The organism is Aeromonas piscicola, from assembly GCF_000820005.1.
Taxonomy (GTDB): Bacteria; Pseudomonadota; Gammaproteobacteria; order Enterobacterales; family Aeromonadaceae; genus Aeromonas; species Aeromonas piscicola.
Window position 1 is genome coordinate 338,610 of sequence record NZ_CDBL01000052.1, and the last position, 43,615, is coordinate 382,224.

The 43,615-nt window shown below is 60.4% G+C and carries 48 protein-coding genes (1 of these 48 running past the window's edge); 33 read left to right on the forward strand and 15 right to left on the reverse strand.

What is annotated here, in order from left to right:
* Positions 1-634: the end of an alkaline phosphatase D family protein gene (locus BN1128_RS12170; RefSeq protein WP_042869065.1), read on the forward strand. 851 nt of this gene lie to the left of the window's left edge; the window shows 634 of its 1,485 coding nt (coding positions 852-1,485); its start codon lies off the left edge, out of view; the stop codon is at positions 632-634.
* Positions 635-708: 74 nt separating this feature from the next.
* Here the strand turns inward: BN1128_RS12170 and BN1128_RS12175 are convergent, their stop codons facing one another.
* From BN1128_RS12175 to BN1128_RS12200, 6 genes are all read right to left on the reverse strand, one after another.
* Positions 709-1,500: a F0F1 ATP synthase subunit delta gene (locus tag BN1128_RS12175; protein WP_042869067.1), complete on the reverse strand. Its 792-nt coding sequence runs from the start codon at positions 1,498-1,500 to the stop codon at positions 709-711.
* Positions 1,497-2,813, reverse strand: a complete 1,317-nt coding sequence (locus BN1128_RS12180) for a sphingomyelin phosphodiesterase (RefSeq protein WP_042869069.1) — start codon at positions 2,811-2,813, stop codon at positions 1,497-1,499. The genes BN1128_RS12175 and BN1128_RS12180 overlap by 4 nt, the downstream gene beginning before the upstream one ends.
* A 224-nt stretch (positions 2,814-3,037) precedes the next feature.
* On the reverse strand, positions 3,038-4,597 hold the full coding sequence (locus BN1128_RS12185; protein ID WP_042869071.1) for a methyl-accepting chemotaxis protein: 1,560 nt from the start codon (positions 4,595-4,597) through the stop codon (positions 3,038-3,040).
* Positions 4,598-4,824: 227 nt separating this feature from the next.
* Entirely contained in the window at positions 4,825-5,655 is an 831-nt protein-coding gene (locus tag BN1128_RS12190) for a CPBP family intramembrane glutamic endopeptidase (protein ID WP_042869073.1), read from the reverse strand.
* 207 nt (positions 5,656-5,862) lie between these two features.
* Positions 5,863-6,162 carry a hypothetical protein gene (locus BN1128_RS12195; RefSeq protein WP_042869075.1) on the reverse strand — a complete coding sequence of 100 codons (300 nt, stop codon included), beginning with the start codon at positions 6,160-6,162 and terminating at the stop codon, positions 5,863-5,865.
* Between the two features lie 50 nt (positions 6,163-6,212).
* A complete protein-coding gene (locus tag BN1128_RS12200; RefSeq protein ID WP_042038777.1) occupies positions 6,213-6,587 on the reverse strand; it encodes a YacL family protein in 375 nt (124 codons plus the stop codon).
* A 208-nt stretch (positions 6,588-6,795) separates the two neighbouring features.
* Here BN1128_RS12200 and BN1128_RS12205 point away from each other — a divergent pair, with 208 nt between their 5' ends.
* The 7 genes from BN1128_RS12205 to BN1128_RS12235 all read left to right on the forward strand — a co-directional run bounded on the left by BN1128_RS12205 (position 6,796) and on the right by BN1128_RS12235 (position 14,210).
* The gene (locus BN1128_RS12205; protein WP_042869078.1) at positions 6,796-7,911 is read left to right on the forward strand and encodes a sugar diacid recognition domain-containing protein; all 1,116 of its coding nucleotides are present in this window, start codon (positions 6,796-6,798) and stop codon (positions 7,909-7,911) included.
* A gap of 119 nt (positions 7,912-8,030) precedes the next feature.
* Positions 8,031-9,293 (forward strand): GntP family permease, encoded by a 1,263-nt coding sequence (locus tag BN1128_RS12210; protein WP_042869080.1) that lies wholly within the window; start codon positions 8,031-8,033, stop codon positions 9,291-9,293.
* A 9-nt stretch (positions 9,294-9,302) separates the two neighbouring features.
* The gene (locus BN1128_RS12215) at positions 9,303-10,436 is read left to right on the forward strand and encodes a glycerate kinase (RefSeq protein WP_042869082.1); all 1,134 of its coding nucleotides are present in this window, start codon (positions 9,303-9,305) and stop codon (positions 10,434-10,436) included.
* 212 nt (positions 10,437-10,648) lie between these two features.
* Positions 10,649-11,212 carry an NnrU family protein gene (locus BN1128_RS12220; RefSeq protein ID WP_042869084.1) on the forward strand — a complete coding sequence of 188 codons (564 nt, stop codon included), beginning with the start codon at positions 10,649-10,651 and terminating at the stop codon, positions 11,210-11,212.
* Between the two features lie 67 nt (positions 11,213-11,279).
* On the forward strand, positions 11,280-11,813 hold the full coding sequence (locus BN1128_RS12225; protein WP_042869085.1) for a glutathione peroxidase: 534 nt from the start codon (positions 11,280-11,282) through the stop codon (positions 11,811-11,813).
* 82 nt (positions 11,814-11,895) lie between these two features.
* A complete protein-coding gene (locus tag BN1128_RS12230; protein ID WP_042869361.1) occupies positions 11,896-12,831 on the forward strand; it encodes a LysR family transcriptional regulator in 936 nt (311 codons plus the stop codon).
* Between the two features lie 182 nt (positions 12,832-13,013).
* Positions 13,014-14,210 (forward strand): NupC/NupG family nucleoside CNT transporter, encoded by a 1,197-nt coding sequence (locus BN1128_RS12235; RefSeq protein ID WP_042869087.1) that lies wholly within the window; start codon positions 13,014-13,016, stop codon positions 14,208-14,210.
* Positions 14,211-14,565: 355 nt separating this feature from the next.
* On the opposite strand, the gene BN1128_RS12240 is transcribed toward BN1128_RS12235, so the two are convergent.
* Both BN1128_RS12240 and arfB read right to left on the reverse strand, forming a co-directional pair.
* On the reverse strand, positions 14,566-15,084 hold the full coding sequence (locus BN1128_RS12240) for a methylated-DNA--[protein]-cysteine S-methyltransferase (RefSeq protein WP_042869089.1): 519 nt from the start codon (positions 15,082-15,084) through the stop codon (positions 14,566-14,568).
* Positions 15,085-15,127: 43 nt separating this feature from the next.
* Positions 15,128-15,544: an alternative ribosome rescue aminoacyl-tRNA hydrolase ArfB gene (gene arfB / locus BN1128_RS12245; protein WP_042038790.1), complete on the reverse strand. Its 417-nt coding sequence runs from the start codon at positions 15,542-15,544 to the stop codon at positions 15,128-15,130.
* Between the two features lie 201 nt (positions 15,545-15,745).
* Here arfB and glnK point away from each other — a divergent pair, with 201 nt between their 5' ends.
* The 5 genes from glnK (at position 15,746) to BN1128_RS12270 (ending at position 21,126) form a co-directional block, all read left to right on the forward strand.
* Complete coding sequence (glnK, locus tag BN1128_RS12250) at positions 15,746-16,084, forward strand: P-II family nitrogen regulator (protein WP_042869091.1); 339 nt, start codon at positions 15,746-15,748, stop codon at positions 16,082-16,084.
* A gap of 251 nt (positions 16,085-16,335) precedes the next feature.
* A complete protein-coding gene (locus BN1128_RS12255; RefSeq protein WP_042869093.1) occupies positions 16,336-17,343 on the forward strand; it encodes a Fe(3+) ABC transporter substrate-binding protein in 1,008 nt (335 codons plus the stop codon).
* A gap of 39 nt (positions 17,344-17,382) precedes the next feature.
* The gene (locus BN1128_RS12260) at positions 17,383-19,008 is read left to right on the forward strand and encodes an ABC transporter permease (protein WP_042869095.1); all 1,626 of its coding nucleotides are present in this window, start codon (positions 17,383-17,385) and stop codon (positions 19,006-19,008) included.
* A 75-nt stretch (positions 19,009-19,083) separates the two neighbouring features.
* Complete coding sequence (locus tag BN1128_RS12265; protein ID WP_042869097.1) at positions 19,084-20,118, forward strand: ABC transporter ATP-binding protein; 1,035 nt, start codon at positions 19,084-19,086, stop codon at positions 20,116-20,118.
* A gap of 102 nt (positions 20,119-20,220) precedes the next feature.
* Positions 20,221-21,126, forward strand: a complete 906-nt coding sequence (locus BN1128_RS12270) for a Dyp-type peroxidase (RefSeq protein WP_042869099.1) — start codon at positions 20,221-20,223, stop codon at positions 21,124-21,126.
* 91 nt (positions 21,127-21,217) lie between these two features.
* Here BN1128_RS12270 and argR read toward each other — a convergent pair whose 3' ends face one another.
* A complete protein-coding gene (gene argR / locus BN1128_RS12275) occupies positions 21,218-21,688 on the reverse strand; it encodes a transcriptional regulator ArgR (protein WP_005308670.1) in 471 nt (156 codons plus the stop codon).
* Positions 21,689-21,889: 201 nt separating this feature from the next.
* Here argR and BN1128_RS12280 point away from each other — a divergent pair, with 201 nt between their 5' ends.
* The 6 genes from BN1128_RS12280 to mdh all read left to right on the forward strand — a co-directional run bounded on the left by BN1128_RS12280 (position 21,890) and on the right by mdh (position 25,997).
* Positions 21,890-22,630 (forward strand): ATP-binding cassette domain-containing protein, encoded by a 741-nt coding sequence (locus BN1128_RS12280; RefSeq protein WP_042869101.1) that lies wholly within the window; start codon positions 21,890-21,892, stop codon positions 22,628-22,630.
* 25 nt (positions 22,631-22,655) lie between these two features.
* Positions 22,656-23,393 carry a transporter substrate-binding domain-containing protein gene (locus tag BN1128_RS12285; protein ID WP_042869102.1) on the forward strand — a complete coding sequence of 246 codons (738 nt, stop codon included), beginning with the start codon at positions 22,656-22,658 and terminating at the stop codon, positions 23,391-23,393.
* 3 nt (positions 23,394-23,396) lie between these two features.
* Positions 23,397-24,047, forward strand: coding sequence for an arginine ABC transporter permease ArtQ (artQ, locus tag BN1128_RS12290; protein WP_042869104.1), 651 nt, complete (start codon positions 23,397-23,399; stop codon positions 24,045-24,047).
* A gap of 2 nt (positions 24,048-24,049) precedes the next feature.
* Positions 24,050-24,175, forward strand: a complete 126-nt coding sequence (locus BN1128_RS26440; RefSeq protein ID WP_276325063.1) for a hypothetical protein — start codon at positions 24,050-24,052, stop codon at positions 24,173-24,175.
* A gap of 2 nt (positions 24,176-24,177) precedes the next feature.
* On the forward strand, positions 24,178-24,840 hold the full coding sequence (gene artM / locus BN1128_RS12295) for an arginine ABC transporter permease ArtM (RefSeq protein ID WP_042869106.1): 663 nt from the start codon (positions 24,178-24,180) through the stop codon (positions 24,838-24,840).
* 221 nt (positions 24,841-25,061) lie between these two features.
* A complete protein-coding gene (mdh, locus tag BN1128_RS12300) occupies positions 25,062-25,997 on the forward strand; it encodes a malate dehydrogenase (RefSeq protein ID WP_042869108.1) in 936 nt (311 codons plus the stop codon).
* Between the two features lie 190 nt (positions 25,998-26,187).
* On the opposite strand, the gene BN1128_RS25880 is transcribed toward mdh, so the two are convergent.
* A complete protein-coding gene (locus tag BN1128_RS25880; protein ID WP_042869110.1) occupies positions 26,188-26,502 on the reverse strand; it encodes a hypothetical protein in 315 nt (104 codons plus the stop codon).
* Between BN1128_RS25880 and BN1128_RS25885 the strand changes: the two genes are divergently transcribed.
* Positions 26,501-27,100, forward strand: a complete 600-nt coding sequence (locus tag BN1128_RS25885; protein WP_042869112.1) for a tetratricopeptide repeat protein — start codon at positions 26,501-26,503, stop codon at positions 27,098-27,100. The genes BN1128_RS25880 and BN1128_RS25885 overlap by 2 nt on opposite strands.
* Before the next feature lie 96 nt (positions 27,101-27,196).
* Here the strand turns inward: BN1128_RS25885 and hmpA are convergent, their stop codons facing one another.
* Entirely contained in the window at positions 27,197-28,390 is a 1,194-nt protein-coding gene (gene hmpA / locus BN1128_RS12315; RefSeq protein ID WP_042869114.1) for an NO-inducible flavohemoprotein, read from the reverse strand.
* 111 nt (positions 28,391-28,501) lie between these two features.
* On the opposite strand from hmpA, the gene BN1128_RS12320 reads away from it, so the two are divergent.
* Positions 28,502-28,969 (forward strand): Rrf2 family transcriptional regulator, encoded by a 468-nt coding sequence (locus BN1128_RS12320; protein WP_042869116.1) that lies wholly within the window; start codon positions 28,502-28,504, stop codon positions 28,967-28,969.
* 31 nt (positions 28,970-29,000) lie between these two features.
* Here the strand turns inward: BN1128_RS12320 and BN1128_RS12325 are convergent, their stop codons facing one another.
* Together BN1128_RS12325 and BN1128_RS12330 are read right to left on the reverse strand one after the other, a co-directional pair.
* On the reverse strand, positions 29,001-30,281 hold the full coding sequence (locus BN1128_RS12325; protein ID WP_042869118.1) for an HlyC/CorC family transporter: 1,281 nt from the start codon (positions 30,279-30,281) through the stop codon (positions 29,001-29,003).
* 43 nt (positions 30,282-30,324) lie between these two features.
* Entirely contained in the window at positions 30,325-31,116 is a 792-nt protein-coding gene (locus BN1128_RS12330; RefSeq protein ID WP_042869120.1) for a cytochrome C assembly family protein, read from the reverse strand.
* Positions 31,117-31,318: 202 nt separating this feature from the next.
* Between BN1128_RS12330 and ffh the strand changes: the two genes are divergently transcribed.
* From ffh to rplS, 5 genes are all read left to right on the forward strand, one after another.
* On the forward strand, positions 31,319-32,695 hold the full coding sequence (gene ffh, locus BN1128_RS12335) for a signal recognition particle protein (RefSeq protein ID WP_042038808.1): 1,377 nt from the start codon (positions 31,319-31,321) through the stop codon (positions 32,693-32,695).
* Between the two features lie 182 nt (positions 32,696-32,877).
* On the forward strand, positions 32,878-33,126 hold the full coding sequence (rpsP, locus tag BN1128_RS12340; RefSeq protein ID WP_021141082.1) for a 30S ribosomal protein S16: 249 nt from the start codon (positions 32,878-32,880) through the stop codon (positions 33,124-33,126).
* A 24-nt stretch (positions 33,127-33,150) separates the two neighbouring features.
* Complete coding sequence (gene rimM / locus BN1128_RS12345) at positions 33,151-33,672, forward strand: ribosome maturation factor RimM (protein ID WP_042869122.1); 522 nt, start codon at positions 33,151-33,153, stop codon at positions 33,670-33,672.
* 34 nt (positions 33,673-33,706) lie between these two features.
* The gene (gene trmD / locus BN1128_RS12350; protein WP_042869124.1) at positions 33,707-34,456 is read left to right on the forward strand and encodes a tRNA (guanosine(37)-N1)-methyltransferase TrmD; all 750 of its coding nucleotides are present in this window, start codon (positions 33,707-33,709) and stop codon (positions 34,454-34,456) included.
* Positions 34,457-34,488: 32 nt separating this feature from the next.
* On the forward strand, positions 34,489-34,836 hold the full coding sequence (gene rplS, locus BN1128_RS12355; RefSeq protein WP_005313505.1) for a 50S ribosomal protein L19: 348 nt from the start codon (positions 34,489-34,491) through the stop codon (positions 34,834-34,836).
* A gap of 128 nt (positions 34,837-34,964) precedes the next feature.
* On the opposite strand, the gene BN1128_RS12360 is transcribed toward rplS, so the two are convergent.
* Both BN1128_RS12360 and mutH read right to left on the reverse strand, forming a co-directional pair.
* Complete coding sequence (locus tag BN1128_RS12360; protein ID WP_042869126.1) at positions 34,965-35,288, reverse strand: isoamylase early set domain-containing protein; 324 nt, start codon at positions 35,286-35,288, stop codon at positions 34,965-34,967.
* An 83-nt stretch (positions 35,289-35,371) separates the two neighbouring features.
* Positions 35,372-36,046, reverse strand: coding sequence for a DNA mismatch repair endonuclease MutH (gene mutH, locus BN1128_RS12365; protein WP_042869128.1), 675 nt, complete (start codon positions 36,044-36,046; stop codon positions 35,372-35,374).
* 733 nt (positions 36,047-36,779) lie between these two features.
* Here mutH and rppH point away from each other — a divergent pair.
* The 7 genes from rppH to nhaR form a co-directional block, all read left to right on the forward strand.
* Complete coding sequence (gene rppH / locus BN1128_RS12370) at positions 36,780-37,307, forward strand: RNA pyrophosphohydrolase (RefSeq protein ID WP_043141866.1); 528 nt, start codon at positions 36,780-36,782, stop codon at positions 37,305-37,307.
* A 13-nt stretch (positions 37,308-37,320) separates the two neighbouring features.
* Positions 37,321-39,600 (forward strand): phosphoenolpyruvate--protein phosphotransferase, encoded by a 2,280-nt coding sequence (gene ptsP, locus BN1128_RS12375; RefSeq protein WP_042869130.1) that lies wholly within the window; start codon positions 37,321-37,323, stop codon positions 39,598-39,600.
* A 67-nt stretch (positions 39,601-39,667) separates the two neighbouring features.
* Entirely contained in the window at positions 39,668-40,495 is an 828-nt protein-coding gene (lgt, locus tag BN1128_RS12380) for a prolipoprotein diacylglyceryl transferase (RefSeq protein WP_042869132.1), read from the forward strand.
* Entirely contained in the window at positions 40,492-41,286 is a 795-nt protein-coding gene (gene thyA / locus BN1128_RS12385) for a thymidylate synthase (protein WP_042869134.1), read from the forward strand. Before lgt ends, thyA begins: the two co-directional genes overlap by 4 nt.
* Positions 41,287-41,510: 224 nt before the next feature.
* The gene (gene nhaA, locus BN1128_RS12390; protein ID WP_042869135.1) at positions 41,511-42,701 is read left to right on the forward strand and encodes a Na+/H+ antiporter NhaA; all 1,191 of its coding nucleotides are present in this window, start codon (positions 41,511-41,513) and stop codon (positions 42,699-42,701) included.
* A gap of 20 nt (positions 42,702-42,721) precedes the next feature.
* Positions 42,722-43,102, forward strand: coding sequence for a Rossmann-fold NAD(P)-binding domain-containing protein (locus tag BN1128_RS12395; RefSeq protein ID WP_172955414.1), 381 nt, complete (start codon positions 42,722-42,724; stop codon positions 43,100-43,102).
* On the forward strand, positions 43,089-43,615 hold a 527-nt coding region (nhaR, locus tag BN1128_RS12400), incomplete at its 3' end, for a transcriptional activator NhaR (protein ID WP_042869365.1). The genes BN1128_RS12395 and nhaR, both read left to right, overlap by 14 nt.

Here is a 43,615-nt window from a genome sequence, read left to right on the forward strand (position 1 = left end):
CAACCGGGCGAACCGCACCCAGGCCCAGGTGATGAGCCAGTCCCAATGGGATCAGGTCAACGGCGCGCTGGCCGCCTGTGACTCGGGCCACCTGCTGGTGATGGCGGGGGTGCCCGTGGTCTATCGGGATTTCTCCTTCACCGAGGCGGCGCTGGATGCCACCCCCTGGGAAGAGGAGCTGACCGACGATCTCAAGGATCACTGGCGGGCCAAGGCCCATCAGGGGGAGCGGGCGCGGCTCATCATGCGGCTGCTGGACAACGCCCGACTGCGGCGCCAGCAGGATCAGGGCAGCAAGACCCTGATCCTCTCCGGCGACGTGCACGTGGGCTGCCTGGGCGTCATTCAGGACAAGCGGGAAGGGGTCACCAATGTGCACCAGCTGGTCTCCTCCGGCATAGTCCATCCCTGTCCCACCCAGTTTCAGTGGATGGGGATCCTCGCCATGACCAACGACAATCCCGAATACCTCGACGAGAACCGCTTGATACGCGCTGAGCTGATCAAGCCGTTCGGCGCCCCCGTCTACTTGCGCACCCGCAACTTCGCCACCCTGCTGATGGGCAGCGACCACAAGCTGTGGGTCAACTGGCATTGTGAGAACGGGCTGGCTGCCAGCTATCCGCTGGCCTGATGGTCGGACAAACACAAAGGGCCCCAGCGGGCCCTTTTTCTTTTCCACGTCAGGCTCTTTGGGCCGTTTCATGCTCAGGGCTTGCCTTGTTCCCGGGCGAAGAAGTCGCGCCGAAACTGGCCGAGTACCTCCTCTCTGTGCTGCTGCCAGCGCTCGGGATCCGTGCTCCCCTGACTGGCCGCCAGTTGTTGCTCCAGCTCGGCCAGCTGCTGCTGGTAGCGGCCGCGCTGATCCAGCTGCTGCTGACGGGTGGCGGCAAAGGCCAGGCTGGCCTCGGCCCGATCGGCGGGCAGGAAGTGGCGGGCCAATGTCTCCAGCTCCTCGTCTCCCCACAGCTGGCGGGCCTGTTGCAGGCGGGCGTCCGGGTTGAACAGATCCGCCGCCAGATCCGGGTGATCCGCCACCCACTCATCTTGCAAGCGGGTGAGGGTGGCCAGCCGTTCGGCCAGTGCCAGCTGTTCGCTGTCAGCGGCCAACTGCTCCAGAGCTTGGGCGTAACGCCCCTGCAACCGGGTCAGGCTCTCCCCCTCGCTCATCCACTGTGACTCCAGTTCACTCAGGTTGGCGAGGCGATCGGCGAGCGGCTGCTCGCTGTCGCTGATCTCGCTGGCGAGCTGCTGGCTCATCTCCTGCGGCATCTCCCGCCAGCTGGGGGGCGGGGCTGTGGGCTTGCCCCCGCTGGCCTCAGGGGTGAGCCGGGACATGAGGGCCGTCATAGGGGTGGCTGGCACCTGCTGGGCCTGTCGTGCTCCGCGCAGGCTGGAATGTGCCTCGGCCGGCGTCTGTGGTGGCTCATACTGCCAGCCGAGGTTGAGCAGCAAGAGCGAGAGGACTGCCAGGGCCAGGATCCCGTAGCGGCGTTTCATCGGCTGATCTCTCCCTTGACCGGGAAGTGATCGGAGAGGTTGCTGGCGGGCCAGAGGCTGCCATCGCTGCTGCGCGGGATCCAGACGCTGTTGAGGTTATGACTGGCGGCGCCGTACTCCCGGCTCACCACCAGATAGTCCAGGTACTCGACGTTGGCGCCACCCGAAAGGGGCCCACCTGCGTAGGGGTTGATCCTGGGATCGAAAGTGGCTTCGGTGTAACCCCCATAAACAGGCTCATGGGCATTGAGGTTGCTCAGCATGTTGGCGTAGTCGTCGGCGAACTTGCGCTTGTTGACGTTGAAGTCGCCGCCATAGATGACGGTGTCACTGGCCGGGATCTTGAGGCTGGCGGCCAGGGTACGCATTTGGCCGAACTGGATCTGGCGCAGCCGTCTTGCCTCGTCGGTGTCGAAGCTGGCGGTGTGGGTGGCGAACAGATGCCAGGCTTTGCCCCCCTTGATCACCTCGGCATACATGACCCCCTTGTCGGCGAAGCAGTCGGTGCCGGTGCACTGGGGATAGACCAGCTGGGCCTCGCGCACGATTGGGTAGCGGCTGACGATCACCACGCCGCCGTCGTGGATGTTGACCCCCGGCTTGTCGAGCACCTTGGTCTGATAGGGGTACTCTTTGGCCAGCGCCTGCAGGAAGCCCTCGCGGCGGCCGTCGAACACCTCTTGCAGCAGCAGGGCGTCATAACCCTTGAGATGGTCTGGTAGCAGGGTCAGCCGCTCGCCTATGCTGGAGGCGATCACCGGCAGCGCCCAGACGTTGTAGCTGGCGACCTTGAGCTTGCTCTCCGCCGGTTCCGGCTGTTCCCGTGGTTGTGGCGGCGTCAGCATGTAGTGCAGATCGTCGTAACGGCCGGTGAATTTGGCGGCAAAGGCCAGCTCCTGCGGCCCCTGGGTACGATGCAGGGCGCGGTCGCTCTGCCAGCCCGAGCTGGCGGTCGGGGTGTCGCCACCGTGCTGCAATGTGGTGTTCCACCAGGTGCCCTCCATCAGCTGGTTGAGGCGATAGGTGTCGCCCCCGGCCGTGGTGACACGGGTTTCGAACAGATAGCTTTTGCCCGCCTTCACCCCCTCGTAGCGATTGAAGCTGAGCACCATGGCGCTTTCCCAGGGGCCCAGCTCCGTTCTGTGCTGGATCCATTGGCTGCCCGCTTGCAGCTGGCCGCTGCCGCTCTGGCTGATTGCCAGCTGCAAGGGTTCCGGGCCGTTGTTGGTGAGGTAGACATCGGTATCGGCCAGCGCCAGCAATGGAAACTGGCTGACCAGCAGCAGGGCGGCATAACTGAGGGGCTTGTGCATCATTAAGTCCTTTTGGTTGAGGCACGATGGAAAGTGACTGTTATGGCGGGCAGAGAGGTCATTTCATTTACATTTTTGTTACAAATAAATGAAAGGCCCCATATGGGGAGAGGGGGGACATTGAGGGGAAGGCTGCGGGTCAGTGGCCGTTCAAGCGGAGGATCTAGATCAGGCTTGGCAATCAAGGGGGCGCGTACCGGTCGGCACGCACCCCGGGTGACGGGTCAGTGGCGGAACTGGTTGATCAGGCGGGAGAGGGCATGCAGCCGCTCCACCAACAGCGTGATGCCGTCCAGGGCCTGCCTGCTGTTGTCGGCTGTGTGGCTGGCCAGCTGGTGGATCTGGTGGATGCCGTGATCCAGGGTACTGGTGACATCCGCCTGCTGGCTGACGGCCTGGGCAATTTCGTCGCTGGTGTGGGTGACCTGGGTCAGCATGCGGTTGATCTGGTTGAGCACCTCGGCTGTAGTGCTCACGTGCTGCTGGCAACGCTCCGAGGTCTGGGCCCCCTGGGTCATGCCATCAGCCAGCTGGCGGGTGGTCTGCTGCAGCGCCTGGATCATCTCGTGGATCTCGCCGGTGGAGCTGCGGGTCTTCTGGGCCAGTGCCCGTATCTCGTCGGCCACCACCGCAAAACCGCGCCCCTGCTCACCGGCCCGCGCCGCCTCTATGGCCGCATTGAGGGAGAGCAGATTGGTCTGATCGGCGATCTGGCTGATCACCGCCAGGATCCCGCTGATCTTCTGGCTGTCGCCGGTCAGCTGCGCCAATACCTGATGGTTGGCATCAAGTTCTTCATGCAACTGATTGACCGATGATTGTGTGGTCGCCAGCGCCTGCAATCCCTCGGCCGATACCTGTTGTACCTCGCCCACCAGGGCGTTGGCTTGATGGGCGCTGTTGGCCACGTCACGGATCGACTGGCTCATTTGCGTGATGGCGGCGGCCAGCTGCTCGCTCTGGGCCCGCTGCTGTTGCAGGTGGGTGTCTATGGTCTGGATATTGCCCCTGTCATCCTCGGCGGCCTGCAGTATCTGCTGGTTGGTGTCGGCGCTGCGCCCCACCACCGCCTTGAGCTCGGCCCGCTTCATGCGCAGGGCCAGCTCGAGAGCCGCCAGTGTGTCCCGCCGTTTGGTGTAGAGCACCTGACAGAGCGGGGTGCCCATCTCCTCGCCTGCCGTGGTGGCCAGGCGGTTGAGCCGCTGTTGCAGCCGCCAGCCGTGGATCATCTGAGCCAGCAGGGTCGTTGTGCCAATAACCCCCCACAAGGGATGGCCAGTAACGAGGGCCGTCAGCAGGGCGAGCAGGGCCGTGCCGGAGAGGAGCAGGGTGAGCTGGCCCGGCTCCAGCGTGAGCCGGCTCAGCCAGGGCAGCGCCTTGCCCGCCCGGATGCGGGCGTAGAGCTGCTCAGCCCAGGCGATGTCCTGTTCGCTCGGACGGGTACGCACCGACTGGTACTCTATGATCTGCCGCTGGTCGTTGAGGATCGGTGTGACGTAGGCGTTGACCCAGTAGAAGCTGCCGCTCTTGGCGCGATTCTTTACCAGTCCCATCCAGCTCTTGCCCTGGCGCAGTCGTTGCCACATGTCGGCAAAGGCGGCCTTGGGCATGTCGGGGTGACGCACCAGATTGTGGGGAACCCCCTCCATCTCGTCGGCGTTGTAACCGGCCACCTCGCAGAAGTGCTGGTTGGCATAGGTGATGTGGCTGGCGGGATCCGTGGTCGAGATCAGTGATAGATGGTCGGGGAAGCGTATCTCCCCCTCCCGTTGGCTTGTGGTCATGTGAGCATCCTAAGTGAGCCAAGTAACTGATAGTTTTGTTTTTATTTTTTGTGGTGGTTACCTGCCCATTTTATGGAGCAAAGATGACGCTATCTTGGCTTGGGTCAATTAATCGACACGCGAGCCTGGCAAAAAAGTGCAGATAGAAAATTTGAATCGAACGGACAGATCGCAGGCAGGGGGCGGAGGAAGGGAAAACAAGGGCGCCCCGGGCGGGGCGCCTGGGATCAGCGGCTGGCCAGGGGGTAGGTAAAGAGGGCCAGATGGGCGAAGTTGAACAGGAAGTGGATCGCGATGGCGACGCTCAGGCGACCACTGAACTGGAACGCCAGGCCGTAGCAGGCGCCCGCCAGGGCGGCAAACAGCATCAGCAGCGGGCCGCCGGCCAGGTGGGCTGCGCCGAACAGCAGGCTGGCCACCAGGATGCCGAGCCAGAGCCGGCTGCGAGCGGCCACCCCTTGCTGGATGAAGCCGCGAAACAGCGCCTCTTCCGCCACGCAGGTGAACAGCAGATTGTTGAGGGCAAACAGCCACCACCAGTAGGGAAGGCCCGCTTCGGGCTTGAGCGCCCCCAGTTGCCAGGCGGTGATCAGCAGGGCCGCCAGCGGCAACAGCAGCAGGGCCAGCGCTCGCCAGCGGATCGCACCGCCTTGGCCGAGCAAGGCGGGCCAGGCCATCAGCAGGCCGAAGAAGACCAGCGGCTTGTCCAGGTTGAGGTACATGTTGAAGGGCACGCTGGCGGGACCGGCCTGCACCTGATCCAGCACCTTCAGATTACTGAAGCCGGGGATGAGGTGCAGCATCAGCGCTATGGCCCACAGCAGTACCAGGGTCAAGGCTGCACCACGCCAGGGCTGGGGCAGGTTGGGGGTGCGCCAGGCCAGCAACAGGCCCGCCAGCGTGATCAGCAGGGCGGAAGGGCTGAGGTGGTCTAGGTAGAGGGCGGCCAGCAGGGCGACCCCCAGCAGGATCAGGCCGGGCAGGCGTTGCCGGGCCAGACAGAGCAAGACGGCCAGCGCCAGTGCTCCCCAGATGAGCGAATCAGGTAGAGGTAACATTGAGTCTCCAAGGCCGATAAAAGTCCCGCACCTTAACAAGTCGTCACATCATGACACAAGGCTTAATAGGCTGGTCGGATCCCTGCAAGGGTAAGTCTGCGGCGGGGAGCTGCCATGAAAAAGCCGGAGCTGAGGCTCCGGCTTTTCTGATACGGCATTGCCAGGTTGGGGGCGTTTTAGCGACCCGCCCCGGCAATCACCCGGGATTTATCGACCGGATTCGGCGATGACGCGGGCTATGATGTCGGCACGCTTGGTGGCTTCCAGCTCGCCCAGGGCGATGAGGCCGGCCTTGAAGATGACGTTCTTCGGCAGGCTGACGTCGTCCAGGGTGGTGATGGCTTCGACGTGCAGGCCGTTCAGACGGCTGGCATCGCGCGGGCTCAGGTTGACCTGAGTGTTCATCACCTGCTTGCCTTTCTTCTTGGCAGGCACGGCCTGTTTGGCCTGGTCCTGCTCGTCTTCCGGCTGTTCTGGTTGTTCGCCGTCAAAATCGTAAATAGACATAGTCAATCCTGTTGGGTTGCAAGGGGCATGCTCGCCCGAAATGTGGGTATTCAGCCCATATCCTCGTTGCGGATAAAGGCGCGCCAGGAGCCGAGCACCTGGGCAAAGTCTTCCAGTCCGCACATGGCCAGCTGCTCATCATCGTAGTAGGCGAGATCGTCGAGATCCTCATCCAGCTCGATATTGAGGACGTTGGCTTTCACCTCGGCTTCCTCATGGGTGAGCAGCAGTGAATAGTCACCGCCGTGCAGCAGGTATTCCGTGCGGGTGCGATTGGACAGCTGGTCGATGATGGAGAAGAGCTCGTCGAGCTTCTCCTCATCCTTGCCAACTTCATCGATCAACCACTGACCGATGGCCTCATGGCCCATGGAGAACCGAGCGCGATAGCCACCGAACGGGTCGCGGCGAAATTCATAGTCCATAGCGGAGTCCATATCGGAAGGATGAAGCCACCACGCCACACAGCGGCATAACGCCAGATCCATGATCCATGGTGGGGCACATATAGCGTAAAGTGACCTATTCTAGCGATCCCTCCCGCGCTTGTCTTGATGATGTGGGATCTTTGCACGTCGGCCCTTGTGATTGTGGGCCACCAGGCGTCATGCCAGCTTGTTGTCCGGAGATGTTATGCAGCTAAACGATACCCTGGCCCGTCAGATAGTGAGCCGGGCGATGAAGATACTGTCGTTCTCGGTCAACGTGATGGATGAACACGGTTTGATCATCGCCTCCGGCAATCCCGAGCGCCTGCATCAGCGCCACGAAGGGGCCGTGCTGGCGCTGACCGAGAACCGGGTGGTGGAGATAAGCGAGGCGACCGCCCAGCAGCTCAAGGGGGTGCGTCCCGGCATCAATTTGCCCATTGCCTATCAGGGGGAACTGCTCGGGGTCATCGGCATCTCGGGTGATCCGGACATCGTTCGTGCTTACGCCGAGCTGGTGCGGATGACGGCCGAACTCATTCTGGAGCAGGCAGCGCTCACCGAGCAGTTGCAGTGGGACAAGCGCCACAAGGAGGAGCTGGTATTGCAGCTCATTCGTGGTGAGGGGCGGGTCGATCAGCTGCAACAGGCGGCCCGTTTCCTCGAGCTGGATCTGGACCAGCCTCGGGTGGTGGCCGTGCTGGCGCTGGAGGAGGCGGATCCCGCCCGGCTGCGGGAGCTGGTGCATCTGCTGGAAAATCCGGAGCGGGACAATCTGGTGGCCATCAACGGCCTCGACGAGATAGTGGTGCTCAAACCGGCCCAACTGAGCGAGGGTGTCTGGCAATCGGAGCAGGAGCGCAGCCGCATCAAGCAGTTGCTGGCCCGCATTCCCCACTTCAAGGTACGCATCGGGGTGGGTGATTACTTCGGCGGCATAGATGGTCTGGCACGCTCCTACCAGACGGCGCGGGATACTCTGCGCCGGGGCATGCGGCAGGCTCCGCGCAAGCAGGTCTACTTCTTCGAGGATTACCGGTTGCCGGTACTGCTCGGCAGTCTGGCGGACTCCTGGCAGGCGGATCAGCTGCGGGCCCCCTTGCTCAAGCTGGCGCAGGAGGACACAAAAGGAACGCTGCAAAAGACGCTGCGCCAATATTTCTTGCAGGATTGTGATCTGCATCCCTGTGCCGAAGCCCTGTTCATTCACCCCAATACACTGCGCTATCGGCTGACCCGGATCGAGCAGATAACCGGTTTGAATTTCAACAAGTTAGACGACAAGTTCCTGCTCTACCTCGGGCTCAATCTCGACAGCTGATTTGTTGTAACGAACAAAAAATCTCTCTTTAAAGAGACCTTATTTGGCTTTTCAGCCAACGCATTCCGATCCCGGATCACCATAATGGCCACCACTCACTCCCATTCAAGGTGCCCGTCATGATCCCTGTATCCGCGCTCGGCGCTCTCGCCGCGCTCTCCATCGCCATCTTCCTCATTCTGAAGAAGGTGCCGCCCGCCTACGGCATGATAGTCGGCGCCCTGGCCGGTGGCCTGATCGGCGGGGCCGATCTGACCCAGACGGTCGCCCTGATGATAGGTGGCGCCCAGGGGATCACCACGGCCGTGATGCGGATCCTGGCGGCCGGTGTGCTGGCGGGCGTGCTGATCGAATCGGGCGCGGCCACCACCATCGCCGAGACCATAGTCAAGAAGCTGGGCGAGACCCGCGCCCTGCTGGCGCTGGCGCTCGCCACCCTGATCCTGACTGCGGTCGGCGTCTTCGTGGACGTGGCCGTCATCACGGTTGCCCCCATAGCGCTGGCCATAGCGCGCCGTGCCGACCTCTCCAAGGCGGCCATACTGCTGGCCATGATAGGCGGCGGCAAGGCGGGCAACGTCATGTCCCCCAACCCGAACGCCATCGCTGCGTCCGATGCCTTCCATCTCCCCCTCACCTCCGTCATGGCGGCCGGCATCATACCAGGCCTGTTCGGGCTGGTGATGGCCTACTGGCTGGCCAAGCGTCTGAACAACAAGGGCAGCAAGGTCGCCGCCGACGAGGTGGTGAGCTTCAGTGGCAGCAAGCTGCCCGGCTTTGCCGCCGCCATCAGTGCGCCCCTGGTTGCCATACTGCTGCTGGCCCTGCGTCCGCTGGCCGGTATAGTGGTGGATCCGCTGATTGCCCTGCCCCTTGGCGGCCTGGTCGGGGCCCTTATGATGGGCAAGTTCAGCAAGGTGAACCAGTTTGCGGTCTCGGGTCTGGCCCGCATGGCGCCGGTGGCCATCATGCTGCTGGGTACCGGTACCCTGGCGGGCATCATTGCCAACTCGGGTCTGAAGGATGTGCTGATCAGCGGCTTGACCGCCTCCGGTCTGCCCTCCTACCTGCTGGCCCCCATCTCGGGCGCTTTGATGTCGCTGGCGACCGCCTCGACCACGGCCGGGACTGTGGTGGCTTCCAACGTGTTCAGTTCCACCCTGATCGAGCTCGGCATCAGCAGTCTGGCGGGGGCCGCCATGATCCATGCCGGTGCTACCGTGTTTGACCACATGCCCCACGGCTCCTTCTTCCATGCCACCGGTGGCAGCGTCCACATGGGCGTGGGGGAGCGCCTCAAGCTCATCCCTTATGAAACAGCCGTCGGTCTGACCATAGCAGCCGTCTCCACCCTGATGTTTGGCGTGTTTGGTCTCGCCTGAGGAACTGATATGAAAATTGTTATCGCACCGGATTCATTCAAGGAGAGCCTGAGCGCCATGGCGGTGGCCGATGCCATCGAGGCGGGTTTCAAGCAGGTGTTGCCAGAGGCCACCTACATCAAGTTGCCCATGGCCGATGGCGGCGAGGGCACAGTGCAATCCCTGGTGGATGCCACGGGTGGCAGCATACTGCCGTTTTATGTGACAGCGCCGCTCGGCAACCAGGTGCAGGGCTTCGTCGGCCTGCTGGGGGATGGCGAGCGCGCCGTCATCGAGATGGCGGCGGCCTCCGGCCTGCACCTAGTCCCCCCCGAGCTGCGCAATCCGCTGCACACCTCCAGCTTCGGTACCGGCGAGCTGATCCTGGCAGCCCTCGACATGGGGGTGAAACACCTGATCCTCGGCATAGGCGGCAGTGCCACCAACGATGGCGGTGCCGGCATGATCCAGGCGCTCGGCGGCAAGCTGCTGAGAAGTGATGGCACCCCCATAGCACCGGGCGGCGCCGGGCTGGCGGAGCTGGCCACCATAGACCTGAGCGGGCTGGACTCCAGATTGGCCAGGACCACCATAGAGGTGGCATGTGATGTGGACAATCCGCTGTGCGGGCCGAAAGGCGCCTCCGCCGTGTTTGGCCCGCAGAAGGGGGCCAACGCCGACATGGTGGCCCAGCTGGATGCCAACCTCTCCCACTACGCCGACCGCATCGAGCACGCTCTCGGCTGCCAGGTGAAGGAGATCCCGGGGGCCGGCGCCGCCGGTGGCATGGGGGCGGCCCTGGTGGGTCTGCTTGGTGCCGAGCTCAAGCCCGGCATCCAGATCGTCATAGCGGCGCTGAAACTGGCCGAGGCGGTGGCCGATGCGGATCTCGTCATCACGGGGGAGGGGCGTATCGACAGCCAGACCATTTATGGCAAGACGCCAATCGGTGTCGCACGCTGCGCCAAGCAGTTCGGCAAGCCGGTGATAGGTATTTCGGGCTGCCTCACCGACGATTACGGTGTGGTGCACGAACACGGACTGGATGCGGTGTTCGCCGTGGTCAACCGTGCCATGTCGCTGCCGGAGGCGCTGGCCACTGCCACCACCAACCTGCAGCTCACGGCCCGCAACGTGGCCGCGCTCTATATGCTGCGACGCTAACCCTCTTCTGGCCGGTGCCTGGCGCCGGCCAAACCCTGCCCCGTGTCGCGGTGATGACCGGTATCTGTTGCCGGTCTGCCCGAAACACCTTGCCGATCTGTCGATCGGCTTTTTTCATTATCCTGCTGTATCCCCACCGCTTTTCTGCGGTTTCTGTGTTCCGGTTGCGCACTTTGCGGCATAGTGATCCCCCATAGTACAAGGAGCAACCCATGATCTTGCTGACCCTGGGGGTACTGCTGTTTACCCTTATCCACCTCTATCCCTGCTTCGCCGCTGCCCACAGGGACCGCCTGCGCGAGCGGCTGGGGGAGAATCGTTACAAGGGGCTCTTCTCGCTGCTGGTGTTCGTCGCTTTCGGCTTGATTCTGGCTGGCTGGCGTTCGTCCAGCCCCATGCCGCTCTACTTTCTGCCCGCCTGGGGCCCGACCCTGATGATGGCAGCAATGCCGGTCGCACTGATCCTGTTCTTCTCCGGCCAGGGGCCCAATCACCTGCGGCGCTGGCTGGTGCATCCCCAGCTGCTTGGCACCCTGATCTGGGCCGGCGCCCATCTGGCGGTCAACAGCGAGGCCCGCTCCCTGGTGCTGTTCGGTGGCATAGGTCTGTGGGCGCTTGTCAGCATCATCTGGATTTCGGTACGGGACTGGCAGCGTCATCCCCGTCCCGCAGCGAACTGGGTTGGTACTGGTATCAGTGTGGGAGCTGGACTTGCGGTCACGGCTGTCTTGATCTTCTGGGGTCATGGCTGGCTGACCGGCATACCCTTGCGCTAAATGATGGGGATGAACCGGCTGCGCCACCTGTGCGTATGACGCTCATCTGTTCAAAAGGAGTTGCCCGATGAAATGGTTCACTCTGTTATTGCTGCTTGGTGTTGGGACGGCCTCCGCTGCCTGTCCTGATTATTTCAATGTGGAGCAACGGGAGCTCAACAGCACCCAGCGCCACAACCTCTGCCAGCTGACCGAAGGCAAGGTGGTGCTGGTGGTAAACACAGCGTCTTATTGCGGCTATCGCGGCCAGTTTGGGAATCTGGAGACGCTTTACCAGACCTACAAAGACAAGGGGCTGATAGTGCTGGGTTTTCCGTCCAACGACTTCTGGCAGGAGTCGGGGGATGAGGACAAAACCGCCGCTGTTTGCCGCCGTGACTACGGGGTGACCTTCCCCATGTTCAACCGGCTGGCGGTACGCGGTGACGATGCCAGCCCGCTCTACAAGGGGTTGGCCGCGGCCGCGGGCGAGGCGCCGGGCTGGAACTTTCACAAGTACCTGATAGGGCGCGATGGCAAGCTGGTCGCGAGTTATGGTGCGAATCAGAATCCGGCCGACGATCCCCTGCAAAAAGAGGTCAAACGGGCGCTCGGACTTTAGGTCTACCCCGCTGCGGGCCGCTCTGGAATAATGGAGGCCCGCTCTCCTATCTGGTAATCCCGTGCTGCAACGTCTGCCCCAAATGGTGATCTTCGATGCGCTGGTCCGTGAACAGGGCATCTCGGCGGCCGCGCGGCGGCTCGGCGTCTCCAAATCCCACATCAGCAAGCAGCTGGCCCAGCTTGAGGCCGAACTCGGTGCCCAGCTGGTGCAGCGTACCACTCGCCGCTTCTCCCTGACCGAACTCGGCCAGGAGTATGCCCGGCATTGCCGCGCCCTGGTGGCGGTGGCGCTGGAGGCGGACTCCATGGTGGCGGAGCGCCGTGGCAAGGTGAGCGGAATTCTGCATCTGGGGGTCGGTCAGTCGTTTGGCCGGCTGCACGTGATCCCGCGCCTCAAGGCGTTTCAGGATCGTTACCCGGAGCTGGAGCTGGAAGTCTCCCTGTTCGATCACAGAACCAACCTGGTGGATGAGGGGCTGGATCTCTGGATCACCACCTATGAAGACAAGCCAGAGGCGCTGGTGGGACAGCGGCTGGCGGACATTCACTTCGTGCTGGTGGCCTCGCCGGATTATCTGCTGAGCCACGGCACCCCGCTGCACCCAAGAGATCTGGCCCAGCACAACTGCATCACCTACCAGAGCCGGGAGCGGCGCTACCACGAGTGGTCGTTTCGCCAGGGCAAGGAACGCCAGACGGTGCAGGTGGCCGGCAACTACCGGGTGGATCTGGCGGAGGCGGTGCGCGATGCCGCCTTGGCCGGGCTCGGCATCGCCTATGTCGCCAACTACTTGCTGGACAAGGAGTTGCAGTCCGGTCAGCTGATCCCCCTGCTGCCCCAGTGGCGACCGAACCAGAAGATGGCGGTGCACGCCGTCTACGCCAGGCGCGAACATCTGGATCCCAAGATCCGGCTGTTCATCGATTTCCTCAAGGAGAGCTTCGGCCCCAATCCCTATTGGGAGCAGCGACTTGCTCCCTGGCTAGGCGGTAAATTGTCCGGTGCGGAGGAATGATCGTTTCCATATAAGAACGCTGGCTTTCGCGTGATACCAAAATTGAACCAAATCAGCAGGTTGGCGCAACCGGTATCGTGCAAACGTTTTTGCTAACAGGGCTGTAACCAAGCGGGCTTGCAGTGGCGGAGCATGGGGCGCAGAATCCGCGCCCATCTTTTGCCCCCCTTGATGGAGTCCCTATGATAGCCCTGCTCGGCATACTGAGTATCCTGGCCCTGGCCGTGCTCTGCTCTGATAATCGTCGTCGTATCCCGTTGCGAACAGTGGGACTCGCCCTCTGCCTGCAAGTCCTCTTCGCCGGCCTGGTGCTCTGGCTGCCTGCCGGTCAGCATGTGCTGAACGGGGTCAGCGAGAGTGTCAGCAGCGTGATCGGTTACGGTCAGGAGGGGATCGCCTTCCTGTTCGGCGATCTGGCCAAGTTCAAGCTGGGCTTCATCTTTGCGTTCAACGTGCTGCCGGTCATCATCTTCTTCTCCGCGGTGATTGCCATCCTCTACCACATAGGCCTGATGCCGCGGGTCATCGCCCTGCTGGGCGGCGGTCTGCAGAAGCTGCTGGGTACCGGCCGTGCCGAGAGTCTCTCCGCCACCGCCAACATCTTCGTCGGCATGGTGGAAGCACCGCTGGTGGTCAAACCCTACCTCTCCAAGATGTCTGACTCCCAGTTCTTCGCCGTGATGAGCTGCGGCCTCGCCTCCGTGGCCGGCGGCACCCTGGTGGGCTATGCCAGCATAGGGGTAGAGCTGAAATACCTGATAGCTGCGGCTTTTATGTCGGCCCCCGCCGGTCTGGCGATGGCCAAGATCCTGGTGCCGCCCGGAATCGGCGAGGTGGATCACCATCAGGACGTGGAGATCCCTCGTGCGACCAATGTCATCGAAGCGGCGGCCGATGGCGCCATGGCTGGCCTCAACATAGCGGTCGCGGTCGGTGCGACTCTGCTGGCCTTCGTCGGGGTGATCGCCATGCTCAACGGCCTGCTGGGCTGGGCCGGTGATCTGGTGGGGCTGGAGCTGAGCTTCCAGATCATCCTGGGCTGGCTGTTCGCCCCCGTCTCCTGGCTGATCGGCGTGCCATGGGATCAGGCCCAGGCCGCTGGCGCCCTGATCGGGACCAAGATAGTCATCAATGAATTCGTCGCCTTCATCGCCCTAGTGCAGGATCAGACCCTGAACGAATCGAGCAAGGCCATAGTCACCTTCGCCCTGTGCGGTTTCGCCAACATCTCCTCCATGGCGATCCTGATCGGTGGTCTGGGTGCCATGGTGCCGGAGCGCAAGTCATTCATCGCCCGTTACGGCATGCGCGCCATACTGGCGGGTGTGCTGGCGAACCTGATGAGTGCCTCGCTGGCGGGGCTGTTCCTCGCCCTCTGATTGCCCTCGAAACTGGCACCTTCCGGTCAGAGCCCGCTTCGGCGGGCTTTTTTGTGGCCGCGTTCAGGCAAAAAAAAGCGCCTCAGAGGAGGCGCGGGGAAAAAGACAGATTGGAAGCGTCACATGGGTGCCACTTGAATGAGGGATGAGCCATGCCATCCAAGTGTGAAGCCATGATGCCTGACCCTGTCTGAAGCCCTTCTGAGGCGATTCTTCATACTGTATTCATTTTGCTAAACGCGAAACGGGGCCAACCCAGCGGCTGAAGTCCGAGTTTTTCAGGGATGCCGCTGTTGGCAGGGGGTCAGCCTGAATGAACCGTCAGTTTGCTGCTCCAGAGTCAGCAGCCAGTGTTTTACAGGGATGCCGCTGCCATCCCATCAGGGGTCAACTCGAATGAAGTGGCGGTTTGCTGCTCCAGTGCCAGCAGCCAGCGTTTGATGGGGATGCCGCCGGCATAACCGGTCAGCTGGCCGCTGCGCCCAATCACCCTGTGACAGGGCACTATGATGCTGAGGGGATTGCGACCATTGGCGGCGCCAACCGCCCGTACCGCCTTGTGGTTGCCGATGGACTGGGCTATTTCGAGATAGCTGACGGTTTCGCCGTAGGGAATGTCGCACAGGGCGCGCCATACCGATTGCTGGAACGGGGTGCCTTTGGCGGCGAGCGGCAGCTCGAAACGCTGCAGCCGGCCGGCGAAGTAGGCGGCGAACTGCTCGACGTAGGGCGCCAGCGCCAGATCATCCTGACGCCACTGAGGGGCTGGCATGATGGGGCGCTCACCCTGCATGAACTCCACGTGGCGCAGGCCATCCCGATCGATGGCGATGAGCAGGGGGCCGTGGGCGCTGTCGCAAAAACTGTATCTCATCTTCTCTCATCCTTGGCGTGGGCAAGTCGTAAGGCTGGCGGTATTACTCCAGCACGGGTTTGCCGCGGGCCGACTTGATGTCGCCCTTGCGCTTCTTGGCGTCGACCCGCTTGCGCTGGGAACTGCGGGTCGGCTTGGTGGCATGACGGGCCTTGGGGCGCCAGGCGGCTTTTTTAAGCAGCTCCACCAAGCGGCTCATGGCCTCCTTGCGGTTCATGTCCTGGCTGCGATGGGTCTCGACGCGGATCTGGATAAAACCGTCGTGTACCCGGCTGTCGCTCAGCTTGTCGAGCCCCTCCTTGTAGAGATCCGGCAGGCTGGGGGAGCTGCGGTAATCGAAGCGCAACCAGACGGCCGAGTCGGTCTTGTTGACGTGCTGGCCGCCGGCACCCTGAGCCCGCATGGCTTGAAACTGCAGCTCATGCCAGGGCAGGGTCACGCTGTTGGAGATGACTAACATACTGCTGTGCTCTTGTTTGGTGCATCGGGAGAGGCTGGTTCAGCTTGGTGCCTCATTATGGGGCGAGATGCGCTCCCTTGGTGATGTTGGGGGGTATCTATCCCGGATAAAAACACTATCCTTTTGAAATTAAACAATAAAAAGACTTGGCACAAGAATTGATTCCCAATTCATGACATACCATGGATTGGGAGCAACCAGATGAAGCTGATTACTGCGATTATCAAGCCGTTCAAGTTGGACGATGTGCGCGAAGCCGTCGCCAACCTGGGGGTCGAGGGTTTGACCGTGTCCGAGGTCAAAGGGTTTGGCCGCCAGAAGGGGCATACCGAATTATACCGGGGAGCCGAGTACCAGGTCGACTTCTTACCCAAGGTGAAGCTGGAAATAGCGACGGCCGATGACAATGTCGAAGGTGTGATAGAGGCGATCTGCAAGGCGGCCTACACCGGCAAGATCGGTGACGGCAAGATCTTCGTCTACGACCTGCTGCAGGCGGTGCGCATTCGTACCGGCGAGAGCGATGACGAGGCGCTCTGATCCCTTGCGCCTGATGCCGGTTTGAGCAAGGGCACTCTGTTGCGGATTGGCCAGACCGGACAGATTGCCGATGTGAAGTCGCGGATAGACTCCATGGTGGGGCTGGATAGGATTCTATCCGGCCCTTTTGTTTGCACGGCGTTTAAATATGTGATCCCGCACTCGATGTTTTCTTGATCCCGCTGTCGAGGCCAATGCAAAATACAAACAGCAATGGTTATCACTCGATATAGCAACTCAAGGAATGGATGATGAAAATGAAGATGCTGGCTCTGGCTTTCTCGACTCTGGCTGCTCAGGGCGCGTTGGCGGCAGGGGAGGTGAACGTCTACTCCAGCCGTCAGGATGAGCTGATCAAGCCCATCATCCAGCAGTTCGAGAAGGAATCGGGTATCAAGGTCAACGTAGTGTTCGCCAAAGAGGGGCTGAACGAGCGTCTGGAGCGGGAAGGCAAGCTCTCCCCGGCCGATCTCATGCTGACCGTCGACATCAGCCGGCTGACCGATCTGGTGGACAAGGGGCTGGTGCAGCCGGTGGACAGCAAGATACTGCAGGAGAATATCCCTTCCATCTATCGTGACCCGGAGAATCGCTGGTTCGCCCTGACCACCCGGGTGCGCGCCATCTATTCCAGCAAGGAACGCCTCGGCAAGCTCGACACCATCAGCTACGAAGATCTGGTCAAGCCTGAATTCAAAGGGAAAATTTGTACCCGCAGCGGCAAGCATGAGTACAATGTGGCGCTGGTTTCCTCCATGATCGCCCATCATGGCATGGCGGATGCCAAGACCTGGCTGGAAGGGGTCAAGGCCAACCTGGCGCGCAAGCCGCAGGGCAACGACCGGGATCAGGTCAAGGCGATCAAGGATGGCATCTGTGACCTGTCGCTCGGCAACAGCTACTACCTGGGCGCCATGCTGAAAGATCCGGCGCAGAAGTCCTGGGCCGATGCGGTCTATATCAACTTTCCGAACCAGGCTGACCGCGGTGCCCACGTCAACGTGAGCGGCGTGGCCATGACCAGGTACGCCAAGAACAAAGATGAAGCCCGCAAGCTGATGGAGTTTCTGGCTGGCGACACCGCCCAGCATATGTATGCGGACGTGAATGCCGAGTATCCGGTCAAGGCCGGGGTCGAGCCGTCCGCCATGGTCAAGTCCTGGGGCAGTTTCAAGTCTGACCCCATGCCGGTCAGCGATTATGCCAAGCATCGCAAGGACGCCTTGCAGCTGCTGGATGAAGTGAAATTCGACTTGTAATCAGATGGGGCCAACGGCCCCATCAACCTCTGTGGTCTCATGAAAAATTTTGGATGGATTACCGGCAGCTGGGCCACCGCCCTGCTGCTGGGTTTGCCGGTGCTCGCCCTGATCTTCTCTGCCTTCTCGGCAGATGGAGACCTGTTTCGCCACCTCGCCGATACTGTGCTGCTCGACTACCTTGCCAATACGCTGGGGCTGGTGGCGGGTGTGGTGCTGCTCAGCCTGCTGTTCGGGGTGCCCACCGCCTGGCTGGTCGCCATGTGTCAGGTGCCGGGGCGGCGTGCCCTGCAGTGGGCGCTGATGCTGCCCATGGCCATGCCCTCCTATATCGTTGCCTACGTCTACACAGACTTGCTCGACTACTCGGGGCCGCTGCAGGCGGGATTGCGAACCCTGTTTGAGTGGAGCAGACCGGCAGATTACTGGTTCCCGGCCATTCGATCCCTCGGCGGCGCCGCCTGGGTGCTGGCGCTGGTACTCTTCCCCTACGTCTATCTGCTGGCGCGCGCCTCCTTTCTGGAGCAGTCGGTCAGCCTGATCCACTCCAGCCGCTTGCTGGGGTGTGGCCCCTGGCAGAGTTTTCGTCGCCTCAGCCTGCCGCTGGCACGTCCCGCCATCATGGTGGCGGTGTCGCTGGTGGCCATGGAGACGTTGGCCGACTTCGCCACCGTTCACTTCTTTGCCATCAATACCCTGACCACGGCGGTCTACGACACCTGGCTCGGCTACGGCAGTCTGGCCACCGCAGCCAAACTCTCCTGTCTGATGCTGCTGGCCGTGGTGCTGCTGATCGCCTTCGAGCGTCGCTCCCGTCGCCGTCAGCAGGTGTTCCAGAAATCCATGGGCCATGAGCCGCCGTTGCGCTACCCGCTCAAGGGGGTGAGTCGTTGGCTGGCCGGTCTCTGGTGCTGGGGGTTGGTGCTGGCTGGCTTCGGCCTGCCGTTTGTCATCCTGCTCGATTACGGGGTGCGCTATTTCGAACTCTCCTGGACGCCGGAGTTTGTCCGCTTCGCCGGCAACAGTCTGCTCATTTCGACGCTGACCGCCCTGCTCGCCATGGGCATAGCCCTGCTGCTCGGCTTCTGCCGCCGCCTCGATGGCGGGATCAAGAGTCTGCTGCCCCTGCGCATTTCTGCCATGGGGTACGCCATGCCGGGCACAGTGCTGGCCATCGGCGTGCTGGTGCCGCTCACTGCCCTCGATTTTGCCATCAATGATCTGGCCGAGTGGCTCGGCCGCCAGGGCCCCGGCCTGCTGCTGACCGGCACCATCACCGCCATCGTGTTCGGCTACCTGGTGCGCTTCGTGGCCATCGCCATCGGCTCGGTGGAGAGCAGCATGGGCAAGATCTCCCCCAGCCTCGACATGGCGGCCCGCTCGCTGGGGCAGGGGGATACCGGCATGCTGCGCCGGGTGCATTTGCCACTGGTGCGGCGCGGCCTGTTTGCCGGCGCCATGCTGGTGTTCATCGAATCCATGAAGGAGCTGCCCGCCGCCCTGCTGCTGCGGCCCTTCAACTTCGATACCCTGGCGACCCACGTCTATCAATTCGTCTCGGACGAGATGCTGGAGCGGGGAGCGCTCGGCGCCATCGTCATCGTACTGGTGGGCTTGCTGCCGCTTATCTGGGTCAACCGCAGTCTGGATAGTCCGGGTCACTGAACGGGCAGATCAATTTCTGCAATCTTGTCCGGCCGCAGGTCGGTCCGAACCAAAAGAATGATGAGGAAGTCAGCCGTGTCTTGCTTGCAGGTTGAAAATGTCAGTTGCCGTTACAACGGTCGCAATGTGCTGGAGCAGCTCTCCCTGACGGTGGCCGACAACGAGATCGTTTGTCTGCTGGGGGCTAGCGGCTGTGGCAAGACCACGCTGCTCAAGGCCATCGCCGGTCTGCTGCCGCTGGCGGAGGGCAAGATCCGTCTTGGTGATACTCTGCTTGATGGGCCCGGGGACTGCGTGCCGCCCGAGGCGCGCAACATCGGCATGATCTTTCAGGATTACGCCCTCTTTCCACACCTGACGGTGGCCGACAACGTCGGCTTCGGCCTGACCCGGCTCGATCGCAGCGCTCGCCAGCAGCGGGTGGATGAGGCGCTGACGCTGGTCAATCTGCAGGGTCTGGGGGCGCGCTATCCGCATGAGCTCTCCGGCGGCCAGCAGCAGAGGGTCGCCATCGCCCGCGCCCTGGTGTGCAAGCCCAGGCTGATGCTGCTGGATGAGCCCTTCTCCAACATCGACACCCAGGTGCGGATGAAGCTTATTCTCGAGATCCGCGCCCTGCTCAAGCAGCAGGGGATAGGCGCCATCTTTGTCAGCCACAGCAAGGAGGAGGCGTTCGCCTTCGCCGACCGGCTGGCGCTGTTCCGTGCCGGCCACATAGAACAGGTGGGTCAGCCGGAGCAGCTCTATCGCCGCCCGCAGAACCGCTTCGTGGCGGAGTTTCTCGGTGGGGTCAACTATTTGGCCGCCGAGGTGGTGGACAGCCATTGTGTGCAGACGTCGCTGGGGGTGGTGTGCGGCACCGAGCCTCACGGCCGCGCCGTGGGTGAGCTGTTGCAATTGATGCTCAGACCCCAGCAGCTGCTGCTGGAGGCCGTCGACGGCGGTGAGCTGGCGGTGCTTGAGCAGCAGTTCCTCGGCCATCACTGCCGGGTGTTGTTCGAGTGTGGCGGCCAGCGGCTCGAGGCCAGCATTGGCGAGCCGCTTGGCGGGACGCGGGCACGGGTCAACCTTGCCCCGCATGCGCTCGTGCTGTTTGAACCATTGCTGTGACAGACCTGATATCGTTGTGAAATCAAGGAACTGGATTCACTCTGGTTTATAATCGCGCAACGCAACGCCAACATAGCTAATGCCTGTTCAGGGGAGAGATATATGAAAGCCCAAGCCGGGATCTGTGCAGAGCCGAATCTGCACGCCCTCTATCTGATGTTCAATCGCACTGGCGACGAAGCCGAACTGGTGGCCCGTCTGGCCAGCTTGCCTGCCCTGTGGGAAGCGGTTGCCGCCGATTTTCCCGATGCCGGCTTCAGCGGTCTGGTCGCCATCGGCGCCGATGCCTGGGATGGTCTCTACCCTGCCGCCCGTCCGCCCCAGTTCCGTGGCTTTATGGCTCAGGAAGCCAATGGTCAGCAGGCGCCGAATACCCCGTTCGATCTCTTCGTGCAGTTGCGCGCCGATCGGGTCGATGTGCTGCACCACGCCGGTCAGCGCGTGATGGCCTTGCTGGCGGGGCTGGTGGTACTGGCCGAAGAGGTGCGTGGTTTCCGCAATCTGGATTGCCGGGATCTGACCGGCTTCGTTGACGGCACCGAAAACCCGCAGGATGAGCACAGGGCCGAAGTGGCGCTGCTCGAGGGCGGCGAATTTGCCGGCGGCTCCTATATCCACGTCCAGCGCTGGGTGCACGCCATGAGCGACTGGGAGAGGCTGGCCCTGAAGGAGCAGGAAGACATCATAGGTCGTACCAAGGCCGACAACATAGAGTATGAATCGGCCGACAAGCCGCTGACTGCCCACATCAAGCGGGTCAACCTCAAGACCCCCAAGGGCGAGTCCATGGAGATACTGCGCCAGAGCATGCCCTGGGGCACCATGACCGAGCAGGGGCTCTACTTCATCTCCTGCTGCCGCACGCAGCTGCACTTCAACGCCATGCTGGCCAGCATGTACAAGGGGGAGGGCAGTCACTTCGACCACCTGCTGCGCTTCACCAAGGCCGTGACCGGGGCGGCCTTCTTCGCACCTTCGGAAGACTTCCTGCTGGCTCAAGGCAAATAGACCCGTTGCACAATGCAGATAACAAAAATCCCGGCCTTGGCCGGGATTTTTCGTTCAGGGGGCGTCACCACTGCGTGACGGACGTGCCTGATTAAGGGGTCTGTTCGAACAGCTCGAGGGCGGAGAGGTAGAGCTCTTCGATGTCGGTGTCGCTGGTCGGGGTGATGAAGATGGTGTCATCACCGGCTATGGTGCCGAGGATCCCTTCGGCCTTGCCGAGGGAGTCGAGCAGGCGGGCGATGAGCTGGGCCGCACCCGGGCTGGTGTGGATCACCACCAGGGCGCCATTGTGGTCGACGTCCAGTACCAGGTTCTTGAGCGGGCTGGAGGTGGTGGGCACGCCTAGTTCCACCGGCAGGCAGTAGACCATCTCCATCTTGGCATTGCGGGTGCGAACGGCGCCGAAGCGGCTCAGCATGCGCGATACCTTGGACTGGTTGATGTTCTCGAAGCCCATCTCTTGCAGGGCAGTCACTATCTCTGCCTGGGAGCCAAATCGTTCTTCTTTCAGCAAGGCTTTAAAGGCCTTGGCCAGTTTTTCTTGCTTGTCGTTATGCTTCATCTTGGACTCACGAATGAGGAGGTGTGGCTGCCTGTCACGCTCAGGCGGCAGATATGAACAGCGTGCCCATTTTGCATTCATGTGCCTATTTTTGCAAGGAAGCGGCGCTTGTTCTGCATATTGATTCAAAATTAGCTTGCATCCACCCATCTTGTGGCTAAAATCGGGACGAAATTTTGAAAACTTATTCAATTGGGCTGTATGGGTATTGAATTAATCGGTATCGAAAAATCCTGGCACAAGGTGCCGGTACTGCAAGATGTCAGCTTTCTGACTGCACCCGGTGAAACCTTGGTGCTGCTGGGCCCGAGTGGTGCCGGCAAGAGTTCGCTGCTGCGCATGATGAACCTGCTGGACACCCCGGATGCCGGTGTATTGCGCATAGGTGACAGTGAATTTTCTTTCCCGTCCAGCCTCTCTGCCGCCGAATTCAACCGTCAGGCACAGGCGCTGCGCCGCAAGGTGGGCATGGTGTTCCAGCAGTACAATCTCTGGCCACATCTGACCGTGATGGAGAACCTGATCGAGGCCCCCGTCAAGCTGCTCGGCATGAGCAAGGCGGCGGCCATCGAGAAGGGCGCCTACCTGCTGACCCAGCTGCAACTGGCGGACAAGCGCGATGCCTGGCCTGCCCGGCTCTCCGGCGGCCAGCAGCAGCGGGTGGCCATCGCCCGTACCCTGATGATGGATCCGCAGGTGCTGCTGTTTGACGAGCCGACGGCGGCCCTCGATCCCGAGATCACCAAAGAAGTGGCGGAGATCATCCGCAATCTGGGCCAGACCGGCATCACCCAGGTGGTGGTGACCCACGAGGTGGAGTTCGCCCGCAAGGTGGCCAGTCAGGTGATCTATCTGGAGAAGGGACGGATCATCGAATCCGGCTCCGCCGCCATTTTCACATCCCCGCAAACCAGCCGGTTTGCCGAGTTCTTGATGCATTGATATTCAAATCGATAAGGAAGCTGTCATGAAAAAGAGTCTATTGCTGGTTGCTGCCATGGGCCTGTTGAGCACCTCGGTGCTGGCCAAGGAGATCAAGTTCGCCACCGAGGCCACTTATGCTCCGTTCGAATACCTGGATGACAAGAACGAGTTCCAGGGTTTCGACATCGATCTGGCCCGTGCCATCTGCACCCAGGCCAAGCTGGAGTGCAGCTTCCACAACCAGGCCTTTGACAGCCTCATCCCCAGCCTCAAGTTCCGTCGCTATGACGCCGCCATCGCCGCCATGGACGTGACCCCGGAGCGGGCCGCCCAGGTCGACTTCTCCGACATCTATTACGAGAACTCCGCCGTGTTCGTGGCCAAGAAAGGGACCTTCAAGGGGCCGGAAGACTTGGTCGACAAGACGGTCGGCGTGCAGAATGGTTCCTCCCATCAGTCCTATCTGGTGGATAACTGGATCAGCAAAGGCTTGCTGACAGTGCCCTATGCCAGCTACCAGAGTGCCTTCCTCGACATGATGAATGGCCGTACCGATGGTGTCTTTGCCGATACTGCCGTGGCGGCCGACTGGCTCAAGCAGCACAAGGAATATGCCGTGATCGGTGAGCCTGTGACCGATGCCAAGTACTTCGGTACCGGCTTTGGCATCGCAGTGGCCAAGGGTAACCTGGAGCTGCTGACTCAGCTGAACAAGGGGCTGGCCGAGATCAAGGCCAACGGCACCTATCAGAAAATCTTCGACAAATACTTCGCGCACTAAGCCATGTTGAGCCTGTTGTTGGATGCAGCCTGGATGACCCTCGGGCTGGCCTTGGCATCACTGGTCGGGGGCATGGTATTGGCGCTGGCATTTAGCGCCGCCGAGCTCAGCAAGCAGCGCGCGCTGGTGTGGCCGGTGGCCACACTCACCACGCTGATCCGTGGCCTGCCCGAGTTGCTGGTGGTGCTGTTCATCTACTTCGGCTCGACCCAGGTGCTGTTCCTCATCACCGGTGAGTATGTGGAGTTCAGCCCGTTCGCCTGTGGCGTGCTGGCGCTCTCCCTGCTGTTTGCCAGCTATGCCACCCAGACCCTGCGGGCCGCGCTCAATGCGGTGCCCGCCGGGCAGCGGCTGGCGGCGCTGGCGCTCGGTCTTGGCAAGAGCCACATCTTCTTTCGCATCGTGTTGCCCCAGGCCTGGCGTCATGCCCTGCCGGGCCTCGGCAACCAGTGGCTGGTGCTGCTGAAAGACACTGCGCTGGTCTCCCTCATAGGGGTGAACGAGATGATGCGTCAGGCCCAGATGGCCTCGGCCAGCACCTATGAACCCTTTACCTGGTATGCCGCCGCGGCCCTCATCTATCTGGCCATCAGCCTGGTGAGCGAGTTCGGCCTCAAGCAGGCTGCCCGCTATACCCGCCGCTACGGAGGTTGACCATGCAGGACCATCTCATGACTCTGCTGGGGGGATTAGTGATCACCCTGCAACCGACCGTCTTCAGTCAGCTGAGTGAATTCGGGTTTAAGCAGACAGCCCGCCATACCCGCCGCTACGGAGGTTGACCATGCAGGACTATTTCATGACTCTGCTGGGTGGTCTGGCGATCACCTTGCAATTAACTGCCCTCAGTCTGCTGCTCGGCGTACTGATGGCGGCTGCCATGACATGGGTGCTGGAGCAGCGCATTCCGGTGGCGACCCAGCTGGTACAGCTGTGGGTGCTGATCTTCACCGGCACGCCGCTGCTGATCCAGATCTTCCTTATCTACTACGGGCCGGGCCAGTTCGAGTGGCTCAAATCCGGACCGCTCTGGCCGCTGCTCAAGCAGCCCTGGTTCTGCGCCGTGCTGGCCCTTGGCTTCAACACGGCGGCTTACTCCACCCGCTTGTTCAAGGGAGCGCTCGATGCCATTCCATCCGGCGAGGTGGAGGCATGCCGCGCGCTCGGCTTCTCGGCCGGGCAGACCCTGTGGATGACGGTGCGCCACGCCGCCCGGCGTCTGGTACCCGCCTACTCCAACGAGGTGATCCTGGTGCTCAAGGGGAGTTCGCTCGCCAGCACCATCACCATCATGGATGTGATGGGTCTGGCCCAGCGCCTCAACGCCCAGACGTATGACACTCTGGCGGTGTTCACTGTGGCCGGTGGCCTCTATCTGACCATGAACGGATTGTTAACAATTGGGTTCCGCTGGTGTGAACGGCGAGCCCTGGCATTCCAGGCCTGAGTTCGGTAGATCTACCTATTTATGGTAGGGGGAAGTGCAGGAAATCTGTGCTTCCCCTCTGATTTTCTGCATTTTCCCCCATTTTTATTCGCCGCCTGTTTCTTGGCTCACAGAACCCGTGATTGCAACTGTTATCAGATTGTTTTTTAGGGGGGGATCCATTAAGGTTGGGCCCACAACAAGAAACAACCTTAAACCTACGCTTAAACATGGAGTTGATCATGAAAGTTGCCGTTCTGGGTGCCGCCGGTGGCATAGGCCAAGCCCTCGCTCTGCTGTTGAAAAATCGCCTTCCTGCTGGTTCCGAACTGAGCCTGTATGACATTGCCCCGGTCACTCCGGGTGTGGCGGTCGATCTGAGCCATATCCCGACTGACGTGAAAGTAAAAGGTTTCTGCGGTGAAGATCCGAGCCCGGCTCTGGTCGGCGCCGATGTGGTGCTGATCTCCGCCGGTGTGGCGCGCAAGCCCGGCATGGATCGTTCCGATCTGTTCAATATCAACGCCGGTATCGTCAAGAACCTGGTGGAAAAATGTGCCGCTACCTGCCCGAAAGCGCTGATCGGCATCATCACCAACCCGGTCAACACCACGGTCGCCATCGCCGCCGAAGTGCTGAAGAAAGCTGGTGTCTATGACAAGCGCCGCCTGTTCGGCGTCACCACCCTGGACGTGATCCGTGCAGAGACCTTCGTGGCCGAGGCCAAGGGCCTGAACGTCGACAAGGTGCGTGTCAACGTGATCGGTGGCCACAGTGGCGTGACCATTTTGCCGCTGCTGTCCCAGATCGAAGGCGCTTCCTTCACTGCTGAAGAAGTGGCTGCCATGACCAAGCGTATCCAGAACGCCGGTACCGAAGTGGTGGAAGCCAAGGCCGGTGGCGGATCTGCCACCCTCTCCATGGGCCAGGCGGCCTGCCGTTTCGGTCTGTCGCTGATCAAGGGTCTGCAGGGCGAAGCCAACGTCATCGAGTGCGCCTATGTGGAAGGCGACGGCAAACACGCCACCTTCTTCGCGCAACCCATACTGCTGGGCAAGAACGGCGTCGAAACCATACTGGACTACGGCAAGCTGAGTGCCTTCGAGCAAGCGGCTATGGATGGCATGCTGGCCACCCTGAAAGCCGATATCCAGCTGGGTGTCGACTTCGTCAAGTAAGCCGTATAGCTGGCAAACAAGGGGAGCTTCGGCTCCCCTTTGTCATGGGTGACAGATGCAGATGGCGACGGGCTAAGGGGATGGGGCCGGCTGCCGATAACAGAGAGCAGCAGGAGAACCTTATGATGAAACCACTTACCCTTGTCGGCCTTGTCTGTTTGCTGACCACCCAGGTACAGGGCGCGGAGCCTCAGGCATCCGCCGCCACCCCCACAGCGAGCAGCGCGGTTTCCGCTGCCGAGCAGGCGATGGCATCCCAGAGTGCAGTGTCTGCCGCCGAGTCGCCAGCGGTTGCAACCCAGAGCGCGGTATCTGCCGCCGAGCCGTCAATCGCTGCCGTCCAGCCTGCCGGATCCGGCGCTGTCCCCGCTACCGCACCCTTGCCTGTGGCGTCCGAGTCGACACCAGCAGCTGAGCCTGCTCCCGTTGCAACGGGATCTGCGCCCGCGACCCCATCCCCCGCCGCCACAGCGGAGAGCGGGCTCTCTCCGACCAGCCGGCCCATGACCAGCACGCCATCGGGTGGTGGCGGTCTGGGTATCGACAGCAGCAATTTGCAGGCGGTCCCCCTCTATCGCCAGGACGAGCTGCTCAACTGGATTGAACAGGGTCGTCACTTGCAGCAGGTGAAGCAGGACAGGTGCCAGCTCACTCAGGATATAGAGGTGCGGGCAGAGGTGATGAAGGTGCCGGCCTATCAGTTTCTGTGGGGCGACATGCTGGCCTGGGGGGTGTGCATCAAGCCCGATGCCGAGCTCGGGGTCAAATTCATGTGGGAGGCGGCCAATCAAGGGCTGGCACCGGCGCTGGAACAGCTGGGCCGTTACTACTGGAAGGGCACATTGGTGCAGCAGGATCTGGTCAAGGCCGAGACCCTGATGCGTGAAGCCGCCAGTCTGGGATTTCAACGGGCACAGGTCGAGTGGGTCGAGATGCTGCTGCAGGGGATGGGCAGCCCGCTGGATTATGAAGAGGCCTACCACTGGCTGCACAGCACGGTGATCGGTGACAAGGCGCTGCATCAGAAGGCGACCAGCCTGCTGAGCCGCCTGGCCAACCGCATGCCGGCCAATGCCATCGCCCGTGCCAAGGCGATGCACTGAATAAAAATGACCCACAGATCTGCATCTGTGGGTCCGGATCCGGCCGCCGTGCCATGACAGGCTGGATCCTCCTTGCTTTATATGGGGCAACCCCGTTTAAAGATCTTGATGGGGACCAAAAACTTCATAGTGCAGCTGATCGGCCGGTATGCCCGCCGCGCTCAACTGCGCCTTGATTGCCTGCATGAAGCCAAGCGGACCGCAGAAGTAGTAGTGGGCCTGCGGCGCCAGCAACTCGGCCACCTGGCTCAACTCCATGGTGCCGTGGAAGTCGTAGTCCTTCCCCTGCTCATCCTGAGCCTCCGGCTCCCGATACCAGACTCGGCACTGCAGCTGCTCGTGCTGTTCGTGCTTGTGCCGGATATCCTCCTTGAAGGCGTGCAGTGCACCCTGTTCACAGGCATGCAGCCAGCAGATGTCGGCTGCATGGCCCTTGGTCAGCAGCTGGTTGAGCATGCTCAGCATGGGGGTGAGGCCTACGCCGGCGGAGAGCAGCACCACGGGCGTGGTGGCATCGGCCTGCAGGAAGAAGTCGCCGGTCGGCGGCATCAACTCCACCTGATCGCCAGCATGCAGATGGTCGTGCAGCAGGTTGGAGACCTGGCCCTGGGGCTCGCGCTTGACGCTGATGCGGTAATCGCGACCGTTCGGCGCATCGGAGAGGGAGTATTGGCGGATCTCCTGATACTCCAGCTCGGGGTGGGCCAGCTTGATGCTGAGGTACTGACCCGGTTTGAAGTGCAGTACCGGTTTGCCATCGAGCGGCGCCAGTACGAAGGAGGTGATGAGCTCGCTCTCGACCCGTTTCTCCTTGATGGTGAAGGGGCGGGGACCCTGCCAGCCACCGGTCTGACTCGCTTTCTCCTGATAGATCTCGCTCTCCCGGCCGATGAAGATGCTGGCCAGCACACCGTAAGCCTTGCCCCAGGCATCCAGCACCTCTTCGGTGACCGCACTTCCACCCAATTCTTTGAGCGTGGCCAAGAGATGACTACCTACAATGTGATATTGTTCCGGTTGGATCATGAAACCCGTATGCTTGTGGGCAATACGTTCCACCGCGCCGGCCAGGGCTCCCAGGTTGTCGATATTCCTGGCGTAAGCCGCCACCGCATTGAACAGCGCCAGCGGTTGACCGCCACTGCGCTGGTGCGCCAGGTTGAAAATATCCTTCAGTTCCGGGTTGTGACTGAACATGCGCTGGTAGAAATGCTGGGTGAGGGCAGGCCCCGCCGATTCGAGCAAAGGGATGGTGCTTTTGATGACGGCGATGGTGGCTTGGTCTAACATAGGAGGTCCTTGCTAATTGAATATCTAAAATGTCACTTAATAAGCTGCATCCTAGATGTTTATTTGATCTGAATCAATAATCAATTTTCCGCGTTATGCGACACAGGCACTATGAGACTAACTAGCTATACCGATTTTGGATTGAGAGCCCTGCTCTATCTGGCTACCCTGCCACAGGGCGAACTGTCGAGCGTGGCCAAGGTCTCCGCCTTGTATGGCGTCTCCCGCAACCACATGGTCAAGGTGGTGAATCAACTGGTGAAGCTGGGCTATCTGCAATCCCAGCGTGGCAAGAATGGCGGGATCCGCATGGCCTGCGCGCCGGAGACAGTCAACATCGGCCAGGTGATCCGGGCGCTGGAGGGCAATCTGGACGGCATCGACTGCAACTCGCCCGCCTGCCACATAGTCTCTGTCTGCTTGTTGAAGAATGCCCTGAAGGAGGCGATGAACGCCTTTTTGGCAGTGATGGACAGCTATACCCTGCAAGACCTGCTGGCCAATCGCGAGGAGCTGCAGAAGGTGTTCGGCGACTTGATCCCGACCCTGGTGCTGGAGCCGGACGAGGAGAGCGAGTGAGATAAAAAAGGCTGCCATCGGCAGCCTTTTTTCAATCTTCGAATCCCGACTCGTTGTGGTATAAATCCGGCATGATCCGCGCCATCTTCACCATGTTGTTCTCCACTTCCAGGATCTCGATGGGATAGCCGGCGAGCCGCAGGCTGATGTTGGGCTGGGGGATCTCCTCCAGGTATTCCAGGATGACACCGTTCAGGGTTCTGGGCCCGTCGATGGGCAACCGCCAGCTCATCTCCTTGTTCAGCTCGCGAATGCTGGCCGAGCCCTCCACCAGAAACGAGCCATCCGGCTGAGGGTGGATCTCGTCGCTGGGCGCCGGTGTCATGGAGGTAGTGAAGTCGCCCACTATCTCTTCCAGTATGTCATCCAGGGTGATCAACCCCTGAATATCCCCGTACTCATCCACTATGAGGCCGATCCGCTCCTTGTTGCGCTGGAATTTGGCCAGTTGCACGTTGAGCGGCGTGCCTTCCGGGATGAAGTAGATCTCGTCCACTTCCCGCAGCAGGCTCGACTTGTTGAACTGATCCCTGGCCATCAGCCGCAGCGCATCGCGGGCGTGCAGGAAGCCCACCACATCGTCGATGTTGTCGCGGTAGAGCAGGATCTTGGTGTGGGCGCAGTGCGCCAGCTGACGCAGTATGGTCTTCCAGTCATCGTTGATGTCGATGGCGTAGATATCGCTGCGCGGCACCATGATGTGTTCCACCGTCATCTTGTCCAGATCCAGAATGCTGAGCAGCATCTCCTGATGACGCTGGGGGATCAGGCTGCCCGCCTCGTTGACTATGGTGCGCAGCTCCTCGGTGTTGAGGGAGTCATCCTTGTTGGGATGGAGCCGAAGCAGCTTGAGCAGGCCGCTGGTGATGCCGTTGATCAGCCAGACAAAGGGGTAGAGCGGCACCATCAGCCCCTTGAGGATCCAAGAGGCGGGATAGGCGATCTTCTCCGGGTACATGGCCGCCAGTGTCTTGGGGGTCACTTCGCCAAACACCAGCACTATCAGGGTCAGGCCGAAGGTGGCAATGGCCACCCCGAAGGCGCCAAACAGCCTGATGCAGACGATGGTGGCGATGGCCGAGGCGAGGATGTTGACCAGGTTGTTGCCAATCAGGATCAGGCCCAGCAGACGATCCGGGCGGGACAGCAGCTTTTCTACCCGACGGGCAGCCTTGTGCTTGGTTTGAGCCAGATGCCGCAGCTTGTAGCGGTTGAGCGACATCATGCCAGTTTCAGAACTTGAGAAAAAAGCAGACAAGAGGATCAAAATAACGAGAACAATCAATAATGTGCTCGTTGATATGCTGTCCAAGAAGGGCTCCTGTGGGGGCTGGGTAAGTAAAGGGGGGTGAGTATCAGCTCAGCAGGACTTCTTTGACGAAGCGGCTGCCAAAGTAGGCCAGGGTCAGGATGAAGCTGCCAATCAGGCTCAGGGTGATGACCTTGCGACCGCGCCAGCCACGGGTGTGATGACCCCACAGCAGCAACACGTAGACGCACCAGGCCAGGATCGAGAGGATCGCCTTGTGGGATTTGCCCTGGGCGAACATGTCTTCCAGGAAGAAGAGGCCGGAGGCGATGGAGAGGGTCAGCAGGAACAGGCCCGCCGAGATGAGCTGGAACAGCCGTTTCTCGACCGTCATCAAGGGCGGCATGGCCGGCAACTGACTGATCTTGCGCGACTTCAGCTGCCTGTCCAGACAGGCGAGCTGCAGCGCGAACAGGCAAGCGATCATCAGTACCGAATAGGCCATCAGCGCGAGCCCTATGTGCAGCAGCAGCTGGGGATGGGCTTCCAGATGGGTGATATAGCGACCCGGGATCAGGGCGCTGGCGGCCAGCAGCAGGGCGGAGAAACTGTAGACCACGGGCAGCAGGATCCAGCCGTTGAAGCGGCGGGTGACGCAGGTCATGAAGCAGCTGATGATGAGGCTGACCAGGGACGCGACGTTGAGCATGCTCAGATTCTGTCCTGAATGGGTCACCAGCACTTCGCCGGCCACGGCGGCGCCGTGCCCGATCAGGGCCAGTCCGATAGAGGCAAACAGGGGAGCTTGCCCCACAGGTTTGGCACTGAGAAGCAGGTGCAGCGAAGCGATGATGGCCAGCAGATAGAACGCCAGGGCCAGAACAGAGATCACGATCATAACCAGGTCGTTGTTGAACAGGCAGTTGGGAATAGGAGAGGCAGTATACCTTGCACAAGATGTGCTCGCCAGTTGTGCTACCGCCGATCTGCCCATATATAGGGAGCAGGTCCCCATTGCTGCCGTGCGGTGAATAATCGTCCTCGCGTCCGCTCTGGGTTATAATGCCCCCAATTTATTACGCCAAGAACCGGAATCCGTCATGTTTGAGAATTTGACTGAACGACTCTCGCGCACCTTGCGCAATGTCAGTGGGCGCGGTCGCCTGACCGAAGAGAACATCAAGGATACCTTGCGCGAAGTCCGCATGGCGCTGCTCGAGGCGGACGTCGCCCTGCCGGTGGTGCGTGACTTCGTCGCTCGCGTCAAGGAGCGGGCGGTCGGCCAGGAAGTGGCCAAGTCCCTGAGTCCGGGCCAGGCCTTCATCAAGATAGTGCACGGTGAACTGGTCTCGGTGATGGGCGAAGCCAACGAGCAGCTCAACCTGGCCGCCCAGCCACCGGCCATCATACTGATGGCGGGTCTGCAGGGTGCCGGTAAGACCACCACGGTCGGCAAACTGGCCAAGCTGCTCAAAGAGCGCAGCAAGAAGAAGGTGCTGGTGGTCAGTGCCGACGTCTATCGCCCTGCGGCGATCAAGCAGCTGGAGACGCTGGCGAGCGACATCGGCGTCGACTTCTTCCCGAGCGATGCCAGCCAGAAGCCGGTCGACATCGCCACCGCCGCCATCGATCAGGCGCGCAAGAAGTTCTATGACGTTGTGATAGTGGATACCGCCGGTCGTCTGCACGTCGACAGCGACATGATGGACGAGATCATCCATCTCCACGCCACCATCAAACCGATCGAGACCCTGTTCGTGGTGGACGCCATGACGGGTCAGGATGCAGCCAACACCGCCAAGGCTTTCAACGAGGCGTTGCCGCTCACCGGCGTGATCCTCACCAAGGCGGACGGTGACGCTCGCGGTGGTGCCGCTCTCTCGGTGCGCCACATCACCGGCAAGCCGGTCAAGTTCATCGGTATGGGCGAGAAGACAGATGCGCTGGAGCCGTTCCATCCAGATCGCCTCGCCTCCCGCATCCTCGGCATGGGCGATGTGCTGTCGCTGATCGAGGAAGTGGAGCGCAATGTCGACAAAGAAAAAGCCGCCAAGCTGGCCAACAAGGTCAAGAGTGGCAAGGGCTTCGATCTGGAAGACTTCCGCGAACAGCTGGCCCAGATGCGCAACATGGGCGGCATGATGGGCATGCTCGACAAGCTGCCGGGCATGTCCGGTCTGCCGGACAACGTCAAGGATCAGATGGATGACAAGCTGACCGTGCGGATGGAGGCCATCATCAGCTCCATGACGCCCAGGGAGCGTGCCCATCCAGACCTCATCAAGGGCTCCCGCAAGCGCCGTATCGCTGCAGGTTCCGGCATGCAGGTGCAGGATGTGAACAAGCTGCTCAAGCAGTTCACCGAGATGCAGCGCATGATGAAGAAGATGTCCGGCAAGGGCGGCATGCGCAAGATGATGGGGCAGATGAAGAACATGCTGCCACCAGGATTCGGTGGTGGTCGCGGTCCCTTCTGATCCCGACCGTTTCAGCCAGGCCAGGGGCTCACCAGAGGTGGGCCCTTTTCATTGTGAGCCTTGTGCAAAAAATGGCTGGCTTGGTTGCAATTATTACGAATCCAAGTAGAATTACGCGGCTTATTTTAAGCTAGGGTCCGCGTGTTTGCGGGCCTTGTTCATTAGATGTTAATGAGGACGATATGGTAACCATTCGTTTACAACGTGGTGGCGCGAAAAAGCGTCCGTTTTACCAGGTAGTAGTTTCTGACAGCCGTTGCGCCCGTGACGGTCGCTTCATCGAGCGCGTTGGTTTCTTCAACCCGGTTGCTTCTGGTTCTGCCGAAAAGCTGAACCTGGACCTGGCTCGTATCGAGCATTGGGTTGCTACTGGTGCCGCTGTTTCTGACCGCGTTGCCAAGCTGATCAAAGACGCTGCCAAAGCTGCTTAATCAGCCCAACGGTAAGGAGTTAAGGTGGAAAAACCTATAGTTCTGGGCACCCTGGGTACCGTTTATGGCATCAAGGGCTGGCTTAAAGTGAACTCCTTCACCGATGTTGCCGAAGCGATTTTCGATTACAACCCCTGGCTGATCAATCAGAACGGGGTGTGGCGTGAACTCAAGGTTTCGGCCTGGAAGCGTCACAACAAGGGTCTGATTTGCAAGATCGATGGTATCGATCTGCGTGAAGATGCCCTGGCATTGACCAATGTCGAGATTGGCGTTCCCGCCGATCTGTTGCCTGCGTTGCCTGAAGGTGAGTTCTACTGGCGTGACCTGATTGGTTGCTCGGTATCGACCACCAAGGGATACGACCTGGGCAAGGTGACCGAATTGATGGAAACCGGCTCCAACGATGTGTTGGTGGTTGAGGCCAATGTAAAAGATGCCTTTGGCGCAAAGGAGCGGTTGATTCCGTTCCTGGAAGAGCAGGTGATCAAGCATATTGATCTGACTGCTCGAACAATCGAAGTTGATTGGGATCCTGGTTTCTAGTTTCCCGCGCTAACACGGGTGCCGGAGGTTTCTTATGTGGATTGGGGTCATTAGCCTCTTCCCTGAAATGTTCCGAGCCATTACCGAGCACGGGGTAACGGGTCGGGCCGTCAAGAGTGGCCTGCTGCAGATTGAGTGCTGGAACCCCCGGGAGTTTACCCACGACAAACACCGTACGGTCGATGATCGTCCTTATGGTGGTGGGCCCGGCATGTTGATGATGGTTCAGCCGCTGCGTGACGCGATTCATGCAGCCAAGCAAGCGGCGGGAGACGGGGCGAAAGTCATCTATCTCTCTCCTCAGGGACGCAAGCTGACTCAAGCTGGCGTAACCGAGTTGGCGACGAGTCAGAAATTGATTCTGGTAGCCGGTCGATACGAAGGTATCGATGAACGCGTAATACAAACCGAAGTCGACGAAGAGTGGTCTATCGGTGATTACGTGTTAAGTGGTGGCGAGTTGCCTGCCATGACCCTGATCGATGCGGTTTCGCGTTTGGTCCCCGGGGTTTTGGGCGATCAGGCCAGTGCCGAGCAGGACTCCTTCACGGATGGCTTGCTGGATCATCCCCACTACACTCGGCCGGAGTTGTTGGATGGATTGGCGGTGCCAGAGGCGCTGACAAGCGGCAATCACGAAGTGATTCGACGCTGGCGTCTCAAACAGTCGCTCGGACGAACCTGGCAAAGAAGGCCGGAACTTATTAACAACCTAGCTCTGACTGACGAGCAAGAATCACTTCTTGCCGAGTATGTCCGCGAAGTGCGTGACAGCGTTAAGTAGAGTTTTCAGTTTATCCTAGGTAAGGAAAGACAATGAGCAAGATTATTCAGCAGCTTGAACAAGAGCAACTGCGTACCGACATCCCGGCATTTGCCCAGGGCGACACCGTACGTGTTCAAGTTCGTGTTAAAGAAGGTGGCAAAGAGCGTCTGCAGGCTTTCGAAGGCATCGTTATTGCCAAGCGTAACCGCGGTCTGCACTCTGCTTTCACCGTTCGCAAGATCTCCAACGGCGAAGGTGTTGAGCGTGTATTCCAGACTCACTCTCCGCTGATCCACAGTGTAGAACTGAAGCGTCGTGGTGATGTTCGCCGCGCCAAACTGTACTACCTGCGCAACCTGTCCGGCAAAGCTGCTCGTATCAAAGAGAAGCTCAACTAATTCGATTCGAATTGGTGTCGGTATGTCGGCGAAAAGCTCGACAGGTAGTGAAAAGGCTCGCCAATGGCGAGCCTTTTTTGTGTCTGCAATTCGGGTGCCGGCCAGACACGCCAGTATTCTGCTCGTCGCTACTGACTGACCCACACCACCGAGTTGTCCCGTCCGAAGGGGCCGGGCACATAGTCGTCCGCTTCCCAGTCGTTATCGTAGTGAGTCTCCCCGTTCGGTTGCACCAGCTGGTAGCAGTATTCGAAATGGCTGGGACCATCGGTGGGCAGGTTGAGGGTGGTTCTGAACTCCCCGCTCTTCATCCGTTTGAGCTCTATGGGTTGCCACTGGCTGAATTCCCCCAGCAGCAGTACCTGTTCAGCCTCACCTGCGGCCATTTTTTCCACTGCGAAGGTCACCTTGACCTCGGGACGGGACTTGAGGAACTGCTTGTTGATCGGCATGACGCCTCCTTGTCATTGATTACGAAGAAATAGCTTCTGGCTATTTTTATATCACTTTATGGCAAGGATGTTTATAACGGAGATCAAAGGGGCAGGGCAAAGTGACGTTGCAGCAGGTCGTGGGTGAAGCCTGTCTTGAGGTAAAAGCCCCGTGGCAGGGTCAGGATCGGCTGGCCATTGCGACCGATGGCACGGGTCAGCGCCTTGTTGTTGGCGGCCTTGGGGCGCAGTTGCATCACCTGGCCGTGGCGAGCACTGATCTGCTCCACCTCGCCCAGCACTATCATGTCCATCAGCTCCTCCCAGTCCTGACGCAGCAGCCGATCCTCCTCCTCATTCGGGCTCCACATCAGCGGCATGCCGATCCGGCGCTCGCCTATGGGAATGTCGCGGCTGCCCTCCACCGGGATCCAGAGCACCCGGGAGAGCTTGTTGCGCACGTTCGACTGCTCCCAGCGCTGGCCGCTGACGCCGATCAGCGGCGCCACGCAGACGAAGGTGGTCTCCAGCGGTTTGCCATGAGGATCTATGGGGATCGTCTTGAGCTCTATGCCAAGTTCGGGGAAGTCCTGCTCTGGCTTGCTGCCGGCGCTGGCGCCCAGTTGCCATTCGATCAGCTGACCGACCCAGCCCTTGTCCCGCCTCAGATCCCGCGGGACGGCGAGGCCGGCATCGGCAGCCAGCTGTGCCAGCGTGAAGCCCGCCATGGCATGGGCTCGGCTCAATAACTCCTGCTCGGACTGGGGCTGGGTGGGCATGAATGACTCCTACAAAGGGGGATTATTCTAGCAAGTCTGATCCCTGGTGAGGATCGCTGTTTTTATAACCGATCTGGCCGAGGGGTTGCACGGGGTAGGCGGTTTTGTGTGTAAGCACTTATCATAATGATTTTTAACGGATTTGTCTTTGTTGCACCGATCATTCCCACGCAGGATCCCGACTTGAAATAGTTGTCCAAGGGTTTGCTCATGCTGTTGCACACAGTTATCCACAGAAATCTTGGATAACTGGCTCAAAGTGGTGATAGTCGGGGTGTTGTTACAAAAAAATGTGAAACTACACCGATTTTTACTGTGATGACAGGGCAGATAGTGTGCCACTCCTGTGGATAAATTAGTCATGGTGGATCTTTGAGCAGTCGAACTTGTTCACAATCTGGATCTCGGATCGCTGGCTGGGAAAGACATGGATCTTGATCCAGCACCCTGCATTTAACATCATGTATTTAAATACATATTTAGTTTTTATCACCATGCTGTATGCTGATGTCCTGAGTAGAGCAGATAAACAAAACTACTGTATATACCCGCTTGCTCACAGGCTTATGCACAGTCTGGGTGGGCAACTTGCGGGGCTTGATCCTCGGGTTTGTTTATAAGTCGGCTTGAAATTGAAAGTTATTCATGAGTGAGGGATTGCAGTCCTTGTTTGCTGCCACGGGGTGAATGTGGAACAATCTCCTTATAGATTCAGCCTTTATAAGGTGATCACGTGATAGATGGCGACGGGTTTCGTCCCAATGTCGGAATCGTGATCTGTAACCGTGACGGGCAAGTATTGTGGGCTAAGCGCTATGGGCAGCACTCCTGGCAGTTTCCGCAGGGGGGGGTTGATGACGGTGAGACGCCTGAGCAGGCCATGTATCGTGAGCTGTATGAGGAGATAGGCCTCAAGCCCGAGGATGTGACCATCATGGCCACCAGTCGCAACTGGCTGAAGTACCGCTTGCCAAAACGTCTTGTTCGTTGGGACAGTTCACCGGTCTGTATTGGCCAAAAACAAAAATGGTTCTTGCTACAGCTGGATCCGGGCAGGGAGTCCAGGATCCAGTTCGGCTGTCATGGCCACCCCGAGTTTGATGATTGGCGTTGGGTCAGCTTCTGGTATCCGGTACGCCAGGTTGTCTCCTTCAAACGAGAAGTCTATCGACGGGTGATGAAGGAGTTTGCTCCGCTGGCGATGCCAGTGCCTGTGGTGCAAGTTAATCGGAAAGATGGGCGGCGCAACCGCTCTCGCTAAGGAGCACACCTAGTTGCTGACGGAACTCAGACGCATCGTCGAAAGCATGGCCGAAGCCAACACCCTGGAGCTGGCCTTGCAGGCATTGGTCAGCCAGACCCGGCTGGCCATGATGGTGGACTGCTGTTCCGTCTATGTCTCTGAACCTGACATGCGCCGCTACCGGCTTGCCGCGACCGATGGTCTGGCCGAGTCGGCGGTGGGCAAGGCGACCCTGCCATTCGAGCAGGGCATAGTCGGTCTGGTGGGTCAGCGCGAAGAGCTGATCAACCTGGCCGATGCACCCTCCCATCCCAGTTTCAAATTCCTGCCCGATGTTGCCGAAGAGGCATTTCGCTCCTTCCTTGGCGCCCCCATCATGCATCAGCGCCAGGTGGTGGGCATTTTGGTGGTGCAGCAGAAGGAAAGTCGCCTCTTCGATGAGGGGGAGGAATCCTTCATGGTCACGCTGGCGGCCCAGCTGGCGGCCCGCATCGCCCAGGCGCAGGCCAAGGGCTGGTTGCAGAAGACCGACTGGAGCAAGCCGCTGCGCGGTATCGCCGGAGCCAGCGGCATTGCCATGGCCAAGGCCTGGGTGTGGCGGCCCCGCAAGGAGCTCAGCACCATCACTCCGCGCAAGGATGAGGAGCACGCCAAGCAGTTGGAGCGGCTGAATGTGGCGGTGGAAGAGGTTCGCCACGATCTGGAGAGTCTGGCGCTGCGGTTTCGCGAGAGCTACAGCCAGGATTCGGTCGCCATCTTCGACATCTATCTGCATCTGCTCAACGATCCCGGTTACATCAAGCCCATTCGCAACAAGGTGAGCAAGGAGCACTGGACGGCCGTGTCGGCGGTCAAGCTCATCAGCGACCGGCTGATCGATCAGTTCAAGGGGATGAAGGATCCCTACCTGCAGGAGCGCTCCACCGATGTGAAGGACATAGCCCAGCGGCTCATCAGCCGGCTGGTGCAGAATGAACCTGAACACATCACGGTCGGCGAGCCCGTGGTGCTGGTCGCCGACGAGGTGACGGCCACCATACTCGCCGAGGTGCCGCGGGAATTCCTGACCGGGGTGGTCTCCCTCAAGGGGGGCACCAACTCCCACGCGGCCATACTGGCGCGTGCCATGGGGGTGGCGGCCATCATGGGGGTGGATCTGCCGCTCGGCGACATAGGCGGTCGCATGCTGGTGGTCGACGGCTACAGCGGCGATCTCTTCATCGAGCCCAATCAGGTGATCCTGACCGAGTATCGGCAACTGCTCAACGAGGAGCGGGCGCTCGATACCCTGGTGCGCAGCGTCGACAACCAGCCATCGGAAACCGCCGACGGCACCCCTGTCTCCTTGCTGCTCAACGCGGGCCTTAGCGCCGATACCGAGATTTCCCTCAATCATCTGGCGGACGGGGTCGGGCTCTATCGCACCGAGATCCCCTTCATGCTGCAGGACAGTTTTCCCTCCGAGTGGGAGCAGACGGCGCGCTATCGCGGCATCCTGGAAACCTATCGCAACCGGCCGGTCTGCATGCGCACGCTGGACGTGGGGGGCGACAAGCAACTGCCCTATTTCCCCATCGTCGAGGAAAATCCCTTCCTTGGTTGGCGGGGGATCCGGCTCACTCTGGATCACCCCGAACTGTTTCTGGTTCAGCTCAAAGCCATGCTGCGGGCCAGCGAGGGGCTGGACAACCTGGCAATCATGCTGCCGATGATCAGCAGCGTCAGCGAAATCAGAGCCTCCCGCCGGTTGCTGGATCAGGCCTGGCGAGAAGTGTCGGAAGAGGCGGCGAGCCGCGATGCGGTGATCCGCTACCCCAGCCTGGGAGTGATGATAGAGGTGCCCTCCGCCCTCTATATACTGCCCGAGATGGCGCCGCTCATCGATTTCTGGTCGGTGGGCAGCAATGACCTGACGCAATACCTGCTGGCGGTGGATCGAAACAATGCCCGTGTCGCCAACATCTACGATGCCTTCCATCCCGCGGTGATCCGCGCCCTGCAACTGCTGGTCGATGCCTCCCATCGCTACCAGAAACCTGTCTCCGTGTGCGGCGAGCTGGCCGGTGATCCGGTCGGTGTGCTCTTGCTGCTGGCCATGGGCTATCGGCGCTTCAGCATGAACACCCACAACATTGCCCGCATCAAGTACGTGCTGCGTCAATCCACCCTGAGCGAACTGACCGCGCTGATGGCCGACGGCCTCAAGCACGACAATCCTCACGTGCTGCGCGGTCTGTTCGCCCGTTACCTGGAAGAGCACGGTCTGGGCGGCTTGCTGCGGGCCGGTCACAAAACGAAACAGACTGATTGATAATCATGCCTTGTCCCTGCTGACGAATGATCGGAAAATGCGGCTTTTCTTATGACTGGGGCCGCATATGCAGCACGATGGATATTGGGTTTTCTCGCAGGTTGATCCTGTAGCATTCAGTTTGGGGCCACTATCGGTACGCTGGTACGGTCTCATGTATCTGTTTGGTTTCGCCTTCGCCATGTGGTTGGCGGGGCGTCGCGCCGATACACCGAACAGCGGCTGGACCCGCAACGAGGTCTCCGATCTGCTGTTTTACGGCTTCCTCGGGGTGATCCTGGGTGGCCGGGTCGGTTACGTGCTGTTCTACAACTTCGACATGTTCCTGGCCGATCCCCTCTACCTGTTCAAGATCTGGACCGGCGGCATGTCGTTCCACGGTGGCCTGATCGGGGTCATCACCGCCATGATCTGGTTCGCCCACAAGACCAAGCGCCACTTCTTCACCGTGGCCGACTTTGTGGCACCGCTGATCCCGTTTGGCCTCGGCGTGGGTCGCATCGGCAACTTCCTGAACGGCGAGCTGTGGGGCCGGGTCACTGATGTGCCCTGGGCCATCATATTCCCTGAGGCTGGCCCGGAGCCGCGCCATCCCTCCCAGCTCTACCAGTTCGCATTGGAAGGTGTGGTGTTGTTTATCATCCTCAACCTGTTCTGGCGCAAGAACCCGCCCCGTGGCGCCATCTCAGGCCTGTTCCTGTTCTGCTACGGCCTGTTCCGCTTCCTGGTGGAGTTTGTGCGCCAGCCGGACAGTCAGCTTGGTCTCTACTTCCAGGAGATCAGCATGGGCCAGATCCTCTCCATGCCGATGATCATCGTCGGTGCCATCATGATTTGGGTCGCCTACAAGCGTCCTCAGCTGTTCGGCAACGCCGCGAAGGAGGCCAAGCAATGAGGGCTTATCTCGACCTGATGCAGAAGATCCTGGATGAGGGCACGGTCAAATCCGACCGCACCGGCACCGGTACCGTCTCCCTGTTCGGCCATCAGATGCGCTTCAACCTGGCGGATGGCTTTCCGCTGGTCACCACCAAGAAGTGCCACCTGCGCTCCATCATTCATGAGCTGCTCTGGTTCCTCAACGGCGACACCAACACCGCCTATCTGAAAGAACACGGCGTCAGCATCTGGGATGAGTGGGCCGACGAGAATGGCGATCTGGGGCCTGTCTATGGCGCCCAGTGGCGCTCCTGGCCGGCGGCCGATGGCACCGTCATCGATCAGATCCAGCGGGCTGTGGATGACATCAAGCACAATCCGGATTCGCGCCGCATCATAGTCTCCGCCTGGAACGTGGGCGAGCTGGACAAGATGGCGCTGGCTCCCTGCCACGCTTTCTTCCAGTTCTATGTGGCGGACGGCAAACTCTCCTGCCAGCTCTACCAGCGCAGCTGTGATGTGTTCCTCGGCCTGCCGTTCAACATCGCCAGCTATGCCCTGCTGACCCACATGATGGCTCAGCAGTGCGATCTGGAAGTGGGCGATTTTGTCTGGACCGGTGGTGATGTGCACCTCTACTCCAATCACATGGAGCAGACCGCGCTGCAACTCTCCCGTGAGCCGCGTCCGTTGCCGCAGTTGGTGATCAAGTGCAAACCCGACTCCATCTTCGACTACAAATTCGAGGATTTCGAGATTGAGGGTTATGACCCCCATCCCGGCATCAAGGCGCCCGTCGCCATCTGATCGAAAGGCGCCTCAGGGCGCCTTTTTTATGCATAAAAATAACTGAAAATGCATTTTATTGATTGCGTCATCAAGGGGGCCGGAGTGCAGTAAAACCTGCTTATAGCAGACACCTTCTGTTTTGCCTTCGGTTTTCTCGTTGTATTCAGCAGTAAGAAACGATTTTCCATTAATTGTTATGGGATATAGACTCAAATCAAAGTAATACTGTGGATAATTTAACCATGAGCAACGTAATAAAGAAGTTTCTGCAGCTGGAGGCCGCCTCCGGAATAATTCTGATAATGGCTGCCATACTGGCGATGGTATTGGCCAACACGGGTCTGGCAGGCGGCTATCAGGCATTCCTCGATACGCCGGTGCAGGTGCGCATCGCCGCGCTCGACATCAACAAGCCGCTGCTGCTCTGGATCAACGACGGTTTCATGGCGATCTTCTTCCTGCTGGTCGGGCTTGAGGTCAAGCGCGAGATGCTGGAAGGGGCGCTCTCTTCCCGGGTACAGGCGACCTTCCCGGCCATAGCCGCGGTCGGCGGCATGCTGGCCCCCGCGCTCATCTACGCCTTCTTCAACTACTCGGATGAGGTGGCGCGTGCCGGCTGGGCTATCCCCGCCGCGACCGACATCGCCTTCGCCCTCGGGGTGATGGCGCTGCTGGGCAAGCGGGTACCGGTCAGCCTCAAGGTATTCCTGTTGGCGCTGGCCATCATGGACGACCTCGGGGTCATCATCATCATCGCGCTCTTCTATACCCAGCAGCTGTCGCTGACGGCGCTGGCGGTCGGCATACTGGCGACCCTGACCCTGCTGTGGATGAATCGCCGCGGCGAGGACAGGATCGGCCTCTACATGCTGGTGGGGCTGGTGCTCTGGGTGGCTGTGCTCAAGTCCGGCGTCCATGCGACCCTGGCTGGCGTCATAGTGGGCTTCATGATACCGCTCAACGGCAAGCGCTATGCCTCGCCGCTCAAGCATCTGGAGCATTCGCTGCATCCCTGGAGCGCCTACCTGATACTGCCGCTGTTCGCCTTTGCCAATGCGGGGGTCTCGCTGGACGGGATAGGCCTGTCATCCCTGCTGAGCCCTGTCCCTCTTGGCATCATGCTGGGGCTGTTCGTGGGCAAGCCGCTCGGGGTGTTCACCATCAGCTGGTTGGCGGTCAAGCTGGGCATCGCCCAGTTGCCGGGCGGGGTCAACTTCAAGCAGATTTTTGCGGTCAGCATACTGTGTGGCATTGGCTTTACCATGTCGATGTTCATCGCATCGCTGGCGTTCGAGCACGGCGGATTGGATTACGGCAGCTATTCACGCCTCGGGATCCTGGTGGGATCCACCCTGGCGGCAGTGGTCGGTTATCTCGCCCTGCGGATGTCGCTTCCCAACCGGGAGGCGGATCAAAGCACGGAGGGGTTATGAGAAGAGTGATAGGGTTGGTCATGCTGGCGAGCCCGGGGCTCTGGGCGGCCAGTCTGGAAGATTGTCAGCAGGATGCGGCATCAAGCAGCTGCTCCGCCTATCTCAACGGGGTGGTCGACAGCGCCGTCATGCTGGGGGACAAGCAGGCCAAGGCCCAATTCGGTGAGACCTTCGCCGAGCGGGCCCTGAGCAGTCGGGCTGGTGAGCGGGTCAAGCAGTCCAACAAGCGCTACTGCGGCGAGCGGATGCCTGACAAGGTGCGCCTCAAGGCCAACCTGCAGGCGCAGTTCACCGCAAACAAGGTTGACTCGATCAGCGACATGTATGACATTCTGGCGGCTGAACTCAGCTGCTACCGGAGTCCGCGTACCGCGGGAACCCCATCGGATGTCACACCTTAACTACAACCACCTCTACTATTTTTGGATGACTCAGAAGAAGGGCTCCGTCACCCAGGCGGCGGAAGCCCTCTTCTTGACCCCGCAGACAGTCACCGGCCAGATCAAGCTGCTGGAGCAGCGCCTGGGCGGCAAGTTGCTGATGCGCAAGGGGCGCTCCCTCGAGGCCACCGAGCTGGGCCAGCTGGTGTTTCGCTATGCCGACAAGATGTTCAGCCTCTCCTACGAGATGCTGGATATCGTCAACTACCGTAAGGAGAGCCAGATACTGTTCGACGTCGGCATCGCCGATGCGCTCTCCAAACGCCTCGCCAGCCGGGTACTGCTCTCGGTTATTCCCAACGATGGCTCCATCCACCTGCGCTGCTTCGAATCGACCCACGAGCTGCTGCTGGAACAGCTGAGCGAGCACAAGCTCGACATGATCCTCTCCGACTGCCCGGTGGACTCCAGCCAGCATGCGGGCCTGCTCTCCAAGCGGCTCGGCGGTTGTGGCGTCAGCTTCTTCTGCAAGGC

Excerpts from the sequence above, each read along its gene's own strand:
- BN1128_RS12230 (WP_042869361.1), top strand. The coding sequence starts at position 11,896 with ATGGTGATCTTCGATGCGCTGGTCCGTGAACAGGGCATCTCGGCGGCC.
- BN1128_RS12210 (WP_042869080.1), top strand. The coding sequence starts at position 8,031 with ATGATCCCTGTATCCGCGCTCGGCGCTCTCGCCGCGCTCTCCATCGCC.
- BN1128_RS12235 (WP_042869087.1), top strand. The coding sequence starts at position 13,014 with ATGATAGCCCTGCTCGGCATACTGAGTATCCTGGCCCTGGCCGTGCTC.
- trmD (WP_042869124.1), top strand. The coding sequence starts at position 33,707 with ATGTGGATTGGGGTCATTAGCCTCTTCCCTGAAATGTTCCGAGCCATT.
- arfB (WP_042038790.1), bottom strand. The coding sequence starts at position 15,544 with ATGTTAGTCATCTCCAACAGCGTGACCCTGCCCTGGCATGAGCTGCAG.
- glnK (WP_042869091.1), top strand. The coding sequence starts at position 15,746 with ATGAAGCTGATTACTGCGATTATCAAGCCGTTCAAGTTGGACGATGTG.
- artQ (WP_042869104.1), top strand. The coding sequence starts at position 23,397 with ATGTTGAGCCTGTTGTTGGATGCAGCCTGGATGACCCTCGGGCTGGCC.
- BN1128_RS12205 (WP_042869078.1), top strand. The coding sequence starts at position 6,796 with ATGCAGCTAAACGATACCCTGGCCCGTCAGATAGTGAGCCGGGCGATG.
- BN1128_RS26440 (WP_276325063.1), top strand. The coding sequence starts at position 24,050 with ATGCAGGACCATCTCATGACTCTGCTGGGGGGATTAGTGATCACCCTG.
- BN1128_RS25880 (WP_042869110.1), bottom strand. The coding sequence starts at position 26,502 with ATGGGCCGGCTGGTCGGAGAGAGCCCGCTCTCCGCTGTGGCGGCGGGG.
- BN1128_RS12280 (WP_042869101.1), top strand. The coding sequence starts at position 21,890 with ATGGGTATTGAATTAATCGGTATCGAAAAATCCTGGCACAAGGTGCCG.
- lgt (WP_042869132.1), top strand. The coding sequence starts at position 39,668 with ATGCAGCACGATGGATATTGGGTTTTCTCGCAGGTTGATCCTGTAGCA.
- BN1128_RS12260 (WP_042869095.1), top strand. The coding sequence starts at position 17,383 with ATGAAAAATTTTGGATGGATTACCGGCAGCTGGGCCACCGCCCTGCTG.
- rplS (WP_005313505.1), top strand. The coding sequence starts at position 34,489 with ATGAGCAAGATTATTCAGCAGCTTGAACAAGAGCAACTGCGTACCGAC.
- BN1128_RS12175 (WP_042869067.1), bottom strand. The coding sequence starts at position 1,500 with ATGAAACGCCGCTACGGGATCCTGGCCCTGGCAGTCCTCTCGCTCTTG.
- hmpA (WP_042869114.1), bottom strand. The coding sequence starts at position 28,390 with ATGTTAGACCAAGCCACCATCGCCGTCATCAAAAGCACCATCCCTTTG.
- BN1128_RS12240 (WP_042869089.1), bottom strand. The coding sequence starts at position 15,084 with ATGAGATACAGTTTTTGCGACAGCGCCCACGGCCCCCTGCTCATCGCC.
- BN1128_RS25885 (WP_042869112.1), top strand. The coding sequence starts at position 26,501 with ATGACCAGCACGCCATCGGGTGGTGGCGGTCTGGGTATCGACAGCAGC.
- artM (WP_042869106.1), top strand. The coding sequence starts at position 24,178 with ATGCAGGACTATTTCATGACTCTGCTGGGTGGTCTGGCGATCACCTTG.
- BN1128_RS12330 (WP_042869120.1), bottom strand. The coding sequence starts at position 31,116 with ATGATCGTGATCTCTGTTCTGGCCCTGGCGTTCTATCTGCTGGCCATC.
- BN1128_RS12185 (WP_042869071.1), bottom strand. The coding sequence starts at position 4,597 with ATGACCACAAGCCAACGGGAGGGGGAGATACGCTTCCCCGACCATCTA.
- BN1128_RS12270 (WP_042869099.1), top strand. The coding sequence starts at position 20,221 with ATGAAAGCCCAAGCCGGGATCTGTGCAGAGCCGAATCTGCACGCCCTC.
- BN1128_RS12180 (WP_042869069.1), bottom strand. The coding sequence starts at position 2,813 with ATGCACAAGCCCCTCAGTTATGCCGCCCTGCTGCTGGTCAGCCAGTTT.
- BN1128_RS12360 (WP_042869126.1), bottom strand. The coding sequence starts at position 35,288 with ATGCCGATCAACAAGCAGTTCCTCAAGTCCCGTCCCGAGGTCAAGGTG.
- thyA (WP_042869134.1), top strand. The coding sequence starts at position 40,492 with ATGAGGGCTTATCTCGACCTGATGCAGAAGATCCTGGATGAGGGCACG.
- BN1128_RS12220 (WP_042869084.1), top strand. The coding sequence starts at position 10,649 with ATGATCTTGCTGACCCTGGGGGTACTGCTGTTTACCCTTATCCACCTC.
- BN1128_RS12285 (WP_042869102.1), top strand. The coding sequence starts at position 22,656 with ATGAAAAAGAGTCTATTGCTGGTTGCTGCCATGGGCCTGTTGAGCACC.
- mutH (WP_042869128.1), bottom strand. The coding sequence starts at position 36,046 with ATGCCCACCCAGCCCCAGTCCGAGCAGGAGTTATTGAGCCGAGCCCAT.
- BN1128_RS12225 (WP_042869085.1), top strand. The coding sequence starts at position 11,280 with ATGAAATGGTTCACTCTGTTATTGCTGCTTGGTGTTGGGACGGCCTCC.
- BN1128_RS12200 (WP_042038777.1), bottom strand. The coding sequence starts at position 6,587 with ATGGACTATGAATTTCGCCGCGACCCGTTCGGTGGCTATCGCGCTCGG.
- BN1128_RS12195 (WP_042869075.1), bottom strand. The coding sequence starts at position 6,162 with ATGTCTATTTACGATTTTGACGGCGAACAACCAGAACAGCCGGAAGAC.
- mdh (WP_042869108.1), top strand. The coding sequence starts at position 25,062 with ATGAAAGTTGCCGTTCTGGGTGCCGCCGGTGGCATAGGCCAAGCCCTC.
- rpsP (WP_021141082.1), top strand. The coding sequence starts at position 32,878 with ATGGTAACCATTCGTTTACAACGTGGTGGCGCGAAAAAGCGTCCGTTT.
- nhaA (WP_042869135.1), top strand. The coding sequence starts at position 41,511 with ATGAGCAACGTAATAAAGAAGTTTCTGCAGCTGGAGGCCGCCTCCGGA.
- BN1128_RS12320 (WP_042869116.1), top strand. The coding sequence starts at position 28,502 with ATGAGACTAACTAGCTATACCGATTTTGGATTGAGAGCCCTGCTCTAT.
- ffh (WP_042038808.1), top strand. The coding sequence starts at position 31,319 with ATGTTTGAGAATTTGACTGAACGACTCTCGCGCACCTTGCGCAATGTC.
- BN1128_RS12215 (WP_042869082.1), top strand. The coding sequence starts at position 9,303 with ATGAAAATTGTTATCGCACCGGATTCATTCAAGGAGAGCCTGAGCGCC.
- BN1128_RS12395 (WP_172955414.1), top strand. The coding sequence starts at position 42,722 with ATGCTGGCGAGCCCGGGGCTCTGGGCGGCCAGTCTGGAAGATTGTCAG.
- BN1128_RS12255 (WP_042869093.1), top strand. The coding sequence starts at position 16,336 with ATGAAAATGAAGATGCTGGCTCTGGCTTTCTCGACTCTGGCTGCTCAG.
- BN1128_RS12190 (WP_042869073.1), bottom strand. The coding sequence starts at position 5,655 with ATGTTACCTCTACCTGATTCGCTCATCTGGGGAGCACTGGCGCTGGCC.
- argR (WP_005308670.1), bottom strand. The coding sequence starts at position 21,688 with ATGAAGCATAACGACAAGCAAGAAAAACTGGCCAAGGCCTTTAAAGCC.